This is a genomic window from Limnohabitans sp. (assembly GCF_040401495.1).
Lineage (GTDB): Bacteria > Pseudomonadota > Gammaproteobacteria > Burkholderiales > Burkholderiaceae_C > Limnohabitans.
Window position 1 is genome coordinate 1 of record NZ_JBBAOI010000012.1, and the last position, 57,671, is coordinate 57,671.

A 57,671-nucleotide genomic window follows, 5' to 3' on the forward strand; every position below is an offset into this window, starting at 1 on the left:
TGCACGATTTGCACCATCTCGACTTTGTCAAACTGGTGCTGGCGAATCATGCCGCGTGTGTCGCGGCCGTGGCTGCCCGCTTCAGAGCGAAAACAGGGTGTGTGTGCGGTGAGCTTGAGCGGCAACTCGCTTTCAGCCAGCACCTTGTCACGCACAAAATTCGTCAAAGGAACTTCGCTGGTGGGAATAAGGTACAGCGCTTGACCGTCGGTGTCGCCATCTTGCCCGCCCTTTTTGGCGGCAAACAAATCTTCCTCAAACTTAGGCAGTTGGCCCGTACCGCGCAAGCTGTCAGCGTTGACGATGTAAGGCGTGTAGCACTCGGTGTAGCCATGCTCTTGGGTTTGCACATCCAACATGAATTGCGCCAAAGCGCGGTGCAAGCGAGCGATCTGCCCTTGCATCACAGCAAAGCGCGAACCAGAGAGTTTGACGCCCATCTCGAAATCCAGCCCCAAAGGCTCACCCAAATCGACATGGTCTTTGGGCGTGAAGCCAAGCGGTGTGGGCTCTGTGCCTGTGGGGCTCCAACGGCGTAACTCCACATTGCCATGCTCATCGCTGCCCACAGGCACGCTGTCTTGGGGCAAATTGGGCACAGCCAAAAGCAGTTGATTCAATTCATTTTGCACAACATCCAGCTTGAGGGCAGAGGCGTCAAGCTCTTCTTTCAGCTGCCCGACATCGGCCATGATGTCGTCGGCGGATTCGCCTTTGGCTTTGCGCTGGCCGATCTCTTTGGACAAGCTGTTGCGCTTGGCTTGCAGTGACTCGGTACGGGTTTGCAGTGTTTTGCGTTCGTTTTCCAGCTCTTGAAATTGATCAACGTCTAAAAAAGGCTGGGGGTTCTTGCGGGTTTGCAGGCGAGCCACCACTTGCGGGAGGTCTCTGCGAAGTAAAGCGATGTCTAGCATGGGTGGATTGTAGAGAGCCTAGGGCCTCAGTCGTTGCGCAAGCCCTTGGGCAAAGGAAATTTCACAGTTTCTTGCACGCCGTCGAGGGTGCGTACCGAGGTGGCACCCAATTCGCGCAAGCGGCTGATGACTTGCTGCACCAAGATATCGGGGGCAGAAGCACCTGCAGTCAAACCAATGCGCTGTTTGCCATCTAGCCAAGCAGGGTCAAGTTCACCTGCATGGTCAACCATGTAACTGGGGGTGCCGTACTTGGCGGCCACATCGCGCAAGCGGTTGCTGTTGGAACTGCTGGGACTGCCCACCACAATCACCACATCCACCTGCGGACTCAAGACCTTGATGGCGTCTTGGCGGTTTTGGGTGGCGTAGCAAATGTCTTGCTGCTTGGGTTCACGTACCTGAGGGAAGCGTTTTTTCACAGCAGCCATGATCTCGGCGGCATCGTCCACGCTGAGGGTGGTTTGCGTGACGACCGCCAGCAATTGGGCTTGACCAGGCTCGACCTTCCACACGTCATCTGCGTCTTCCACCAAATGAATGCCGTTGGGGAGTTGCCCCATGGTGCCCTCCACCTCGGGGTGTCCCTTGTGGCCGATCATGATGAATTCATAGCCTTCTTTGTGCAGTTTGGCGACTTCCACATGCACCTTGGTCACCAGTGGGCACGTGGCATCAAAGATGCGAAAACCGCGGCGTACAGCTTCGTACTCGACTTCTTTGGGTACACCATGGGCGCTGAATACCAAGGTGGCGCCCTCGGGTACATCGTTCAAATCTTCAATGAAGATGGCACCGCGAGAGCGCAAATCGTCAACCACATGGGTGTTATGCACAATTTCATGGCGTACATAAATGGGCGAACCAAATTTGGCCAAAGCGTGCTCGACAATATCGATGGCACGGTCCACGCCTGCACAAAAGCCGCGCGGCTCAGCTAACAAAATTTCTTGCAAATCAGCCATTCAAAGAACCCCTATCACTTGCACTTCCAAACTGACGGCTTGTCCCGCCAGCGGATGGTTGAAATCAAACAAAATTGCATCCTCGCCTATTTGTGCAACCGCCCCTGCATACTTGCCCTCATTGTTAGGTGCGGGAAACTCCACCACCTCTCCTAACAAGTAGGACGCATCAGCGTCGCCAAAGGTGGCTAAAAGCTGCTTAGGCACCCATTGCAACATATCGGGGTTACGCTCGCCAAAAGCTTCGCCAGCTGCCATGTCCAGGGTGACATGCTCGCCTTCAGCCAAGCCCAGTAAGCGAGCCTCGATGGCAGGCGCCAACTCGGCATTGCCAAGCGTCAACGTGGCCGCAGGGCCACCAAAAGTGTTGATGATGTCGCCTTGCGGACCACTCAATCGGTAGTGCAAAGTCAGAAATGAGCCGGCGTCAATCGTGGGGGTTGCTTGCATATGGGTCTTTTGTAAACTGAATCTATTGTAGAAAGGCCATGGATCACATTGCTAAGCGGGCTTGGTGCACTTGGAGCGCCAGCCAACCAAGGCGAAGATGACACTTGTTTGAACCACCATGCTCTTGACCCATCCCTTTGCCATGCAGTTGCAAGATTTGCCCAAAGCCATGCGCCCTCGCGAAAAACTTCTCGCGCTGGGCAGCCAAGCGCTGACCGATGTGGAACTGCTATCGGTCTTGCTGGGCAGCGGTCTGCCCGGCCAAAGCGTGTTGCAACTCGCCCAAAGTTTGCTCGACCGCTTCCAAGGTCTGGCGGGTTTGTTACATGCCAGCCCAGAACATTTGCGCAGCAGCAAGGGCTTGGGCGGCTTGGCCAGACGCTCTCAGCTGTTGGCGGTGGTCGAGTTGTCACGCCGTGCATTGCTGCAAAAAATGCGGGTATGCGACATCATGACCGACCCCGACAACGTCAAACAGTTTTTGCAACTCCAGTTGGGTCAACAACCGCGCGAGGTGTTTGGTGTCTTGTTTTTAGATGGGCAAAACCGCTTGTTGCGCTTTGAGGAAATGTTCAGTGGCACCTTGAACCAAACCTCGGTTTACCCGCGCGAGGTGGTCAAGCTCGCGCTTTTGCTTGGTGCTTGTGCGGTGATTTTTTCGCACAACCACCCCAGCGGCGAGGTTCGCCCCTCGCAAGCCGACGAAAAACTCACACACGCCCTGCGAACTGCTTTGGCCTTGGTCGATATTCGGGTTTTAGACCATGTCATTGTGGGCCCTGGTCGCTGCTGGTCCATGGCGGAGCAAAGCCCATGGTGAAAGCACGCAGCTTGCAAGACTTGGCAGCCATCAAGAACACGCTTAAAGCAAAGGCTGAGGAGACCGCAGCGCTGGAAGCCGCAAGACTTCAAGCGCAGCGCCGCGCCAATGCGGAAAAAACTTTGTTCATTCGAGCAATTGGTGCGGTGACTACCCTAGACCATGCGCCTAGGGTGAGTTTGTCTCCCCAACCTGCCAAGCCCTTGGCCCAGCAACAGCGCCTCGATGATGCCAATGTCCTACGTGAAAGCCTGAGCGACGATTTTGATGTGTCCACCCTGCTCGATACCGATGACGAACTCAGCTACCGCAGCCAAGGCATAGGCACCGACGTCACCAAAAAACTGCGCAAAGGGCATTGGAGCTTGCAAGGGGAAATCGATTTGCACGGCTTGAGAAGTGATGAAGCCCGCGAGGCCTTGGGGCAATTCATTCGTGACGCCACCAAACGTGGATGGCGTTGTGTGCGCGTGGTACACGGCAAGGGCTTGGGCTCACCTGGCAAAACACCGGTGCTCAAGTCCAAGGTGCAGCGCTGGTTGGTACAAAAAACCGAGGTGCTGGCGTTTGTGCAAGCCAAAGGGTCTGAAGGAGGCGCTGGGGCCTTGGTGGTGCTGCTGAAATAATTGGGGTCAATAATTGGGGTCTGACCCTAATTAATTTAAAGTGCTTGACGCAAGGTGTCGACCACCGGACGGCGCAGCACCTCGCGCAAACCCCACCATCCTGCGCCCCAAGCCAATAATGCACCGCTCAGCACGCCGAACATGGGTACCCAAGGCGATGCGGTCCAAGCAAACTCAAACACATAACGCGCCAAGGCCCAACCCATGACCACCGCCACCACAGCGGCCAAGGCCCCCGACAAAGCGCCCACACCCAAGAGTTCGGCTGTTTGCACCTGGCGCAGCAACTGGTTGCCAGCACCCAGCGCCCGCAGTACCGCGTATTCACGCGCTCGCTCTTCTCGCGTGGCCGTCACGGCGGCAAACAGCACCACCAAACCTGCTGCCAAGGTGAAGGCAAAAAGAAACTCCACCGCACCAATCACCTGACCCAAGACCTTTTGTATTTGGTTGATGGTGGCGCCCATGTCCACATTGGTGATGTTGGGAAAGCGGTTGACCAAGGCATTGTCAAAGCCGGACTGAGTCGGTGCGCGATAAGCAGCGATATAGGTCATGGGCATATCGGGCATGGCGGAGACAGGATACAGAGCAAAGAAATTGGCCCGCATCGAAGTCCAGTCCACCCGCCGGATGGAGGTGATACGCACATCCAGCACCACACCCGCCATGTCAAAACGCAGTTGGTCACCCAATTTGAGTTGCAAAGTTTTGGCAATGCCCTCTTCCATGCTGATGGCGTTGGCTTCTTCTGGCTTCCAAGTCCCTTGCACGATTTGGTTATGGGCAGGCGCCTGAGCCGAGTGCGAGAGATTGAATTCCCGCTCTATCAAGCGCTGCGCTCGCTCATCGGTGTAACGCTCGGCGCGGATGTTTTCGCCATTGATTTGTATCAGCCGTCCCCGAATCATGGGGTACCAGTCCCGTTTGGCTACACCCGCTTCGTCCAAGGTTTTTAAAAATTCTTGCGACTGTGTAGGCTGAATATTGATGACAAAGCGGTTGGGCGCATCCGCCGGTGTGGCATTGCGCCAGCTGTCGACCAAATCGGTGCGCAACAAAACCAACAGCATCAGTGCCAGCAAACCCACCGACAAGGCACTGACCTGCACCACGGTGTAGCCAGGGCGGGCGCAGATTTGCCGTGTTGCCATTCGCAGCCAAATGGGTAAAGCACTGAGTTGCATCGCGCGGCGCAAACCCATCACCCCCAGCCACGCCATACCAGCAAAGACCAATACAGCGCCAGCAAAGCCACCCACCACCATCGAACCCAACCACAGGTCGCGGCTGGCACTTAGCAATAAAGCTGAGAAACCCAAAAGACCCAAGCCCATCACACCCAAGGATGTCGCTCGCAAAGGACCAAGGTCACGACGTATCACCCGCAAAGCCGGCACCTGTGCCAGTTGCAAAATAGGCGGCAAGCCAAAAGCTGCCAGCAAGGTCAAGCCTGATCCCAAGCCTTGCCAAAAAGGCGCCATGCCAGGCGCAGGCAAATCGGTCTCAACCAAACCGGCCAGCAAAGAGATAAACACTTGGTGCAAACCAAAACCCAGCAGCAAGCCAAGCCCACTGGCCAGCAAGCCCACGGTGAAGAACTCGATGACATACACCGTCAAGATGTGACGCTGGCTTTGCCCCAGCACCCTAAGCATGGCGCAGTCATCCAAATGCCGCGCCGCAAAACCTCTGGCCGCTAAAGCCACAGCAACGGCGCTGAGCAATGCAGCCAAAAGCGCCACCAAATGCAAGAACTTTTCAGCACGGTCCAAGGTTTGGCGCATCTCTGGTCGGCCTGCTTCCAACGTCTCCACCCGCAGGCCACGCACTTCGGGTTGCTTGACGTAGTCATTGGCCCAAGCCACAAAGTCGCTGACCTGGTCAGGCGAACCAATCACCGCCAGTCGCCAGTTGAGGCGGCTGGCCGGTTGCACCAACTGGGTAGAGGGTAAATCGGCCTGGTTCATCATCACCCTTGGGGCGAAATTCATGAAACCGGCACCACGATCAGGTTCGCTGAGCAGCACCTCGGCCACCCGAAGTCTGCGCTCACCTAGCAATAAATCATTGCCCAGTTTGAGTTCCAAGGCTTCCATCAAAGCGGGCTCTACCCAGACCTCACCGACGGCGGGTATGCGATCGGTAACAGGCACAGGCCGATCAATCTGCAAACGACCACGCAAAGGGTAGCCATCGGCGACGGCTTTCAAAGCCACCAAACGGCTTGCCCCTTGGCTGCTGCGTGCCATGGTGGAAAAGCTCAAGGTGCTAGAAGCCGTGAAGCCAAAGCGCTTAACTTGGTCCATCAGTTCGCTTGGCAGTGCATGGTCGCTGGCAATCACTGCATCGCCACCCAGCAACTGGCGGGCATCGCGTTGCAAGCCACCTTCAATCCGATTGGCCAAAAAGCCCACTGAAGTTAAAGCCGCCACACCCAAAGCCACCGCCACCCACAACAAGCGCAACTCGCCCGCTTTGGCATCGCGGCACAAGGTACGCCAAGCCATCATCCACAGATTAATCAATTGATGCACTCCATCGGTCATCCCAGCCATGCTGGGCTTGTTGCAATTCGCGCCTATCGCGCTTGGTCGGACGCCCATGTTCTATGGACAGTGCGGGTTCTTTGGCAAAACGTCGATGCTGGACAAAAGCGTCTTTGGCTAGGATGCTCTCGGGAGTGTCGGCGTACAAAGTTTGTGCGACAGGCGCAGAACCACGTACATCGCTCAAACCCATGACAGTGACTGTGCGCACCAAGCCCTCACGCCGTATGGCAACGGTATCGCCGGTTTTCACCTCTCTGGAGGGTTTGGCGGTCTGTTGATTGACCTCGATGCGGCCTTTGTTGATTTCGTCAGTGGCCAAAGAGCGGGTTTTATAAAAGCGTGCCGCCCACAGCCATTTATCGATGCGAATTTTGTCCATTGGTAGCAATTGTGTAGCAAAGCCGAGTCCAGCATACGAGTAGCGGTAAAACAACAACTCCAAAAACACTAAATTTGACTAAAACGTAAAAAAAGCTAATATTCATACCCCCTTACGGAAATTTCCTCATTTGGTTTCTGCATATTGCAGGCGCCCGTGGATTCGACACCTCCGTAAATTCTGGAGCTGATGATGGCATTCAAGATTTTGGTCACAAGTCAAAAAGGCGGCGTAGGTAAAAGCACGCTGTCTGCGAATTTAGTGGCTTATCTGAGTCGAAGTATGAATTTGGCTGTGACCCTGATCGACTGGGATCCCCACGGCTCTTCGAGCAATTGGCTCAAACAGGCACCCGACGTGGGTGCGGTTATCAAACACTTGGCTTTGCCAGTGGACCAAGGCGGCAACCGTCCTATTTTTGAAGCACGCTTGCAAATGCGCCGTGCTGCCAGCGAATGCGATATTTTGGTATGCGACCTAACTTGGTCCGACTCATTGGCTGGTGAATTGATGTTCGAGTTCGACATGGTGCTGGTGCCCACCTCAGTTTCCGAAATTGAGCTTGCAGCAACATCAGGCTTTTTGAACCGCAACCGCTGGGTATTTGACTCCGCCTCCGAGCGACGCCCCATGTTGGTGGTTTGCCCCACCAGGGTACTGAATGAGCAACTCAGCTCTGACGTCTTCACCCGTCAACGCTTTCCTGTGAGTTTCATGCTGGCGCCGCCAATTTTGGAGTCTCAGTCCGCTCGGGATTTGTTTGAGCGCGGCTACCTGATGGATGCCCAAGACATTGGTGGCGAGTCGTTCCGTGAATTTGGCGAAGCCATTTGTGCCGCTCGGGATATCCGCATGGCACAGGCCAACTTGCCCCGCAAGCCTGCTCCTGTAAAGTTGACCGAACAAGACACCAGCCGTGTCCGTGTGCCTTTGGTTGCGGCCAAAGCCAGCGTACTGGAGAACATTCCCAACTCTACGCAGTACTCGGTGCTGGGGCGCTACCGCCAGCGCAAAGTGGCGGAGCAGGATGAAACCATTGTCAACAGCCGATCGCTTTCACAAATCGGCATCCCAGAATTCCTCAAACGTTTGGCTCGTGGCAGTGCAGCCAAGCTTTGATGACAAAGCACACACGGTCTGACCATGTCTGAAGAAAAATTCCTCGCTTTCAAAGGCCTCAAGCAATACGACCCTGGCATGGGTTGGGCGCAGGTGCACAACTTCAACATTAGCCAAAGCAGCAGTTCTAAGCAATCCCAAACGGACGAAGCCTCTGAACCAGCTTATGAAGATGAACACTATGCGGCTCAAACCTACAGCGAGATCAACCACCAAGCTGCACAAACCATCGCCAAGGCTTCTAGCGAAGTGCTGCACGACCCATTGCTTGGAGAACTGTTCGAGCAGTTAAACCGCCCCGCACAGGACGAGTTGGCACAAAACTGGAAAGTCATTGCCGGTAGCGTGAGCCTGCTCAGCCAGCGCATGAGCCAGCAACGCGAGTTGCGCAAGCGCTTGTCCACCATCGATGTGGAGTTAGACGCACTGCGCCAATCCATTTTGAAAGACTTGCAAGAAATTCAACGCTCAGCTGACCAACAACTGTCCATGGCACGTTTGCGCGCTGAGGTATCCTCATTGGCGCAAGCTAGGTTGGCTTCACGTTTGCGTCATTCGCCACCCTGACGCCGAAAAACGGGTGGGGCACCAAGAGACTCTCCCCTATGCCCGATCTATCTCAAATTCTCAAGCGTATTGATGCCATTCGGGTACCCTACCCGGTGCGCTACACCACCTTCTTCATCTGCTTAGGCGGCTTGTGTCTGAGTCTGCTGGTGCTACTTGCCGGCGGTCAGTTGTCTTGGTGGTTGATGCTGTTTGTGCTGCTCACCGCGGTGGGGGTGCACGATTTATTGCAAACCCACCATGCCATCTTGCGCAACTACCCCATTCTTGGACATATGCGGTTTTTGCTGGAATTCATTCGCCCTGAAATTCGCCAGTACTTCATAGAAAGTGAAAACGAGGCAGAGCCTTTTTCCCGCGCCCAACGCTCGCTTGTGTACGCCCGCGCCAAAGGGCAGTCAGACAAACGCCCTTTTGGCACTCAACTCAACGTGATGAGCGAAGGCTACGAATGGTTGACCCACTCCATGGCACCCACTCAAATTCAAAGCCACGATTTTCGTGTTCGTGTGGGCGACAAAAACTGTACCCAAGCCTATGAGTTGAGTCTGTTCAATGTCTCGGCCATGAGCTTTGGCGCCCTGAGTGCCAACGCCATCATGGCTTTGAACCAAGGCGCACAAATGGGCAGGTTCGCACACGACACTGGCGAAGGGTCCATTTCACGCCACCACCGCGTCTACGGCGGCGATTTGATTTGGGAAATTGGCTCCGGTTATTTTGGGTGCAGAGATGCGCAAGGCCGCTTTGACCCCGATGGTTTCGCCCGCCAAGCGGTTGACCCGCAAGTGAAGATGATCGAAATCAAGCTCAGCCAAGGCGCCAAACCTGGCCATGGCGGGGTGTTACCAGCGGCCAAAATGACAGAAGAAATTGCCCATGCGAGAGGCGTTCCCATAGACCAAGACTGCGTCTCCCCCGCAGCGCACAGCGCTTTTTCCAACCCGATTGGACTGCTTGAATTTGTGCAGCAACTGCGCAACTTAAGCGGCGGCAAACCCACCGGCTTTAAGTTTTGCGTAGGTCACCCTTGGGAGTGGTTTGCCATCGTAAAAGCCATGCTGGAGACCGGCATCACGCCCGATTTCATCGTGATCGATGGCGCAGAAGGCGGCACGGGGGCGGCACCTTTGGAGTTTTCTGATCACATGGGTATGCCCATGTTGGAAGGTCTGCGTTTGGTGCACAACACTTTGGTGGGTGTGAACTTGCGCTCGCAAATTCGCCTAGGTGCAAGCGGCAAAATCATCAGCAGTTTTGATATTGTTCGCGCCCTTGCCTTGGGTGCCGACTGGTGCAACAGCGCCAGAGGTTTTATGTTCGCCTTGGGTTGCATACAAGCACAAACCTGCCATACGGGCAATTGCCCCACCGGTGTAACCACCCAAGACCCGCAGCGCCAAATCGCCTTGGTGGTACCCAGCAAAGCACAGCGGGTGAAAAATTTCCATCACCATACCTTGGTGGCATTGCAAGAACTGCTGCAAGCAGCTGGTTTTCAGTCGCCTGACAAGCTTCAGGCCAAGCACATCATGCGCCGTGTGAGCGCACACCAAACCTGCTCATTGGAAGATTTATACCCCACCTTGGCAGAGGGCAGTTTGTTGAAAAAACCCACCAAAGGCTTGCCAACGGTATTTGTCCAGTTTTGGCCACAGGCCAACGCCAAGCACTTTCAACTTGACGAGCAGTTACCGCTGGAACTGCTAGCTTAGTTGACGGCTTAGTTGTCGGTATTGGGGCGTGGATAAATCACGCGGTCTTCTTTGGGTTGGGCGCGGGGGGGAATAGCGGGCGGCTGCGCAGCCCGTTCAGCTGCAGCTCTGGCCTCAATCGCCTTGGCACGAGCTTCTGCGGCTTTGGCGTCTGCCTTGGCCTTGGCTTCTGCCGCTTTGGCATCCTCGGCAGTCTTGGCATCAGCCGCAGCCTTGGCTTGGGCTTTGGCCTCCGCTGCCTTGGCTTCTGCGGCCTTGGCTTCTGCAGCTTTGGCTTTTGCTTTGAGTTCTGCCGCCTTGGTATCCGTCGATTTAGCTTCTGTCGCAACAGGGATGGTCAAAGGCGGGTTACGCGAAGCAGCAATAGCGGCTTTTTCTGCTGCTTTTTCTGCTGCTTTTTCTTGTTCACGTGCAGCTTTGGCGGCAACTTGGTTTGCGGTTATCGCGATTTCCAAGTCTTTTTTAAGCTTTTGAATTTCAACAATCACTGCTTGGTTATTGGCAGGAGGTGGCGCAGCCGATGATTTGGAAGACAAGGCCTGCATTTTGGTTTCCACGGCTTGAATGCTTTTTTGCAGATTTTGCAATTTAGCGTCCAAGCTTTTTTCACTTTGTCCATTGATTTGACCGGCGATTTGATCGGGCATCTTGCCAAACATTTTGGTCAAGTCTTCCATCTTGGCTTCGATCTTGCCGTCGAGCTTGGCCTGGCGTTCTTCAATACCATCGATTTTTTCAGTGGCATCCCCCAAGCCATGGGTGGCGTCACCAAAAGCGGCCAGCGTAGCGTCGAGTTCTACGACTCGCTTGCCAACCGCCAGCGACAGCGCATCCAACTGGCGAATATTTTGTTGTAGTCGGGTTGAAATGGCAAAGAAGGTGCCCACAGCAATCATCAAGAAGCTGAGCAAACCCACCAACATGACCCGCGAATGCAGCACATTGCGTCGGCTCATGTCGTCTACTTTGAGCATCACATTGCGCATTTCTTCGCTGATATTGGCCGCTACCTCGGCTGAACGGGTGGACACCTCAGCTGAGCAGAGCACCACACCGGTGAGGTCTTCAAGTTGCTTGGAGACTTCGCTGCCGTCGAGTGCCTGCGCTTGCAAAGCCTCAATACCTTCGGCAAGGGCCTCCCCCTCGGTGGCGACAGACGGCTCGGCCAAAACCGCGCCAGCCTCGGCGGTTTTTGCGTTTTCCTGTTCTTGCGCCATGGGTAGTGTCCTTATCGGTATTTACGGGTCGTCAAATGATCTAGCCGGACATTCACATCATCGATTTGCTCATGCAAATGCTCAATCCTCGGCTTGATCTGCTCTTGCCATGTATCGGAGTCAGTCAGTCCAACTTGAGCCAAATGGGCTAAATGGGGTTGCAAAACCAGTCCTTCTGTGGGAGATGGGGTTTGCGCTTGTTCGGACTTAGCGGGCTGTTCAGTTTCAGAAGATACAAGCCCAGCCTGCGCCAATTCATGGTTTTGTGCTGGTCCTAATTGGGCGTGCTGCAACTCGCCTGAGCCCGCACCGGCCAAGCTTGCAGGGTCGCTTTGACCGTAGCTGCCTTGATACTGAGGGGCTTTTTCATTTGCAGATGACAGCTCTGGTCTTACCGGATCGACGAACTCAACGTCAAGCGGCACAGGTTCAGGCATGGGTTCAGTTTCAGGTTCAGGCTCGTCGGGAAACTCGTCGGTGCTAGAGGCTGAGGGCATCAGCAGCTCGGGTGGCGCACTGCTGCGCTCGAACACTCGTTCGCTGTTTAAAGCGTTGGCAACAGCCTGCGCATCGACATCGGCCAAAGGCTTATCGTCAAAAGTATCTTCACTGCTCATAAAAAAATCTCCGCAGTTGAAGTCGGCCGCAAAACGGACAACTTGAAAAATCTTGAGGGCTTCAGTCCTGAAACTGCGCTTTCAAGGATTTTGAGGTTCTGAGCCATGCCTTGGCCATGGCTGGGTTTTGCCGCATTTGTGTTTCCGCCAAGGCCTTGTCAGCGTAAGGACCGGTCAAAACAATGTAAAACGATTTCCCGCCTTTACGTTGACTGAACAGGACTTGCGCCGATTTGAACAAGCTGGAGTTGGCTTGAAAAGCTCTTGCCTCGGCCAAACTGTCAAAAGCACCATGCTGCAACACCCAAGTATCGGCTTCAAGTTTGCTCACCCAAACAGAATCGTCAGCACCAGCGGATTTATCTGCCGCTATTTCTTGGGGTTTTTCGGCAGGCTTTTCCGCAGGTTTTTCGGGTTTTTTCTTGGCCTCCACCACGCTGGGGGTGGGGGTAGGGTTGGGAGCTGGTGCTGGCTCAGTCGCAGCAGGCGGGGGGGCTGGGGGCGGTGAATTGGGGGTTGCTGGCGTTGGTGGGCTGGGGTTGGTCGACGCGCTGGGGCTGACAAGCTCTTCTTTTTCGCTCAGCACAATATCGGGTGATTTAGGGGCTGGGGTATTACTGGAAGACATGGAAACCGTGGCTGCAGGTGCAGGTACATGGTCAGATTTAACCTCTGCCACGGGTTTTTTGCCGCCCAAGTAATCTTGCAAGGAGTCAGCCTCTTGGCGAATCAGATCTTGGTACAAAAAGCCAAAGGTCGCCAAACTCCCCAACAAGGCCACGAGCAAGATGGCAACGATTTTGGTGCTGCGTTTTGATGCAGCCGCACTGTCAGCCCATTCTTTGGCCAACTCTTCGCCACTCAAAGTCGGACCTGAAACCACCTCTTCACCCATCACAGGCTCTATGGGGTCCGCCAACTCAGGCGTCACCTCACTAGCGGCTAAAGGCGCAGACTTGTTGGAGGCAATCGCTTGTGCGGGCTCATCCAATGGGGGCAAGGGTGCAGGCGGCAAGTTGTATGTCTTATCTAAGCCTTTGACAATTGGTGCAGCGGTCTTTTGCGAAGCAGAAAAATCGTCGCGGGTTTCTATACGCTGGGACTTTGGGGGAGTGGGATCTTCCGACTCCAATACCCATTGCAATAAATTTTTACCAAAGGTGGCTAGCTTTTTCTCGTAAGACGTTTGGTTGTTGACCAACAAAATTAGATTGATATTGCTGGCTGGGAACCCATTGACCAAGCGGGCCAGAAGTTGCAATTCGAACTCTTGAATGGATTGGGTGTCGGGAAAAATCATGAAGCGCTTGGGTGCTGCTTTGTTGCCCTTGTCTACCGCTTGGTCAACTGTCAGTTCTGACAGTATTTCGTTGAAGCGGTCGACGAGTTTTTCCGAGTCTGCCGATGTCCATAATTCCACATGCGACTCGCCCTGCTCCCTCAGATGTTGAAAGATTCGCCTGCCGTAATAAGTCAATGCGACCTCATCGTCGCCGAGGATGGCTAAATTGAGTCGTCCCTCGCGCAGCGACTTGAGCAAAATCTCAAACCGCAGTTTGTCAGCAGGGCTTTGGTAAAAATCACTCATGGTCGATTCGTCTTCCTGGACTCATCATTGAAAGAGAAAACCGTTTTCGTCATAGCGCATATTGTCGGGGATGCGCAAAGTCGGCTTGAGCAGACCCTCGCCCGGCGCATATGACTGGTTGAGACTGAACACATAGGCAATCACTTGCGCCACCGCGTGGTAGAGCGCCTCGTGAATCGGTTCATCCAACTTGGTGGTGAAGTAAAGTGCTCTGGCCAACTCGGGAGCCTCAAATATATAGACGCCCTCTTCTTTGGCAAGCTCTTTGATGCGGTGAGCCAATTCATCGGTGCCCTTGGCAATCAAGGTCGGGGCGCCATCTGAATTAGGGTCATAACTCAAAGCCACCGCAAAATGCTGGGGGTTGGTGATGACCACGTCAGCGTCTTTGACCTTGTCCAACATACGCCCATTTGCCATCTCGCGCTGACGTCGGCGAATCGTGGCTTTGACCTCGGGACGGCCTTCAGAGTTTTTCATCTCGTCTTTGATCTCTTGGCGGGTCATCTTGAGCTTTTTGCTCACCTGGTAATGCTGCAACGGAACGTCTAGCAAGGCAATCAACACCAAGCCCATGCTCATCCAAAAGCACGCATCCAAAATCATGGAGCCTGCATGTTGAACCGCTGTGCCCAAATCCAAACGATTAAGCGTGACCAAGTCATCGATATTGTTGGACACCGAGTTCCACAAAATCAAACTGATCAGCCCAAATTTCAATATCGATTTGACCAACTCAATCAACGCTCGGGTGCCAAACATGCGACTGAGTCCAGCCATGGGATTGAGCTTGCTAAATTTAGGAACCAGCATGCCCAAGGAAAACACCAAGCCACCACTGAGTACTGTGGAGACAACCCCCACAAATGCCAGCAAAACCATGATCGGCAAAATCAAGATATAGCCGTCAATCACCGATTGGAAAAAGATAGCGGGCAAAAGTTCGGCCTTGTCCATCACCTTGCGATCAAACTGCAACTGGGATATAAACAAAGCCGCTAAGCGGTTAAACATATAACCGCCAGCCATACTGAAAAACAAAGTGGCGGTCACCAAAAGAGCCGCCGTTGACAACTCCACTGAGCGGGCAATTTGCCCCTCTTGGCGCGCTTTACTAAGTCGCTGCGCTGTCGGTTCTTCTGTACGTTCAGCGGAATCGTCTGCCATGACCCTAGCTGCCCGTCAAAATGCTGCGCAACTGGCTAAAGGTTTGCACCCACAGCCAAGCAATGCGTTGAATCACACTGGGAATGGACAACCACAGCACCACAAACCCAGCGATGAGCAAAGCCGGCAAGCCGACTGAGAAAATATTCAAGCTTGGCGCGGCCCGGGTGATGAAACCCACACCGATATTGACAAACAACAAGGTAATGACGACCGGCAAGGAAATCAACAGCGCGGAGACAAACATCAGCGCTCCCCAAGCGGTGATTTTGCCAAACAGGTCTTGCGTCAGCATGGATTTACCGATGGGGAACAAGGTGAAGGACTCCAACAGCAAACCAAACACAATCAAATGTCCACCAATGGACAAAAACACCAGGGTGCCGAGGATGGTGAAAAATTGTGAAATAACGGGGACATTACCAAAAGAGGGGTCCACCATATTGGCCATAGACAGTCCCATAGAGCCAGACACTGCTTGACCCGCCGCCACAATCGCTGCACTCGAGATCTGCATGATCAAGGCCATCACCAAACCGACAAACAACTGGTTGACGATTTCTTTAAGCCCCTCAGCGGTGACGGGGTCAATGCGCGGGATATCCAAGTGCAATGACAAAAACACGGTGAGCACGATAGAGATAGACAAGCGTATGCGCAAGCTCACTGCGCGTATTGAAAAAATGGACGAGAAAGCCAAAAATGCAGAGATGCGCAGCATCGGCCAAATCAGGGCATAAAACCTGTCCAGCAAATTGAGCATCTCAATATTCATAAGCGCTTAGCCAAACAAACCTGGGATGCGACCGTACAAAATTTTGGTGTAGTCGACCAAACTGTTGATCATCCAACCGCCAAAAATAGCGGCGGTCAAACCCAGCGACAAGAGCTTGGGTATGAAGCTCAAAGTCTGCTCGTTGATCGAAGTGGCAGCTTGAAAAATACCCACGATCAAACCCACCCCCAAACCCACCACCAACATGGGCGCCGAAACCAGCATCGTCATCCACAAAGCTTGCCGCCCCAAATCCACCACCATGGCTGTATCCATTGCTACCTCACTTGTAAATAAAACTTGACGCAAGTGAACCCATGACCAGCGTCCACCCATCGACCAGCACAAACAACATCAACTTGAAAGGCATAGAGATGATCATGGGCGAGAGCATCATCATGCCCATGGACATCAACACGCTGGCCACAATCAAATCGATGACCACAAAGGGGATGTAAATCATGAAGCCAATCATGAAAGCGCTTTTAAGCTCCGAGGTCATAAAAGCGGGTACCAAGGTGGTGAAAGGCACATCAGCGGCGCTGTCGACTTCTTTTTTCTGACCAATCTGCATGAACATCGCAATATCGTCTTCACGGGTTTGCAGCATCATGAAGTTGCGTACCGGCACCTCGGCCACCGCCAAGGCTTTGTCAAATTGCAAGGTGCCATTCATATAAGGCGCCACTGCTTTGGTGTACACCTCGTCAAACACAGGGGACATGATGAACAGCGTCAAGAACAAAGCCAAACCCACCAGCACGGTGTTGGGCGGTGTTGATGCCGTGCCCAATGCTTGGCGCAAGATGGACAAAACGATGATGATGCGAACAAACGAGGTCATCATCAGCAACAAGGATGGCAAGACGGTGAGCACCGTCATCAAGCCCAAGAGCTGCAGTGTCATGCTGTACTGTTGACCAGCTTTGCCGCTGTTGACAGTGACCAAGGGCAAGCCTTGAGCAAAAGCCATATCGGGCAAGACCAAGACCAGCAGCATCAGTGCAAAGCACCACCATCCATGTTTAGTGCGCATCGGTTACACCTTGCTCAACGGGGAGGGAAGAATCTGCCGCCCAAGCGTGCAGTTTTTGAATGTCGTTGGGATTGACGGCCAACAACAATCTTTGAGAGTCCACCTGAACCAGCAACAGCTTGTGCCGCATGCCCAGAGAATAGGCCTCTAAAATTTGGATTCTGCGTTTGCCAGAAGGGAGTAGAAAGCCCTTGTTGCGACGCGACAGCCACCACAGGGCCGCCGCCAACAGCAACAAGACGAATGTCATACTGAGAGAATACTGAACCCAGTCTTGGTTTGGCATGGTGCCCCATTATCCATCGCAGAAACGTCAATTCATGAAAAATCTTGATCATTCCTACAAATTCTTGGTTTGCTTGTGTTTAAGCGCCCTCTCATGGTGTGCCTTCGCTTCGGACTGGGTCTCTTTGGGCTTGGCAGACCACGCCACCTACGGCATAGACCGCGCTTCCATCGAAAAAAACGGCAACCTTCGCCGCGTGTGGACTATGTTGGATTACCGCGAGCCCCAAAAAACTGCCCAAGGCAAGACTTACCTGTCCAGTCGAGCGCTGATGGAAATGGAGTGCGCAAAACACCAAGTTCGTACCAGATCGATGTCCTTGTACAGCGGCCACAACCTGGGCGGCGAGGCGATCACCAGCGAAGGTATTTTTGACCAATGGCAAGTTGTGCCACCCAATTCCCCTGTATTCACCATGTTCAAGGTGGTATGTGAGCGTTAGCCGCATACCCAGATTAGGATGGGCGACATGGATTCGCGACATCACCAACGCAGGTGGCACGGGTGGCCTGAACTGGCATCTACATGCCCTGCGCTCGCTCAACCGTTGGCTGCCTACGCGTGAAAAAATTGCCCAGTTTTTAGCAAGCATTGAACCCGAGGAAAGCCATTTACTGTTGATAGGTCCAAGCGCTGGGTGGATGCTCCCAACACCGTGGCTCACCCGCTTTAAGCTCATCGATGTGTACGACATCGATCCATTGGTGCCACTGTTGTTCAGTCTGCGCCATGGTAAAGAATTGCGAGAACACGGAACGCAACTGCGCTTTCATCGCCAAGACGCAATTGCCGGTTTGCCAAAGCTGTTGCGCGACCACTCCCAAGCTTGTGTCTGGTTTGATAATGTGCTCGGGCAGGTCCGTGTGCGCCTGGGTGACGAAGAAATTGCCGAGCGGCAATTGCGTCACATCAAACTGTTGCTCAAAGGGCGTAGTTGGGGAAGTTTGCACGATGTGTACTCTGGCCCCACCGACCCTGGCATGGCCATGCCAGATGTCAAAACCAATGTTTTTCGCCGTCTAGACGAAGCCGATGCAGACACCGCGCAAGTGCAAGTGAACGGCAAACAGCAACTGATGAGCCAAGCAGCGCAAGTCTTACTGACCCAATTGAATGCACAAGGGGTTTGGCTTGACCATGCCACTGCTGGGGTGTTTGCGCCCCACACTTGCACCACCTTGATTCCCTGGGCTTTCAAGCCGCACTATTGGCACTGGTTAGAGGCGGGCTGGGTCAACTCTTCAAATTAAACAGTGTCAAACCCAAAGCATCCATCTCTTTTTGGTCACGTTTGCGCTGCCAAGTCTTGACAGCCTGCTCGTCTTTTTCCTGCATGGTTTCCATTTTCATGCGTTGATGGGTAGCCTGCATCATGGCCAGCTTAACGCCTTCGAGTTCTACCGAAGCTTTGATGATGTCTTTTTCTACACGGTTTACCAAGTCTTGCAGATGCAAAATAAATTGACGCTGGTTTGTGGTGTCGACCATGCTGTGCAGCAAGGCTTGGGATTCAAGCGCACGCTTTTTGTAGTCATCCAGCAAGGTATCCATGCGATGACGGCTTTCATGTAAAGCACGCAATTTTTTTTGAGCATCGGCATAGGAACGCTGTAACAGTTCCTCGGCGTCCTTGGCTTTTTTGGTCAGCACAGCCCAACAACTACGCACCTGCATTGTGTTTTTCCATCATGATTGGTTGAGTAAGTCACGCAGTTGGGAACGCGTGACTTCATAGTCTTGACTGATATGCATATCTTGCCTCAAAAAATTGACTATACGATCGTTTAGGCGAATCGCTTCATCCAACTCAGGATTAGAACCATTTTCATACGCCCCCACCTGAATCAGGTCAACGTTTTGCTGGTACAAAGACCAAAGACGGCGCAATTTATTGGATAACTTCAAATCTTCACTGCTGAGCAAGGTTTGCATCAAACGAGAAATAGAACCTGTCAAATCAATGGCGGGGTAATGCGCCGAGTCGGCGAGTTTGCGCGACAACATCACTTGCCCATCCAAGGAGGCACGGGCAATATCCACAATCGGATCGGCCGCGTCGTCACCCTCGGCCAGTACGGTGTAGATGGCGGTGATAGAGCCGTGGCCATGTCTGCCGACACCGCCGCGTTCAATCAAATTAGGTAATAAACCAAACACTGAAGGCGGGTAGCCTTTGGCTGTGGGTGGTTCACCAATAGCCAACCCGATTTCGCGCTGGGCATGGGCCACACGCGTCAAACTGTCGCACAGCATCAGCACATCTTTGCCTTGGTCGCGGAAATACTCGGCAATCACATGGGTTAAGTGGGTGGCTTTCAAGCGCAAAACCGGTGAGACGTTGGCAGGTGCGGCAATGACCACTGACTTGGCCAAGCCCTCTTCACCCAAAGACTCTTGTATGAACGCTTGAACCTCGCGGCCACGCTCGCCAATCAAACCAATGACGACAATATCGGCTTTGGTGAAACGGGTGAGCATGCCCAGCAACACACTTTTGCCCACGCCAGAACCAGCAATCAAACCCAAGCGCTGACCACGGCCTAGCGTCAAAATACCGTTGATGGCTTTGACGCCTACATCCAAAATTTTGTTGATAGGACCACGCTCCATCGGGTTGATGGGCCGACCCAAGAGGCTGAGCAAGTCTTTGCATACAGGTGCAGGTTTACCGTCCAAGGGCTGACACCGCCCATCAATGACGCGTCCCAAAAGTTCAGGGCCTAAGCTAACCAAAGATGAGTTGCTCACCACACGAACCATGTCGCCAGGGCCCACACCGGCAGGCTCAGTGAAAGGCATCAAAAACAACACCTTGTCGTTAAAGCCCACAACCTCGGCTTCCACTCGGTGACCATGGCGACCTACCACTTCGCAGCAAGCACCCAAAGGCGCCATCACACCGCGGGCTTCCAAAGTCATGCCTACCAAGCGCACCAAGGTGCCGCTGCGTTGCGGTTGGGGCGTGCGCAAGCCTGAGAGGCTTTGTTCAACTTCTTGAGCGAAATCCATCATGGCTGCCCATTAAATTTGAATCATAGAGCGAATGGTATTGGCTACGCGGTTTTGCTCTTGCTCGGCCACAAAACGCACCACCATGAGTTTGTCTTCGTAACTGTTACCTGCTAAAAGTTCCGCAGGAATGGAGGGCTTTTTCTTTTCCTTCTTCATGTTTTCGCGCATCTTTTTCAGCTCGTCGTCGCCATCATCATCTTCAACACCCGCTTCAAAGTCCGCCAAAGCTTTTGCTTGAAGGGCTAAACGATCAGCTTCTTCTTGAGCCACAAGCGCACGACGTGCCAACTCTTCTTCATGACCTTTGTAGCGCAAAGCCATGGCCTGTTGTTGAAGGAAGATTTCTTCTTGCTCCGCCTGTGTCAGTACCACCAAAGGAGCGAGTGCTTCATCATGCACCTCCTCGGCCAAGAGGGCGGGAGACTTGTCTGTGGGTTTTGACAAATAAAAACTTGCGAACTGCTGCCTATAAGCGCTGTTGACCGCAAGCTGCGCCATTTCTTCTAGCTCCATGTAGTTAGGCTCACGCCTGACCATAGACATCAACATGGGTCGCACGACCCAGACCAGAAAAGCCAAGCACATGAGGGTACGCAAAGCAACATTGGTGAAGTCAAGCATGGGGGTCACCGTCTAAAAAATCGATATCAGCTTCGGGTTCTTGGTACGCAACACGTTCGGGCACATCTTGGGCCTGCCCTTCGCGCTGCGCCAAGGGTTGACGGAAAAATACCGATTGCTCTCGCCATTCTTCTGGCTGAGTCAACAAACTGTTGGCCAGCGATTGCATACGGTTTTGCACCAGATCTTCAATTTGGGTGTCGTTTACCAGCACCCTGACACTGCCAGGTTGCAGTGTGGACACAGCTTGGATTTGCATTTGACTCATGACGTCGCCGGCCATCTCTTGTAAGCGTGATTTGTCTTGAGGATGGAGTTCGATCAGCACTTGGGACTGCCCGTGTAAATCGATTTCATCCAGACAGCGTTGAACCAAGCGCTCAATGGCTTGACCAGACAGGTTTAACTCAGCCAACACCATGTGTTCACTGATATGCAAGGCCAAACGCTTGAGAGGTTCAAACAAGGCTTGAGGGTTGTCACTCAAGGCTTGTAATTTATCGGTGACCTCTTTGAGCAGTAACTTTTGATCATCAAGACCTGCCAAAAGTTCGCTCTTTTGGCTAGCCAGTGCTTGTGCTTGTTCGACGACAGCCTGTGACTGTGCAGTTTCAAAACCAGCCAATTGCCCCTCTTGCACGCCTGCTAACTTGCCACTCTCATGGCCTTGGGCGTGACCTGCTTGATAGCCTTCTTCGCGCCCCGCTGAAAAACCTTCTTGGTAAGCCACTTCACGGGCAGCAGCCCAGTCCGCCGAATCAAACAGTTGGTCAACTTCGCCGTCATCAGTGAACATATCCCACACATCGGGGTTGGCACAGGCCCAAAAGCTTTCTTCGCCAAACAACACCGAGGTATTGATGGGCTGTGCGGGTGGCGTGGCTTGCAGGGGTGTAGCCGAGGTTTTTTCAGCAGTTGATGCGGCAGCTGAATCGGCTTGTGCCTTGGCAGCCAACTCGCTTTTCTTTTCTGAGCGAGGTGTGGGTAAAGGCAGGCCAAAGGTCTCCAACACAAAACCATCGCTGTTGTCATATACCTTGGCAGACTCAGGAGTCGCAAGTTGCTTGAACAACACCGACGCATAGTCAAGCTTGGGCACTTGCGCCCAATCGACTTCACCGAACTGCGCCGCCAGTTTGTCTGAGGAGTGCAGCCATGTGTCGTGAAGCCAATGCCTAGCGGCTGGTTGATGCGTGTCAGGTTTAAACAAAGTCTGCTCCACCCAAGATCAATTCGCCGGAATCGGACAACTTTCGAGCCAAACGCATGATTTTCTTTTGGGCGTCTTCCACATCGGCCACACGCACAGGCCCACGTGCGTCCATGTCGTCCTTGAACATACCGCGAGCACGCTCGGACATGTTGTCCATGAAACGCGCCAGCACCTCTTCAGGTGCACCTTTGAGTGCGACCATGAGTTGGTCAGGCTCGACATTGCGCATCAGCACTTGAATGCCTTTGTTGTCTACGGTCACCAAGTTGTCGAAAGTGAACATCTGGTCTTGAATCTTCATCATCAAATCGACATCGAGTTCTTCCAGACCATCCATGACCGAACGCTCCAAATCAGTTTTGGTTTTGTTCATGATGTCTGCAGCCGCTTTGATGCCGCCAAAGCTGGAAGACTTTGAGGAAGAGCTTTTGGCAAACTGTTGCTTCATAATTTGCTCAAGTTCTGCCATCGCAGAGGGTTGAACAGTGTCCATGCTGGCTACACGTTGAATGGCTTCTGGGCGCACTTCAGGTGGCAAATACACCAATACGTCAGCTGCCACATTGGTTTCTAGCAAAGACAAAATAATTGCAATCACCTGGGGGTGTTCGGTGCGAATCATCTCGGCAATGGAGCGTGGGTCCATCCAGCTGAGGATGTCCAAGCCTTTTGTGCCCTGTCCAGGCATGATGCGGTTGAGCACCGAATTCGCCTTATCGTCACCCAAAGCCAAGCGCATGACTTTGTCTACATAGTCGGAGCCGCCCAGTCCTACGCTGTTTTGTTTTTTCAGCATATCGACGAACTGGTCGAGCACCACATTCACAGCGTTCTGGGACAAGCTCGAAGCTTGCACCATGGCTGCACCCAAGGCTTGAACTTCCTTGGGGCTGAGGTATTTCACAATCTCTGCGGCCTGTTCTTCGCCGAGCAAAAGCATCAACACCGCAGCGCGTTGGGTGGACGTCATTGCTGCCATCTCAGAGCGCAGCTCGGGGGTCCATTGAATCGTATCGTTATCAGCCATGTTTTTTCCTTGGTTCCTTAATTTTCATCAAGGTTCGCATCATGATTCGATCATGCCGCGCATGACACCAGCCACACGGCCAGAGTTGTCTGCCACGATCATGCGAATCAATGCGACTTTATCGTCATACGAGTTGGCATTGTTAAGCAAATCGGCGGGTATTGCTTGCTTCTTGGGTTTGAGGTTGCCCATGCGAGCCTTGAGGTCTTCCAGAGTTTCTCCCTCGGCGAGTTCAACATCGGTAGGACCTTCTGGCTCTTCGCTGGCAGCAGCAAGGCGTTCGGCTTCGCGGGCAGCCTCTTCTTCGGCCATTTGCACGGATTCTGCAGCAGAGGCTTCCTCGGCCATTTGCAACTGCATGAGTTCTTCTTCTTTGGCTTTGCGAACTTTCTCCTCAGCCTCTTCACGGGCCAAGCGCTCTTGGGTGGCACGAACCGCGGCATCGGCCTCGGCGGCAGCGATGCGCTCAGTGCGCATTTTTTCTGCGCTGGCTGCTTCAGCAGACGCTGCAGCCAAGGCAGCAGCAGCCAAACTTGCGGGATCAATTTCAGGCTTATTAAGCTTCTTGATCATTGGGCGAACCACGAACAGCAAGAAGCTAATGAACAACAAAGCAACCACACCACTGTTGGCCAAAGAAGCCAAAGATTCGTCTTTATACCAAGGCACAGCGTCAGGGTCGACAGGGGGCTCAAAGCGAGTTGCCACCACAGTGACCACGTCGCCACGTTTGTCATTAAAGCCAACAGCGCCACGCACCAACTGGTTCAAGCGGTCGAGCTCTTCTTGTGTATAGGGGATGGTGGTGGGTGCAGCAGAGCCATCAGCGGGCTTTTCAACCTTGGTGCCAGCAGGAATGGGGCGCTCATTGATCAGAACACCCACACCCAGTTTTTGTACATTGCCCATGGCACTCTTGGTGTGGCGAACCGCACGGTCGAGTTCATAGTTTTTGGTTGAACGTGCGACCACTTGCACACCTTTTTCACTGACACCTTTGTTCGGGTCAGCCACAGAGGTCTCTGAGGAAGCAGGGTTTTGCGGAGGGTTGGGAGGCGTGTTCGAGAGCGAACCTGGCACACCAATCGCATCTTTGAAAGAGTTGCGGTCTTCCACAAACAATTCAGATCGGGTCTTGGGACCTTTGTCGCGTTGATCGAAATCTTCGGTGGTGATTTCTTCTTGGGTGAAATCCAGTTGCAAGCTCACCTGTGCGCTGACATTCGTCTCACCCACGATGGGTGCGAGCAATTGAATCAAACGGGTGCGGTAGAGATCTTCCATCTGTTGCTTTTGTTGCAACTGAGCGCCGGTCAGACCCAAGGGGGCTTCACCCAACATCTCGTTCATCAAGGTGCCATAGTTGTCCACAACAGACACGTTTTCGGGTGCCAAATAGGGAACGCTAGACGCCACTAATGAAATGATCGCCTGCACATTGGCAGAAGAGACTTGTTTGCCAGGTGCGCGGGTGATGATGACGGACGCTTTGGTGGGCACACGGTCACGCACAAACACGCTTTGCTTAGGAGCGGCCAAATGCACACGGGCGTTGCGAATACCTGCAATTTGAGAGATGGTTTTGGCCAACTCTTGTTCCATGGCGTTGTTGTAGCGAACCTGCTCCATGAACTGACTCGTGGTCATGGCGGGCATGTCTTTCAATGTATCCATGCCTTGGGCCTCTGTGCGGGGCAAACCTTTAGAAGCCAGCAACATGCGAGCTTCTTGGTATTTGTCGCCAGGCACCATGATTTGGCCTGTGTTGTTGTCGACTTGGGGACTGAAGTTACCCGCCTTCAAGGTTTCAATGGCCAACTGTTTATCAGTCTCGGGCAGCATCATGGTCAAGGCGCGGTAGCTGGGCGTCTTCATCGACATCGAAGCCAATCCGAAAGCCGCTACTACCATCAAGATCACGATGATGGGCAAGGCTTTTTTCACGGTGGGTTGTCGCACCAAATCGCGCACCATGCCCATGGGGTCGCTGAGCGCCGTGTTGGCCACAGAGCGAGCCAAATCGTTGCTGCGAAGCGGGTTGCCACTGGTCACCATAGAGGTTCCTGTCGAGGAACCATCGGAGGTGGTCAATGCGTTGTTGCTGGTGCCCAGCGGGGTATTGAGTGTTGCGCTTGCGGTGGCCATGGTGTTCTCTTAAAGGTTTAAACCGGCATGTTCATGATTTCTTCGTAGGCCTTGAGCACTTTGTTACGCACCTGTAAGGTCGCTTCAAAGGCCAGGGAGGATTTCTGCATTCCCAAGACCACATCGGTCAAGGGAATGTCTTCGCCACGTTGATAGGCTTCTTGCATGGTGCTGGACTTAACCTGCACTTCATTGACTTTGGAGAGCAGGTTTTTCACCGAGTCGGTGAAATTAGGAAGCTCTGTTTTAGGTGCCTGAATGTCTTGGGTAACTGGTGGCTTGATGTTGAGCTGTTCAGCGCCATTGGCAGCCTTGTTTTGGTAGGCGCGAATGGTTTCCATCATGCTGTTAACACTGCCTGCGGAAATTCGATCAATCATGGTGTTTGCTCCTCAATCAATCTGCGAAAGACAGTTCCATGCCACGCTCGCGCAACTGCGCCAACTTGTAGCGCAGAGTGCGTGGGCTGATACCCAATTTCTTAGCCGCTTCGATACGGCTTTCAGTGGCTTGCAAAGCAGCCAAAATCACTTGGTGCTCGCTGCTTTTCACTGCTGAAAACAAGTCGCTTGGCAGCAAACTGTCGCTGCTAGCAGGTGCCATGAAGCTGTCAGGAGAAGGACAGGTAACCACAGCCTCCAAAGGAAAATTGTCACTGGGAGTGGCGACTGGTGTTGCAAACGCCACTGCTTGGGCAGACTGCGCCTCAACGGGCGCTGTCCACAAAGGACGGTCATTTGCAGGGGCTACCAAAGCGGCCACTGGAAATGTATCCATCTCCATGGTTTGGGCTTCGTCAAACATGAGATGAGCGGGTGTGATGACACGACCGGTACACAAGACCACGGCACGTTGCACCACGTTTTCAAGCTCGCGTACATTGCCTGGCCATGGGTATTGCAGCAACATTTGCTGAGCTTCAACATTCACCGACAAAGGCACTGCACCTTTGGCATGGCGGGTCAAGGACTGAGACACCAAAGGCAAGATATCGCCTGGGCGCTCTTTCAAGGGTTGAATGCGCAGACGGAAGGTGCTGATACGAAAATACAGGTCTTCACGGAATTCGCGGTTGTGAATTGCTTGGCGCAAATCTTTATTGGTTGCAGCAATGATTCGTACATCCAAATCGATGGAGGCTTCACTGCCTAAGCGGTTCAGTTTTTTCTCTTGCAACACGCGCAACAGTTTGGCTTGCAACTGAATCGGCATTTCACCGATCTCATCAAGAAAGACCGTGCCGCCTTGCGCTTGCTCAAATAGGCCTTTGTGTTCTTTATGGGCGCCGGTGAACGCGCCCTTCTCGTGGCCAAACAGCATGTCTTCAATCAAATGCTCAGGCAAGGCTGCACAGTTCATGGCAACAAACGGGCCTTTGGCTCGCAGTGAAGATTCGTGCAGTACACGGGCCAAGACTTCTTTACCTGCCCCGGTAGGACCGACCAACAAGGCGGCAACTTCGGTTTGTGCAACACGTTGGGCCAAGGCCAACAAATGCTGGCTGATGGGGTCAACAAACACATAGCTTTTGCTCTTGACTTCAGCAGAGAACAAACCGTCAACAGCCACACGCCAGCAAGCGGTGTCCCACTCGTCACTTGGCAGCACATGCAGTGCACCCAAGCGCATGGCGTCGACAGCCACTTCCATGCGGCGACGCTCTACGCGGCACACCACAGGGACGGCACAACCGAGTTGGGCAATGAGGGTTAAGACTTCTTTGAGCAAGTCAGCGCTGTCCCCGAGTCGTATGACCAGCACATGCGCTTTGCGAAGGGCCAAGTTCAGCTCGCCCACGGTCGAGACCTGTTGAGGTTCGATGTGCGCTTGCGCAAGCTTCTCTCGATCGGCATCGGGCAGCGGACTGAACGGGTCCAGCCAAACAGCTTTGATTAATTTGCCTGTAGATAGATTCACTTTGAATAGCCTGAAGTCAATGGTCATTGCTTCAAGCAATACGTGTGCCACGTTTAAAGTAAAACTATTAATAATTCATTTAATATTTTTTATTAATACTTAGATATAAATTTTCATCTGCTAGACGAAAATCCGACAGTCAAGACACAGATAGTCAGGCTTCCCAGACGCTGGTTGTAACCATTCGTTTCATAGGCGAAATAAGCTTCTTGGAGGGCATAGGTCCAGTCATCACAGACGAAGGTTGCTTGAGCTCCTTGGGCGTAAACCCCCTGCACTCATTGCCATCGGCAAGTTTGACCTCATAGGAGGGCAACATCCTGCTTTTAAACCCCATCATTTGACATGCATAGGGTTTGGAGGGATCCCAGCTGATTTTGAAATAGACACATTTCCAACAATCAGGTCGATTCCGATCTTCGGGTTCTTGGACAGGCATGATTTCAATCATCCATCAAAAACATAGATTCATGCATCTTTTCTGTTGCTGCTGTTAGCCTTGCAACAACTTTAGCACTGACTGCTGGCTGGTATTGGCTTGAGCCAACACTGCGGTTGCAGCCTGCTGCATGATTTGTGTCTTAGCCAACTCAGTGGAAGCAGATGCGTAGTCTGAGTCTTCGATTTGACTGCGCGAAGCAGACAAGTTCATAGACACATTGGTCAAGTTGTTGATGACATGGTCAAGTCGGTTCATCACCGCACCCATGGTGGCACGGGTTTGGTTGACTTTATCCATAGCCGTATCCAACTTAATCAATACCTCTTGTGCCGCTGCACTCGAACTAATGAAGGTGCGTGTCAAGGGCTTACCTTGAAGGTTAGGACCACCTGGCAGTGCATCTGGCACGTCAGAGCCTGCTTGCATAGGATCTAGGTCAGCATCCCAAGTGATTTCACCTGTGATGGGGCCGCCCTTGCCGAAGTCAGCCAAATCGATGGTGATTTTTTGTCCTTCGTTAGCACCTACTTGGAAAGCCAAACGGCCAGTACGTGGGGGCGACATTTTGCTAGTGGCCTCGTCGACCACACCACCAAATGTGCCTTGTGAGAAGCCCAGATTCAGGAAGTTGGCTTCATCTTTAAAACCATTGCTTCCTGGTTCAACTTTGATGGCCTTCTCAGATTGCAATGAAACAGATGCGTAAACCGTGGCTGCACTGGTGGTGTTGATATTGCCACCGGTGACTGCTGTCACACCATCAGGTGTGTGAGTCACGGTTCCTTCACCCAAGCCAAAGCTGCCTGCATTGACCGTGGTGCTGTCAAACCAAACAGACACATTGCGTCCATCGACTGCTTCCAGCGTCAAGCCACCGTTACCGTTGTCAATCGCATCGACACCAAGCAAACCAGCGTTGGCGTGGATAGCTTGCACCACAGCTGCACGGCGTTCTGCCTGCGTCTGCGTGGTCGACATGGTGATGGGAATGTTCTTGCCGTTGATGAACAAAGACACTGTGCTGTCAGCAGTCGCAGCCAATGTGGCAGCAGAAGGAAGGCCAGTATCCGTCACATCGCCGTGGATTTTCACAGGCACGGGAACCGCTGTCACACCGGTTGCAGCGGTACTGGCGTTGATTGCAGCTGCTGTGGCAATTGCACTGGCCTCGGCTTTGCTGGAAAGACTCTGCGTTACTGACAATGTGTCATCGGAAGGCAAGGCGGGGCGAATCGCTACACCGTTGATCATCAGATCGTTGATGCCTAGGCTCTTCACATCACTGGCAGCGGCTGCTTGGGGGCGAACCTTGGTAGTGACGGTACTCAGTATTTTGCTGTCGTAATTGACTGTTTCCAAGCCAGCGCGGTGAATGTCACCGTTGGTGGCTGTGGTGATATTGATAGGTATTTCAACCATGCTCTCTAAAGAGAATGTGCCGGTTTGTACACCTTGCTTCAAACCAGTCAAGCGTGCAAAGTCTGCGTCAGTACTGGCTGTGTTGAAGCTCACTTCAATGTTGCGACCATCATCAGCCACCAACATGATGCCCTTGCTGTCTGTCAGTGAGTCAATAGCACGGATGCCTGTTTGGGCAGAAATGAAGTTGATCGCGTTGACTGCGGCGATGCGTGAATCACGGGGGTTATCTAGCACCGTGTTGATCATGGGCGTGGTGAAACCGTTGATCATCAAAGTACCTTTGGCTTGTCCAGTGCCCGACATCGCAGAACCCGTCATCAGGGTTGGATTGACTGTGGCGTGAACACCGGTGGCAATGGTTTTTTCGTTGATAGCGGCAGCCTTGGCAATCGCGCTGGCAATTTGGTTACCTGTTTGGGGCGAAACCGTATCGTCGACTTCGCGAGAAGCGCCAATGGGAATACCGTTGATGATGACATCGCTTGCATACATCTGCTCCAAGCCTGGCAAGGTGCGACCAACGGTCAAGCCCACCACGTCGCCAGAAGCAAAGTCAGCAGAGTCAGCAGTTGAATTTTGCTGTGTCAAAGTGACATTGCCACCTGACAAGATATTGATACCAGCACGTTCCAAAAGCGTTTTATTGATGCTGACAACACCAGAAGCAATGGTAACGGCGCTATTGACATTCAGATCAAAAATTTGACCATCTTCCAGTGTGAAGGTTGCTGAAGCAATGCTGCTGCTGCCACCTGCTACCACCGACAATGAGCCTGATTTTGAAAATGCGCCTTCACCACCAAGGTAAATGCCACCACCAACCGAGCCTTGTTTGGCATCTGGGGTTGACACTGTGGGGGCCAATGCAATTTGTCCGCCCGAGACTGTGGTACCGCTTGAGACTTCAATGTCTGTTGCAGTGTCAAAGATGGTGGAACTGGTGAATGTCACATTGCTGCTGGCGATTTTGGGGCCAGAGCTGAAATCCACCAATGTGCCGCTGTAGGTGCCTTTGGTGCTAGCGCCTGTTGTGGCGCCATCTGCCAAATTGGCAAATGCCTCGGCCACTTCAGCGCCACTGTTGGCAACTGTTGCGGTGTAGGTTAAGCCAGCCACTGTGATGGTTTGACCCTTGCCCATGGCAGGGAATGTCAACACGGATTCTTCCGTCACACCCAGGCCTGAGGTACCGTTGGTGTTGGTCACACTCAATGCTGTACCTGTGGTGGTGTAAGTCAGATTTTCGACATTGGCGTAGCTGGTGTCGCTTGTGAAGGTCAATACATCGGATGTATTTGCGCCCGTACTGAAACCAGTTAAGGTGCCTTCCATGGTGCCGTTGGGAATTTGTGCTGCGGGTACGTCGGCTGCGGCTGTACCTGCTTCTAAGTTAGCAAAGGCTGCCGCAACTTCCTCAGCTGTGGTGACAGCTGTAGCGGTATAGATCAGGCCACCTACGGTGACTTTTTCGCCGATTGCCAGCTCTTGGAAAGTAACGTCAGCGGTTTCAGTGAGTTTGTTATCTAAAACAGTCACCGACGTGGTTGTTGGCAGGCCAGCAGTGACGGTAATGGCGTCTGTGGAACTTGGCTCAGACACAGTTTTATAAACTGGTTTGATGCCCACACGTTCACCAGTGGTGCCATTCAACACAGGGAAACCATTCCACTCTGTGTTTTCTGCAATTTGGACAATTTGCTTTTTCAGTTGTTGAAACTCTAGGTCCAAGTAGCTGCGTTGCTCGTTGTTGTTGGTGTCGTTGGAGGCTTGAATGGCCAACTCACGCATACGTTGCAGCATGTCAGTGATCTCGTTGGTCGCGCCCTCCGCGGTTTGAATCAATGTGATCGCATCCCCAGCGTTTCGCACTGCTTGGTTCAAGCTGCGTATCTGGTGGGTCATGCGGGTGGCAATGGCCATACCGGCGGCATCGTCCCTTGACGAGTTGATGCGCTTGCCTGTCGACAATTGCTGCATGGACACCTGCTGATTACGCTCGGTGGCTCTTAAAGCTGCTTGCGAGAAAAGCGCTTTGACGTTGGTATTGATCACTGCCATTTTGGTATCTCCTGACTAATTTGAGTCAATCTTTCAAGGTGGTTATGCAAGTCCCGTGCCATCTTTACAAATCAGATTTGCATGCACCTGAACGATTTTCAAAGTATCAATGTGCTGTCGTTTCATTGACAACAGCAGAATTGCTGAAGTCTTGCAATATCAAACTCTCTGCAGTCAATTCAATTTGGTCTGGGTATTTCTTCAAACCTTCATTGGCAACTGCAAGTGCTCGAACGGGTTCCAAGTTGCAACGCAAGGCTCTTACCAACATGACATAGGTAAAAGGCGGTGTGTTTTCACCTTGGATAGCGCGAAGGGATTCAATCAAATCAACTGCTTGAGCCCACTCCTGACGCATCAAAGACAACAAGCCTGTGATGGCAAGAATGTCTTCGCTATCAGGGTACAAACTCAAACCTGCGTCACCTAAAGCGATGGCCAATGCATCTTTGCCTTCAGAAACCAAGCTTTGAATGGCTTCACGAATTTCTGCTGGCTTGAATCGTGAAACTTCACGATCGCTCAACATACGGCCAACTTCTGCGTTGGTAATTACTTCTTTGGCTAGAACAGTCATTTGGAACTCCTGATTAAATGTTTCGTTGGTCTTGGCCCTGATTTTCAAGACCGCGGTTACCATCAAGCAAATTAGGTGCCAGCTTTTAAAACCATTGATCGGCTATTTTTTATATACCTACAATTGCTTATTAATATTTTTAAGTATTACTTTTAAATTTAAAAGAATGTTTTTATATTAATTATTTTTTACGGTGAGTCATGCATGCTGGAGCGGCAATGCTGGGTCAAAGCAGCGGCAAAGAGCTGTCGAGACTTTGACAAAATTTGCCGCTATGCACTCATAAAGTATTCAATTAGTGCCTTTCGCCATCTAGATTCGGTCCAATGCCACTGGTCAATTCTTGCCGCATTGGCGCTTTGTTCAGCCTTTGGCCGCACATATTCCTTTTCCTCTAATAGGAACTTATAGGACAGCTATTCACTAATGCAGTCAGGAACATTTTTTGCTTAAATAAGAAAATGCGGTAGCTTTTTGCCGCTTCACTTGGAAACTTGCCACATGTCTTTGTACACAGAATTGATGGATCAGGGCGTCAGCCACACGATTTTTCAAGAGGCGCTAATCAAGCGATTTGAGCCCGAAGAAATCTGCAACACCATCAAAACTCTTTTGGCTGAACCGCATCACCACGACTTGGCTCGCGCCTTGGGTGATGCCGGCTTAGCAATTTACCCTGCAAGTGAAGATATGCTGGTGATCAACGCCATGATGGCCATGTTGCGACAAGACTGGGACACTGTTTTCGAACACATGAAGCCTTTGCTGACGGTTCGGGGAGAACGCACCACCGCAGTTTCATATCGCATCTTGGTCCAAGCCTTGATCAAACGTTTGGACTATTCTTCTGCTTACAGTGTGCTCACTGAGGCAATGTCCAGATACCCTGAAGACGAAGCCATGAAATCTATGCACATTCAGTTATTAGAATGGACACAGCGCCTGGATCAACAGCCACGACCTCAGTGAGGAAGCTTTGAACGCACGCATACCTGTCAGCCCAACCGGAGATTCAGTGTCTTTAACTGAAACCCAGCCCCTGGAACATTGGACCAATTACTTTAAGTTGGCCCAGATGGGCATGCTTAGGCTAGACCAGTTATTCACAAAGGCCCAGTCCTTGGTCGACCAAAGTATGCAAGCCCAAGCCGTGCAGCTTTATTTGGCTTACATCACTCAGCCCAAATCGGAAAAGCGCCACATGGCGTTGTACAACTTAGGCTCTCTTCAACAAGCACAGGGTGATAAGGTGGGCGCAGAAGCCAGCTACCGTGCTTGTATTTCCATGGACCCCAGTTTGGGGCAGGCCATTATCAACCTAGGGTTGCTGCTTGAGAAAACGGCCCGAAAGCAAGAGGCGCTGGAGCAGTGGCACAAAGTGGCCAACCCCACTGAAGGTGGGCCCGCCTATGGCAACGATATCCGAACCATGGCCTTGAACCACATTGGCCGTGTTTACGAAAACCACAAACAATACGACGAAGCCGAACGCGCTTTAGAGCGTAGCTTGGCCATCAATACAAAGCAAACCGGCGTGCTGCAGCATTGGATCCACATCCGGCAAAAAGCCTGCGCTTGGCCGGTGTACAAGCCCCTGCCCGGCATCACCCACAACGATATGCTCATGGCCACCAGCCCGCTGGCCATGCTCGCCATGACCGACGATCCTGTGCAGCAACTGCTCACCGCCCATGCTTTTGTGGGCCGCACCTATGGGTTCAAAGAAGAATTTTTGTGCAAAGACCGTGCGTACACACACGAGCGCATCCGCATTGGCTATGTGTCGGGCGATTTGTGCACCCACGCTGTAGGCTTGTTATTGCCCGAAGTGTTTGAAGGCCACGACCGCACAAAGTTTGAAGTGTATGCCTATGACTTCAGCCCCGAAGACGGCACTGCCCTGCGCGCACGTCTCAAAGCCAGCTTTGACCAACTGCGCCGCATCGACACCCTCAGCGACCGCCAAGTGGCAGAGTTGGTGCTGCAAGACGAGATCGACGTCCTCATCGACCTGCACGGCCTGAGCTCTGGCGCCCGCCCTGGCATCTTTGCCTTGCACCCTGCCCCGAAGCAAGGCACTTACCTTGGCTTCATCGGCACCACCGGCATGCCGTGGTTTGATTTTGTAATTGCCGATAAATATGTGTTGCCTGAGGAATTGACGCCTTATTTCACTGAAAAGCCGTTGTATGTGGAGGGAAGTTTCATACCACTTACCAAAAATGAAACACCTGTCCGCGAAGCTAAGCGGTCAGAGTTTGATTTGCCTGAAGATGCTTTTGTCATGGCTGCATTTGGGAATGTTTACAAAATTACACCTGAAATGTTTGCGACATGGATGGAGATTTTGAAGGAAATTCCAAGGGCAGTACTCTGGCTAATAGATGACAACACGACCACAACCGTTAATTTAAAAGCACATGCAAATAAAGCCGGCGCCGATTTAGACCGGATTTTGTTTACACCACGTTCGGCTCATGAGGACTACTGCGCAAAATTGAAGCTTGCAGATGTTTTCTTAGATACATTTCCCTATAACTGCGGTTCCACAACCAATGATGTAATCAATGCAGGATTACCTTTGGTGACAATGAGTGGGCGAACAATGGTCTCGCGAATGGGTGGAAGTCTTTTAAGTTTAATTGGGATTTCAAATTTAATTGTCAATAGCTATGAAAATTATGTTTCAAATTTAATAATTATCTCTCGAAACGGCGGAACAAAAAAACAAATTGATATGAATACAGATAAATTCAAAAATCATTTAAATAAAAATATTTTAGCCAATGAATTTTTTATTAATTATTTAAAACTATAAAAGTTATATATGGATAAAATAAATAATAACTACTTTATAGTAACCCATAAAAACATTCCTTGGGAAATACCTTTCCCGCACAGAATTATTGGTGTCGAAGGATATATACCTAACACTTTAAAAGGGGTTGCTGCAAGTCAAAGTATTGGTCAGCTTTTAGATTCAGAAACTGCATTTGGGGCTTTACGTTCTTTAATGGCAATGAATCAGCAAATCGAATCCAATAGTAATACACAGGAAGTATTTTGGGGAAGTTATAGGCTTTTTTTAAGTAATGAAACAAATGAAGACTGGCTTAATCCTTCATTGCAGGAAAATCTTATAATAACTCCAAAAGAATTTAATTCTAATTGGAAGAAAATAATTACCACTGAAATACCTAGTGGAGTAGATATAATGATACCTGCTCCTAGGTTGCTTCCAGACACAATACTTGGACAATATGCTCGAGTACACCACCTTGACGACCTTTTACTTGCAGTTGGATGTGCAATTAGATACGGACTATTAGAACCTTTATCGATATCAAAAATGTTGGAATCTAATACATTAATTCCTTACGGTATTTTTGCTGCACCCAAGTCAATACGTTATGAGTTTAATGAGCGAGTATGGGCTTGTGCAATAGATTTCTATAAAAATTACTATACCCCAAAAAATGGATATCAGCGAAGAGTAATAGACTTTGCATTTGAAAGAGTTATATCCATGGCAATAATACAACTTATCATTAATAAAAAATTGAATTGTATTAGTTGCAGAAATATATGGGTAAGTGATACTGGGACATACATTCCATCAAAATAAATCACCTTACAAGTTTATATTTTATGATCAAATTTTTGGTTGTGGCTCCGCAATATCAAGTCAGATCTGGCGGCGTAATGGTTTTACATGAACTCTGTGATGCATTAAATCGAAATGGATACCCCTGTGGAATAGTTTTTCTTCATGGAGGAAATGCTGCCGAGCAAAATTTTCAATTTGCCTTTTCGGATAACAAAGAATTTCATATGCCCCAAGGGCAACGTATTGAAATTTTAAATAATACTGAATTCCAAGAAATTATAAATGAAGGTGTTGTAATTTATCCAGATCTAATCAACGGCAATCCACTTGGCGCGAAAAAAATAATTAGATATATTTTGAATTTTAATGAAAGTCCATTTTATGGAGATTTTATTCTATCATTTTCAAAAATCTATAGCAATTACTCAAATCATGTATTATTTAAAACATTTAAAAATTCTGTTTTTAATGACAATGAAGCAAGGCCTTGGAATGAAAGAAATTTAAATCTCACTTATTTTGGCAAAGGTCCTTCGTTTATTGATTGCAAATTGCTACCGAATACTTTAGCACTAGAACGCGACTGGCCTCGAGACAAAAATCAACTTGCAATATTATTAAAACAATGTAAATTTTTATTCACTTGGGATTGTGTTTCTGCGACTATTCAGGATGCCATAATGTGTGGAGCTATTCCAATTTTGCTTCATGACCAACAAATTCCAAGGATTTTGATTAATCAAATGGAAATTGGCAGCTATCCAGACATAAGGTTTAATTCCATTGAAGATTTGCCATTAGAAATAAGTTATGATTTTGATAGTGTTAACTCATCGATCAAGCAATTCAAGCATAACTATGATTACTTTGCAGATAGCTGGGTAGAAAGAGTTGGCGATTTCGCAAAAATTTACATTAACAAAATATTTAATAAATAAATCCAAATGTATACATCTATTTTAAATGAAAAATATATATTTTCAATAAAAGAAGGTCAAACTATTCTTGCAGCAGCTCAGGAGGCAAATATTTTTTGGCCACACAGTTGTAAGAATGGTCGTTGCAATAATTGCAAATGCCGAATCATGGGTGGCACATCTAGTCTTGTTTTTCAAGAGTTAGGTCTTAGTTTAGATGAAAAAAATGATGGTTGGATCCTCGGTTGTGCTCGGTCGGCTAAGTCTAATTTGATTTTAACAATTGATGATTTTCAAAATAAAAAATTGCCTCGTTCAAAATTAACTCCTTGTAAAATTAATTCTTTAGAATTATTATCTCCTAGCACTTTAAAAGTATCACTTCGGTTTCCAAAAACTACACAATTTGATTTTATTCCTGGGCAATATGTCGAAATAATTGGACATTATGGAATAAAACGTTGTTATTCAATTGCCAATTCAAATTTTATGGATAATATAATTGAACTACATATTCGTTATATTAATAATGGTATTATGAGTGACTATTGGTTTAATTCAGCCAAAGTAAATGATTTATTGAGAATTGAAGGACCAATGGGCACATTTGGACTAAATTCAAACCATGATGGAGGTTTAATATTTTTAGCTACTGGAACAGGAATAGCTCCTATTAAATCAATTTTGGAATCTATTTCTTTTTTGCCAGAAAATAATAGGCCAAAATTTATCAGCGTTTACTGGGGAAATAGAACTATTACTGATATGTATTTCGATATATTTTCTTTACCAAATGTTGATTTATTTATTCCTGTATTGTCAAGACCTAATACCCCATGGGAAGGTGCTATCGGATATGTGCAAGATGAAGTAATTCGAAGAAAAATTTCATTTAAAAATACTGAAGTTTATGCTTGCGGTTCACCGCTTATGATCAATAATGCTAAAGAGAAATTTATTAATGCAGGACTTCCAATTAGTAAATTTTACTCTGATGCATTTTATTCTTCAAATTAAAATCAAATACCACCAGGATTTAAAATATGAAAGCAGTTATTCTTGCAGGAGGACTTGGAACTCGACTGAGTGAAGAGACCTCCACCCGCCCAAAGCCCATGGTTGAGATTGGCGGAAAGCCGATTCTTTGGCATATATTAAAAATGTATTCACACCATGGTATTAATGATTTCGTGATTTGTTGTGGATATAAGGGCTACTTTATCAAAGAATATTTCGCAAACTACTTCCTGCACATGTCAGACATTACTTTTGACATGCGCAGTAACAGAATGGAAGTTCATCAAAAACGAGCTGAGCCTTGGAATGTCACATTAATAGACACGGGAGACGACTCCATGACAGGCGGTCGTCTGCGACGAGTCGCAGAATATGTTAATAAAGACGAAGCTTTTTGCTTAACTTATGGTGATGGAGTTAGCGATATTGACATTAGCGCATCCATTGAATTTCATAAAAATCATGGCAAGGCTGCAACCTTAACTGCGACCTTTCCACCGGGACGCTTCGGCGCACTGGACATTAAAGGACACCAAGTTAATAGTTTCATGGAAAAGCCCAAGGGTGACGGTGCAATGATCAATGGCGGTTTTTTTGTTTTGTCACCACTTGTGCTGGATTACCTCAACAGTGATACAACTGTTTGGGAACAACAACCTCTTCAGCAATTAGCCAAGGATGGGCAATTGATGGCCTTTGAGCATCATGGTTTTTGGCAACCCATGGATACCCTTCGAGACAAGCACTTTTTGGAAGAACTGTGGTCAAGTGGCAAAGCGCCTTGGAAAAAATGGGATTGATATGAAGCGCCAGCAAACAAACCCCTCATTTTGGCGAAATAAGCGCGTTCTGATGACGGGGCACACTGGATTTAAGGGAAGTTGGCTCAGCCTCTGGCTTCAGTCCCTGGGCGCCACACTTCGTGGTGTCTCTCTTGAACCGCCAACAAAGCCATCCCTTTTTGAAGTTGCGAGTGTTGCTGATTCAATGGAGCATTGCATTGCTGACATACGGGAGTATGGAGCTATCAAAACGCAGATGGATGAGTTCAAGCCAGAAATCGTTATTCACATGGCGGCTCAACCTCTTGTTCGTTTGTCCTACGCTTCCCCTATTGAAACGTATTCAACTAATGTTATGGGAACCGTACATGTTCTGGAAGCGGCTCGCCATTGTGGCTCCGTTAAAGCAATTGTCAATATAACGACAGACAAGTGCTATGAAAATCGGGAATGGGTATGGGGCTATCGCGAAGATGAGCCGATGGGTGGGCATGACCCATACTCAAGCAGCAAAGGTTGTGCAGAATTGGTAAGTTCTGCCTATCGCAAATCCTTTATGTTGGACGCAGGTATTGCGATAGCTACTGCTCGTGCTGGCAATGTTATCGGTGGAGGAGACTGGGCTATAGATCGTTTAGTTCCAGATGTTCTGCGGGCACTGCAAAACAAAACTCCGGTTCTGATTCGTAACCCAAACGCGATTCGTCCTTGGCAGCACGTCTTAGAACCATTGTCCGGCTACCTTTTGGTCGCCGAACGTCTTTACACTGAAGGCCAGACCTATGCCGAAGGGTGGAACTTTGGTCCTCTCAACGAGGATGTCCACTCTGTGCAGTGGATCGTCCAGCGCTTGTGCGAAATCTGGGGCAGCGACGCAGCCTGGGCCCCTCTGCCTGGCAACCAACCGCACGAGGCGAATTTTCTAAAATTAGATATCTCCAAGGCTAAAGAACGGTTGCAATGGACACCTCACTGGTCCCTAGAAACCGCACTACATCACATCTCCGATTGGCACCATGCTTGGCTTAACGGGCACGACATGCGTGCAATCTGCTTGAAGCAAATTTCACAATATGGATACAACCTATGAACACCATACCTGTTAATTTCCAACCTCAACTCGACAAATTGCGTAGCCAAATCAGTGAACTGGTTCAGCAATATGCCGATATCGCCTATGCCCCAAAACCATTTATTCCAGGTGAAACTTCGGTACCTGTATCAGGCAAAGTCATTGGCGCAAGCGAACTGAAGTTGATGGTTGAAGCCTCCCTGGACGGTTGGCTGACCACGGGTAGATTCAACGCAATGTTTGAACAGAGATTGGCTGCATTTTTGGGGGTCAAATATCTGATTACCGTGAATTCGGGTTCCTCTGCCAACTTGGTAGCTTTTTCCACTTTAACCAGTCAGAAACTAGGAAGCCGAGCAATAAAACCTGGCGATGAAGTAATAGGTGTTGCAGCAGGTTTTCCAACTACAGTCAACCCCATCATTCAATTTGGTGCGGTTCCAGTATTCGTGGATGTAGATTTATCTACTCATAATATTGACGCATCAAAAATCGAAGCTGCAATCTCACCAAAAACTAAAGCAATTATGTTGGCTCACAGCCTTGGAAATCCGTTCAACTTGGATGTTGTTACAAAGCTCTGTAAAAAATACAACTTGTGGCTAGTTGAAGACTGTTGCGACGCCTTAGGTGCCACCTATAACGGTCAAATGGTTGGCACTTTCGGCGATATCGCGACACTGAGTTTTTACCCAGCCCACCACATCACCATGGGAGAAGGCGGTGCGGTTTTTACTAACAATCCTGAATTGAAATTGATAGCCGAATCATTTCGAGACTGGGGCCGCGACTGCTACTGCCCACCTGGCAAAGACAACACTTGTAACAAACGTTTCTGCTGGAGTAAAAATGAACTCGGAGGCGATTTGCCCAATGGCTATGATCATAAATATACCTACAGTCACTTGGGCTATAACCTCAAAATATCGGATATGCAAGCTGCCTGTGCTTTGGCACAAATGGACCGACTAGAAGAATTTATTGCTAAGCGACGAAGCAATTTTTCATATCTAAAGGCCCGGCTTTCAACCGTCACAGACTTTTTATATCTCCCTGAAGCCACACCAAATTCAAACCCCTCATGGTTCGGATTTCCTTTGATCGTCAATGCCAAGGCTGGTATTGAACGAACTGATCTAATCAACTTCTTGGAAGAGAATAAGATCGGAACACGTTTACTGTTTGCAGGTAACCTGACAAAACAACCCTACATGGTTGGGCGCAACTTTAGGATTAGCGGAAATTTAACCAACTCTGATGTAGTGATGAACCAAACCTTTTGGTTGGGTACCTTCCCAGCGCTAGGTCAGGAACAACTTGACTATATTGGAGACAAAATCGAAGAATTCTTTGGGGTTAATTTTTGAACCATGGATAAAAGTCTTTCATTTTTACGCATTCCATTTGAGGATATCAATAGTGTTGTTAATGCAGTCGGCCCTCGCTGGGAGCGCTTGCGTGGCCAGCGACTGCTTTTAACAGGCGGTACTGGATTTATAGGTAAATGGTTGATTTCGAGCTTTCTTGAGGCTAATCGGCGCTTCAATCTTTCCGCTCAAGTTGTTGTGCTTAGCCGTCGCCCAGATTCTTTTCTGGATCAGTTTCCTAACTTACGCAACTCAACAGATGTGGTCTGGCTAACTGGTGACGTCCGAGACCTCGCAGCAGAGTCTGTTGGAGAGTGCCGTTTCGCTATTCATGCTGCGACTGATGTTGTTGCATCCAGTACACCAAGTGAAATTTTAGATACCTGCGTGGAAGGTACCCGTAGAGTACTCGAAGCAATCTCAAGTGATGTAGATTTTCGCCGCATTCTTTTATTGAGTTCCGGTGCAGTATATGGTCGTACGCCTTCGAAACTAAAAACCATACCGGAGGATTGGCAGGGGGCTCCAGACCCATTGAATGCCTTATCAGCTTATGGCGAGGGTAAGCGTGTAAGCGAACTAATCACTTCAATGGCATCAGCAGTGAATCCAAAATTAGAGATTGCGATTGCTCGCTGTTTTGCTTTTGTTGGCCCCCACCTGCCGCTAGATAAACATTATGCTATTGGCAACTTTATTAAGGCGGCCATGCGAAACGAAGACATTATTATCACAGGTGACGGTACGCCTCTGCGTAGTTACCTATATGCTTCGGATTTGGCATACTGGCTTTGGACAATGCTTTTTGAAGCACAAAATGGTCGAGCCTACAATGTTGGGGGTGACGAGAGTCTGTCAATTACTGAGCTTGCCAATCGCGTAAATCACGTACTACAGGGGAGCGGGGAGGTAATTGTTTTAAAGAAACCCCTGTCAGGCGTTAATCTACAGTCTTATGTACCAGCGATTGACCGAATCTCATCTGATCTCAAGCTTACTCCATCCATCCATCTTGACGAATCCATTCGTCGAACTGCACTATGGGCTGCTCAACTTCATTAAGATAAAAATGCAATTTCTCAATTTAGACAGTTTAGGACTAGCACGGCGCATCCGCATTGAGGCGCTACAGATGGTGTATCGTTCTAGAGCTGCTCACATTGGATCAGCTCTTTCCATCTGCGACATTGTTGCCGTGCTTTACGGTCAGGTACTTCAAGTTAATCCGCTACAACCTGATGCAAAGTTGCGTGATCGATTCATACTTAGCAAAGGGCATGCTTGCGTCGCTATATATAGCGCATTAGCAGAAACTGGGTTTTTCCCAAAGGAAGATCTTTTGACCTATGGACAAGATCATTCTTTTCTAATGAACCATATCAGTCACAAGGTTGCTGGCGTTGAATTTAGTACTGGATCTTTGGGGCACGGATTACCATTCGGTACTGGCAAAGCACTTGCAGCCCAGCGATCTAAATTGGATTGGCGGACCTTTGTTTTATTAAGTGATGGCGAATTGGGTGAAGGATCTAATTGGGAAGCGATGATGTTCGCTGCTCATCACCACTTAGATAACTTAGTGGCTATTGTAGATTACAACAAATTGCAAAGTTTAACTACCGTCGATAAGACTTTGCGCATTGAACCTCTGGCCGACAAGGCACGTGCCTTTGGATGGGCTGTTCGCGAAATTGATGGTCACAATCATGCAGAAATAGCAAATTCATTGTTACTTGCACCTTGGGAAAAGGGTAGGCCGTCCTTCTTGATCGCCCATACGACCAAGGGTAAAGGAGTTAGTTTTATGGAGAATAGTGTCGATTGGCACTACAAAACACCCTCTTCGGAACAACTTGCCCAGGCCTTGAAAGAGATTAACCATGCGTAACGCATTCATTCAGGAACTCGTTACCCTCGCTCGTCAACAGTCACACATAGCACTCGTAGTTGGCGACCTCGGTTACTCAGTTATTGAACCCTTCGCAGATGAGTTTCCTGATCGTTTTATTAACGCAGGTGTAGCTGAGCAAAACATGACAGGGGTGGCTGCGGGTATGGCATCAGAAGGTTATCACGTCTTTACCTACTCCATCGCGAATTTTCCGACTTTCCGTTGTGCAGAGCAGATTCGCAATGATGTCGCTTATCACAAATTACCAGTTACTGTAGTTTCAGTTGGCGGAGGACTAGCCTATGGAGCATTGGGGTATTCACATCATGCGGTACAAGATTATGCTCTTATGCGCACATTACCAAATATGTTGATTGCAGCACCTGGCGATCCCCTGGAGGTACGCGCATGCTTACAATATCTCGTAGAAAATCCAGGTCCTTCTTATCTTCGACTGGGTAAGGCAGGGGAGCCTACCTTTCATATGAGTCCTCCTCAAATAAAGCCAGGACACTGGCTAAAAGTTCGTGAAGGTAGAAAAGGAAAAGATCGGCAAGCCTTCCTATGTACAGGTGCTGGGCTCCAGATAGCTATGGATTGGGTAGAAAGAGATGAATTTTCCCACTGGCCTATCTTCTCAATGCCACTATGGTCAATGGCTGACAAAGCATTACAGACTCGTTTACTACTTTCTTTTGATGAGGTAATTACTATAGAGGATCATCTTCAGGATGGTGGATTCGGATCTTGGCTATTGGAGGCTAAGGCCTTAGAAAAGAAGGTTTTTTGTGAAATAAGTAATGTTGCACTAAGTCAAATAGTCTGTGACACTGTTGGGTCACAAGCAATGCTTAACAAACTCGGTGGTTTATATGGCTGAATCAGAAATATCTATGGATATATTGCCTAATATTTTATCTAGCACTGACGAATAATTATCAAATTCACTTTGCGTTAATGTCATCACGTCTTCATCAGTGACAGTGATTATTTTTAATGCATCACCAATATTTTTCAGGTTTTCTAAGTTTAACTTCACATTATTGACCGTATCTGAAACTGTTATTGCAGAAACGGTATTTACATTATTTACTTGTGTTGCAGATGTACTTAGCGCAGCATCCGCGGAAACATTGTTGACAGCCAGTTGATAGGCAGATGAAATCTTGGCCAATAGGTTTTCGTTTTCTTGAAATTGCTGGTAACTCATTTCAATCAATTCATCACCACCGTCTGTCACTTCAACGCTTGATAATTTATCCACAATGGAAGAAAGATCATCCAACGCTATTGATATTCCATCACTTGTTGCTACCAGGCCCATGGCGTGAACAGGTAAAGTCTCAGCAAAATTGAAGACATTAGCCATACCAACGCCAGAGACGTCTAAACTGTAAGTGCTTTGAATCTTATTCAACGTTGACAGGCCATCGATGACTTGGCTTTGGCTCAAGGACACTGGCGCATCGTTATTGTTGAGGTAAATATTTCTAACTTTTGTGTTGGCGTTCAATTGATCGAACGAAGTGTTCACATTGCCTCTTGACTCCAACACATCTATAGCTTGAACGTGGCTATTGCTCAGCAGTGTTTGCGCTTGGGCAATATTTGCACCTGTGGCGTTGATCAAATAATTGCCATTGATTTTTGCCAGTGTTGAAGAGCTGTTCCCAATCATTTCTGCCGATAAATTCAAGGCAGTGGTGATGTTTGTCAGGTCTAGGCCATTGATTTTGCTGCTTCCTTTGATGGATTCCCACTGCAGGGAAACATTTTCAGCCGTATCTTTGATGGCAATGGTTTTGACGCGAGTATCGGATCCAGACGCTGAGAACCATGCAAGGCTTGCTTGTGTCACACTGAACTCTGCATCGGCTTGTGTCGTTGCAATTGAGCTGGATGTTTTAACTTTATCTAATGCGGTTTTATTGGATATCCAGTCATTGGCAGAAACGGTCAATCTGCCCACATCGGTTTGCTCAATTTCCGTCACTTGTCGACCCAATGCTTGGAGCGACGTTAACTGATTAGAAATATTCAAAAGATTATCTTTAACTTGCAAAGACACAACATGACTGTCAGCCAGCACGGTGTTTGCCTTCGCCGCAGCCACGCCGCTCACCGTTGCTGTGTATCCACCTTCAATCTTGTTCAGTGTGGCTGTTTTGGTTGCCCATTGAGAATTTGTCAGTGCTATAGGGGCTCCAGCTACGCTGAGTTGAATCTTGCGTAATTTATTCCCTAAGCCGTGCAGTTGGGCTAGTTTGCTGCTGATGTTGGCTGCGCTGTCCATAACAGCTATGGACACTACTTTGTTATCGTCATCTAAGCTGGCTGCTTGCTCAGCATTCGCCTCCGTGATGCTGAGCGCATAGTTGCTGTTTATTTTGGCCAATGCTGCACCACTGTCAACCCGCTTTTGATAACCCAACACCAACGGGTCAGAACCTCTTAATGTGATGGCGCCGAGTTTTGGTGTTGTTTGACTTGCAATGACTTGCAATGCAGATATATTGGTCGCAACGTTTTCACTGCTGTCAGTAATTTTGACCAAGGAAACTCGCTCATCATCTGCCACACTTTTTGCGTCTGCAGCGCTGAGCTGATTGACCACAACGGTGGGACTGGTGCCAGTCTTGTACTTTGCGAGTACGCTTTGGTTCAACGCCCATTGATTGGCTGTCAAGGTCAAAGCGGCATTATCTGTTTGCTCAATCTGAGTCAATGGTGAGCCCAACAGCTGCAGCGTATCTAGATAGTTTTCAATATTGACGCCTGTGTCCTTGACGCTGATGGAATTCACCCTATCATCGGCCGCAACCATTTGCGCTTTGGACGCGCTCACATCGCTCACCACAGCGTTAAAACCACCCACAATCTTATTTAATGTCGCCGCTTGGTTTTGCCATTGATCGGCGCTTAGCGCCAAGGCAACACCCGCATTGCTTTGTTGAATATTCGCTACTTTTTTACCCAATGCGTGCAGACTGCTGAGGTTTGCAGCAATGGTGAGGTTTGTTCCTGTCACAAACATGGACGAGACTTTTGCGTTGTCTGCCAATGCTGATGCATTTAGAGCAGCCACACCTGTCACAGAAAGACTGTATCCACCGGCAATTTTGGCCAAAGCGGCCGCATCAGTTGTTACCTGGTCGTAAGTCACAGACAACGGCAGCATGGGGCCGATTTGGGTGATGCTTTGCAATTTGTCATTAGCCGCTAATGCATCTAAATTCGCACTGATGTTGTAGCCATTGTCTTCAACGTGTACACCAATAACTTTGTCATTTGACACGAACGATGCGGCGTTTGCCGAGGCTACCTTGGTCACGACCAAGCTGGGTTTTCCCTCGCCAAATTTCCCCAATACACCTGCATTGGCAGCGAACTGATCGGCTGTGATGGTCAGTGCTGCGGTATCGGTTTGCGTGATGGAACTGATTTGTGCGCCTAAATCTTGCAGATCATTGATACGCGCTTGAAGGTTTGCCCCGCTGTCACTGATTTGAACTGTTCCCACCCTCGCATCGGCTGCCACCTGCATCGCTTGTGCCACTGTGACGCCGCTGACAGTGGCCCGGTAGCCTCCCACGACTTTTTCCAATGCGTTAGATTGGTTCTGCCATTGCGACAGGCTGAGCGCAATATCCGTTCCGCTGTCCGTTTGCACAATGCTTTCGACCTTTTGACCCAAGGCATTCAGGTCAGATAAATTGGTCTTAATATCGCTGGCAGATCCGTTGATCGTCATTGAAACAATGCGCTGATTGGCATCCGCCATGGCTTTGGCAGCGGTCACATCCACACCATTGACCGTCAAACTGTAGTTACCTTGAATCTTTGCCAAAGTGTCTGCAATGCCATCGCTTGCATATTGGGCCGCAGTCATCACCAGTGCATTGGGTGGACCTTTTTGGGTGATAGAGGTGATCTTGCTTAAGTTGGTGCTTAAGCTTTCTAAATTGGCTGAAATATTATTGCTGTTGTCTTTCACGGCAATGGAAGACACCACCGAATTTGCCAACATCGCTTGCGCATAGGTCGCACTGACATCGCTGACGGCCAAAGAATAGCCCGCGTTGAACTTACCCACAATGGATTCATTCAATGCCCATTGGTCGTAGTTGATGGCCAAAGGTGTGCTGCTGTCACTGATTTGAATCGATGTAAGGTCATTTCCTAATTTTTTATAAAGCGCTAAGTTTTTAACCACATTGGCGCCAGTGTCAACAATATCGACAGACACGATTTTTTTATTGGAAGACAGCGCATTGACGTGGTAGCTGTTGGCGTTGACCACGGCCAACTGATAGTTGCTGTAAATCTTTCCCAATACCAAGGCATCGTTTTTCACTTGATCTGCAGTGACCACCATCGCTGTGTTTTCACTGGTGCGGATTTCTTTGATTCTTAAACCCAGCTCTTTCAGATTGTCTAATTTTTCTGCGACGTTTGCACTGGTGTCCAGGATAGAGATTGATTTGACTTTGTCATTGGCGGTGTAAGTCAAAGCTTGGGTCACATTGGCACCGCTGACATCCAAGGTGTAACCGCCGCTGATCTTTGCCAAAACTGAGGTGTTGGCAGTTAACTCTGCCGCGGTCAACGATAAAGCTTTGATCGTTCCCTTTTGGGTAATGGTTTGAAGCTTGGTTATGTCTTTAAATTCTGTCAGCTTATCGGCAATCGCATTGCTGGTGTCACTTACCCATATTTTGGCGACATTGCTTTTGGCTGCAACAGTTGCAGCATTCGCAGCAGTTACCTCATTCACATTCAAGCTGTAATTTCCACTCACCTTGGCCAATATGGCGCCATTCCTTTTCAATTGAATGGCAGATAAGGTGATGGGGTTTGCCACATCGGTTAACGTGATACTTTTCACGTTATTGACCATCTTTTGTAAATTCTCTAAATTTCTTGCAATATTTGCGCTGGTATCTGAAATCGTTATTTTGGTTTTGGGGTAGCGGCTCACCAATGCCAATGCCGTGGCCACATTGACAGGGCTAGTGCCCTGGGCAACGTGAAACATGGAACCAGTGGAGGCTGTATTAACTTGCATCGTCATGCAGAATCGACACAGCAGACTTAAACTTGAATAATTCTTAGGTAGTAAATAAATACCCCTGCGTGAGGTCAATCACACAGGGGTATTGGGGGACAGCTATTTAGACTGGCAATTACAACAAGGCAATTTGCGCGGTTGTCAAACCAGCTGTCTGGTCTGTTGTCAGAACAGCAACCTGCGCATCAGTGAAGGCTGACAACTGTGCTGTAGACAAGGTGGCTATTTGCTCAGATGACAAAGCCTCTATGGCATCGTTACTCAAACCCTTCAGGGTGTTCGCTAGCAGGGCTTGGAAGTCTCCAGTTTCAAGCACGGTGATCTGCTCAGATGTCAAGCCAGCCACTTGTGTAGAAGTCAAGACAGAAGTCTGCTCAGTTGACAGGTTAACGATCTGGTCTGTTGTCAAAGCGCCCACTTGCTCGGAGTTAAAGCCCCGAATCGCAGCTGTGGTGAGTTCTGCCAAGTCTTCCGTTGCCAAAGCTGCCACCTGCGCGGTGTCAAGCCCTGCAATCTGCTTGGTCGTCAACACAGACGCCTGCAAGGTGGTCAAGGCGTCGATCTGCTCGGTAGTCAACTCACCCACCTGTGCCGACGTCAACGCTGTGATGACAGCGGTAGACAACTCAGCCAAGTCGTCAACTTCCAAGGCACTGATGGTAGCCGTGGTCAAGCCCGCCAACTGCTTGGTGCTTAACAACGATGCCTGCTCGGTAGTCAAAGCCACTACCTGCTCGGTATCAAAGGCCGCAATCTGTGCGGAAGTCATCGCACTGAACTGGGAACTTGTGATGGCCGCCACTTGGTCCGTTGTCAAAGCATCCACTTGCAAAGTGCTCAATCCCAGAACAGCAGCTGTGGTGAGTTCTGCCAAGTCATCCGTTGCCAAAGCTGCCACCTGTGCTGTGTCAAGCCCTGCAATCTGCTTGGTCGTCAACACAGACGCCTGCAAGGTGGTCAAGGCGTCGATCTGCTCGGTAGTCAACTCACCCACCTGTGCCGACGTCAACGCTGTGATGACAGCGGTAGACAACTCAGCCAAGTCGTCAACTTCCAAGGCACTGATGGTAGCCGTGGTCAAGCCCGCCAACTGCTTGGTGCTTAACAACGATGCCTGCTCGGTAGTCAAAGCCACTACCTGCTCGGTATCAAAGGCCGCAATCTGTGCGGAAGTCATCGCACTGAACTGGGAACTTGTGATGGCCGCCACTTGGTCCGTTGTCAAAGCATCCACTTGCAAAGTGCTCAATCCCAGAACAGCAGCTGTGGTGAGTTCTGCCAAGTCATCCGTTGCCAAAGCTGCCACCTGTGCTGTGTCAAGCCCTGCAATCTGCTTGGTCGTCAACACAGACGCCTGCAAGGTGGTCAAGGCGTCGATCTGCTCGGTAGTCAACTCACCCACCTGTGCCGACGTCAACGCTGTGATGACAGCGGTAGACAACTCAGCCAAGTCGTCAACTTCCAAGGCACTGATGGTAGCCGTGGTCAAGCCCGCCAACTGCTTGGTGCTTAACAACGATGCCTGCTCGGTAGTCAAAGCCACTACCTGCTCGGTATCAAAGGCCGCAATCTGTGCGGAAGTCATCGCACTGAACTGGGAACTTGTGATGGCCGCCACTTGGTCCGTTGTCAAAGCATCCACTTGCAAAGTGCTCAATCCCAGAACAGCAGCCGTGCTGAGTTCTGCCAGGTCATCAGTGGCAATAGCTGCTACCTGTGCTGTGTCAAGCCCTGCAATCTGCTTGGTCGTCAACACAGACGCCTGCTCGGTAGTCAAGGCGTCGATCTGCGTGGTGCTTAACTTACCCACCTGTGCGGATGTCAACGCTGAGATGACAGCGGTAGACAATGCAGCCAAATCATCAGTTTGAAGTTTGCTCAGATGTGCAGTTGTGAGGGCTGACGCCTGCTTGGTGCTCAGCAGCGAAGCCTGCTCGGTAGTCAAAGCAATGACTTGCTTGGTCGTCATTGCAGCAATCTGTACAGAGGTAATGACTTCAAACTGGGTACTTGTAATAGCTGCCACTTGGTCCGTTGTCAAAGCACCCACTTGCAAAGTGCTCAATCCCAGAACAGCAGCCGTGCTGAGTTCTGCCAGGTCATCAGTGGCAATAGCTGCCACCTGCGCAGTGCCAAGCCCTGCAATTTGCTTGGTCGTCAACAAAGAAGCCTGCTCGGTGGTCAAGGCAACAATCTGGTCTGTAGTCAACACAGAAATCTGTGCGGATGTCATGGCACTGAACTGTTCACTGGTTAACGCAGACATCTGATCAGCGCTCAACAAAGAGACAATCGCGGTAGACAAGGCTGCAATGGCCTTGCTGCTTATTTGAGCCAGATCTTCTGTTTCAAGCGAGCTGATGGCAGCAGAGCTGATGGCGGCAACTTGCAAAGTACCCATATTGGTAAATTGCTCAGTTGTCATTGCAACCACTTGGTCTGCGGACAAATTAGCCACTTGAGCGCTTGTCAAATTATTTATCTGTGCAGTGGTCAAAGCCGCAATTTGACCTTCATCTGTTGTCAAAGCAGAGATTTGAGCAGTGGTCAAGGCCTTGATTTGCACACTTGTGAGTTCAACCAAATCTTCGGTTGCAATCACTGCAATTTGAGCAGTCGTCATGGCAGCGATTTGAGCTGTTGTCAAATTAGCCACTTGATCAGTACGAAGTGCTGCAATTTGACCTTCCTCCGCTGTCAACGCACTGATTTGCTTGGTCGTCATGGCCGCAATTGCCTTGGTACTCATCGCCGCTAAATCTTCAGTTTCCAGGGCTGCAATGCCTGCCGTGGTTAATGAAGACGCCTGCAGGGTACCCATGTTGGCAGCTTGCTCAGTCGTCAAAGCAATGACTTGATCTGTCGTCAATTTCGCCACTTGCGATGTGGTCATCGCATTGATCTGTGCGGTGGACAATGCAGCAATTTGCCCATCTGTGCCGGTGGACAGCACGCTGATTTGAGCGGTGGTCATCGCGGCGATAGCGGCAGCACTGAATTCAGTCAGGTCTTCAGTTTGAAGAACGCTGAGTTGCGCAGTTGTGAGTGCTGCCACCTGCAATGTACCCATGGACTCGGCTTGCTCGGTGGTGATCGCTATCACTTGGTCATCTGACAAAGACATCACTTGTAAACGAGTGAGGTAATTGACTTGAGCAGTAGTCAAACTGGCCATCTGCTCGGTACTGATGCCATCAATTTGTGAAGTTGTCAAAGCAGTAATTTGCGCAGAAGTCAATTTGACCAGCACTTCGGTCTGAATGGCCGTGATTTGATCGGATGTCAAGCCCAAGATTTGCGTGGCTTTCAAAGCAGCCACTTGTGCTGTATTGAGGGCCGCAATGGCATCAGTAGACAAGACCGCTAACTGCTTGGTGCCCAGGCCGCTGATGGCCGCTGTTGTCAATTCCGCAACATCATCAGAAGCCAAAGCCGCCGCCTGTGATGTGGTTAAGGCATTAAGCTGCGAACTTGATAAGACAGAAGCCTGCTCTGTATTCAAAGCAATCACCTGGTCTGTGGTCAAGCCAGAAATTTGGGATGTTTTTACAGCTTTGATCTGTGCTGTCGTTAAAGCAGCAAATTGTTCCGTCTCTATGGCGGCCAATTGCGCTGTAGAAAGCCCAGCGACAGCTGCTGTGTTGAGCAACTGCAAGGAGTCAGTTGCCAAACCCACAATTTGTGCTGTTGTTAAACCTGCCGTTTGCGTGCTGCCCAATGCGCCAATATGCTCTGTCGTTAAAGCAGAGATTTGATCAGAGGATAAGCCGGCAATTTGCGAAGACTTCATATTGGCCACTTGCTTGGTGTTTAAGGCCCCAACTTGCTCAGTGGTCAGTGATGAAATTTGATAGGAGGTTAATGAACCAAATCCAGCAATATTCAAATTGGCGATCACCTCTGATTCAAGCGCTTGAACTTGATCTGTGGTCAATACTGACAGCTGAATACTGGTCAAGCCATTGGCTTGCTCCGAGGTTAACGCGCCAATTTGATCCGTTGTCATTGCTGCAACTTGAGCAGACTTCAGCGCTCCTAGCTGGGCTGAACTAAAGGCTTCTATGTCTTCTGTACCCCAAACCTCCACTTGCGCAGTGGTCATATTTGCAATTTGCTTGGAGCTTAACTGGCTCCACTGTTCGGTGGTGATGGCGTCGATTTGTGCAGTGGTGATGGCTGCTATTTGCGAACTGGTCAAGACGTTCAGTGCTGAACTAGTCAGTTGCTCTACATCGTCAGTTGCCAATGCCACCAGTTGGGAAGTGCTCATAGCGCTCACCACACTGGCAACCAATGTCGAAGCCTGCTCAGTGGTCAAAGCAATGATTTGATCAGTCGACAAAGCTTTCACCTGAGTAGCCGACAGTGAATTAATGACTGAAGAAGTCAAAGCAGCCACATCTTCAGTGTCCATTGCCGCAATTTGCTTTGACGACAAACCTAGCGCTTGGGACGACAGCAAGGCGCCTGCTTGCTCAGAGAGCAGAGCGGCAATTTGTACTGTTGACAGAGCATTAATTTGAGCCGATGTCAAAGCAGTAATTTGCTCGGTTCCCAAATCTGATATTTGCTCTGTGGTGAGGCCTGCCACGGCAGTGTTGCTGATGCCACGAACCTGTGTACTGCCCAAAACAGCCAAATCGTCAGTTCCAACGGCAGCCAATTGGACTGAAGTTAATGCCCCTAATTGTGCTGAAGTCAATACATCGAAATGCTCAGTTGTCAAAGCTTCAATTTGGTCTGTCGTCAAAGCCTTGATCTGTGCACTGGTCAAGGACAAGATTTGGTCAGTGTCCAATGATTCCATTTGAGCAGTTGTCAAACCTGCGAGTGCACTGGCAGCTATGGCTCGAATTTGAGTGGAATTCAATTGCGCCAAGTCTTCTGTATCAATAACCGCTGTCTGCGCAGAAGTTAACAAGGCAATTTGAATGCTTCCTAAGCCATCAAACTGGTTTGTGCCCAGTGCTACAACTTGGTCAGTGGTCAAGCCCCTGATCTGAGACTCACTAAGGACATTCAAAGCCGCGGTTGAAAGTGCAGCGACGTCATCCCCCATAGCCAAAATTTGGGCAGTGGTCAGACCGACTGACTGCGCTGAAGTGAGATTTGCAATCGATTCAGTCGAGAAGGCATCAATTTGGTCAGTGGACAACACCTTCAATTGCACTGAACTCAATGCGACCAGTTGCGCAGTGCCTAAGTTTTCAATTTGATCGGTGGTTAAACCAGCCAATGCAGCGTTGGTGATAGAACGCACCTGCTTGGAATCGAGGACGGCCAAATCTTCATCATCTACAACAGCCAACTGTGCAGAAGTCAAGGAAGCAATCTGCACCGAGGTCAAAACATCAAATTGCTCAGAGGTCAATCCAGCAATTTGGTCTGTGGTCAGTGCTTTAATTTGAACTTCTGTCAATCCGATAATTTGATCAGTTGCTAATTCCTTGATTTGGTCTGTAGACAAACCAGCGATGGCAGCCGCACTGATGGCTTTGATTTGTGCTGAATTGAATTGCGCCAAATCTTCAGTTTGCATTTCTGCCAATTGCGAAGAAACTAGGGCTGAAATGACTGCGTTGCTCAGAGCGTCGGCCTGATCAGTGGTTAAGGCCACAATCAGTTCAGTAGACAGCGCTTTGACCTGTACCGCACTCATTGCATTCAGGGCAGCACTGGTCAGTGACGCGAAGTCTTCAGATTCGATAGCCGCTAACTGCGTTGTACTCAATCCACTGATTTGTGATGATTTCAAGACGCCAGCTAATTCTGTTGATAGAGCAACGATTTGGTCTGTAGATAAAGCTTTAATTTGGGCAGATGTCAAATAAGTCATCTGCTCAGTACCCAACATCGTAGAAATTTGCTCCGTTGTTAAGCCTGCCATCGCATTATTTGACAACACCGAGACTTGTTTTGAATCGAGAACTGCCAGGTCGTTGCTGCCCAAGGCCGCAAGTTGAGCTGAAGTCACCGAAGCCAAAACCAAGTTGCTTAAGCCATCAAATTGCTCAGTGGTGAGCGCATCGATTTGTTCAGTTGTTAAGGCTTTGACCTGTATAGCGCTTAGGACATTCAGGGCAGATGTTGTCAATTCAGCCACAGCATCTGCCTGCATTGCTGCAACCTGTGAGGCTGATAGTCCCAAAGCTTGCGCAGAAGTAAGTGAAGAAGCTTGGGCCGAGTTAATTTCAGCTATTTGAGCAGTTGACAACGCTTTTAACTGCAAAGCAGTAAAGGCGGAAATTTCCTCGGTGCCCATACTGTCAATTTGTTCGGTCGTTAAGCCTGCCAAGCCCGTGTTGCTGATAGAACGAATTTGTGCTGAATCCATCGCAACAATATTTGCTGAATCAAGCGCAGCGATTTGAGCAGACGTCATGGCTGACACTTGGGATGTACCCATGGCGTCAACTTGGGCAGTGGTTAAAGCGCTCACTTGGCTTGTAGAAAGTGCTTTGATTTGCGTCGATGTAAGTGCCGCAATTTGATCCGAACCCATGTTGTCCACTTGTTCAGTGGTCAATCCTGCTAGTGCTGTATTGGTCAGCGAGCGAATTTGTTTAGAGTCAAGTAGCGCCAAGTTTTCTGTTGTTAGTGCGGCAAGTTGCACTGAAGTAAATGCGGCCAACTGGACAGAACTAATGACGTCGACTTGAGCTGTGCTCAATGCTGCAATTTGATCTGTAGTCAATGACCTTACTTGAACCACGCTCAAGGCATTCAAAGCGGCTGTTGACAGGATTTCAAAATCATCTGTTGCTATGGCAGCAAGCTGAGTTGCTGACAGACCCAGCGCTTGCGCGGATGTCAAGACCGACATGTCTTCGGTTGAAAAACTGTCTATTTGCGCTGTGGACAATACTTTAATTTGGGCTGAAGTAAGGGCAACGATCTGAGCGGTGTCCATAGCGTCAATTTGCTCAGTGGTCAGACCAACAATACCTGCGTTACTGATGGCGCGAATTTGTGCCGAGTCTAAAACTGCAACATCTTCAGTATTTAAAGCATTCACCTGTTCTGAAGTCATTGACGCAATTTGGGCAGAGCCCATGGCGTCCAATTGATTGGATGTCAGAGACGCAATTTGGTTAGTTGAAAGCGCTTTGATTTGTGCCGTGGTCAAAGCCAATGCCTGTGCAGTGTCAAGTTCGGAAATTTGCTCAGTTGTCAACCCTGCTAATGCGTTTTTACTCAAAGCGCGTATTTGTGTAGAGTTAAGCAAGACCAAATCTTCAGTTTCAATGGCTGCCACTTGCGCAGATGTCAATGCAGCCAGCTGAACGGTGCCCAATGCGTCCACTTGATCTGTACTTAATCCTTTGATTTGCTCTGTCGTCAAGGCCTTGACCTGAACCGCACTGAGTGCGTTCAGACTTGCGGTTGACAATGCAGCAACATCTTCAGATTGCATTTTTGCCAGTTGCGTGGCTGACAAACTGGCTGCCTGTGCCGTGGTTATTGCAGCAGATTGTTCGGTGGTCAATGCCACTACTTGGCTTGTTGACAGCAACTTGATTTGCGCAGTCGTCAAAGCGCTGATTTGCTCCGTGCTCATGCCTGCTATTTGATCTGTTGTAAGACCTGACAACGATTTATTGTTGATAGCCTTTACCTGTGCTGAACTTAATGCAGCAATATCTTCCGTATCCATGGCCCCCAATTGCGCCGAGCTAAGGGCTGCAATTTGCAAAGTGGTCAGTGATTGAACTTGCTCACTGGTCAGCGCTGAGATTTGATTGGTTGACAAACTCTTGAGTTGCAACGCCGTCAGGGCGGCAACTTGATCTGTTTCTAAGCTGGCGACTTGCTCAGTTGTCATACCAGTGATAGCTGTATTGCTGAGAGTACGCAGTTGTGCCGTACTCAATTCGATTAAATCTTCAGTCTCAATGGCGCTGACTTGCTTTGAAGAAAGTGCCGCAAGTTGGACAGTGGCCAATGAAGCAACTTGATCCGATGTGAGCGCTTCCATCTGGGCTGTTGTGAACCCTTTAACCCCCACCGCAGTGATGGATGCCAAATCAGCAGTTTCAATAGCTTGAATTTGTTCTGTGTCAAAGCCTGCAACTTGGTTAGCTGTCAATACTTTTGATTGCGCTGTTGTTAATGCAACGACTTGATCGGTGGTCAGCATCGCCATTTGCGCTGAACTCAGGGCCTTGACCTGCGTTGTCCCCAATGTTGCAAATTGCGTATCTGGGTCTAGGGCCTGAATTTGCTCTTCGATAAGTGCAAACATTTGATCAACACTCAACCCCTTTAACGCTGAGTAATCTATTGCGGCAATCGCTTCTGACGTAATGGCAGCGACTTGTGCAGTAGAAAGCACCTTTATTTGAGCAGATGTGATGTCAGCAATCTCAGTGGCGGTCACCGTTGAGAAAGAATATGTTTTAAGGTCTGCAGTTTTTACTGATGTGAAATCGATCGCCATGACAAAGCTCCAGCCACCTTTTGAAATTAAGGTGAAGTGATCGTTTATCGACACGTGGGCGCGATACTTGAGCGATATTTTTTAAAAAAATTAAAAAATCGATCAATTAACTATTAATTTAACTATTTAATACAACTTTTAAAGTCGCATTAGTTTTTATTTACTACTATCAAAATGATCTTCTTTCTTGCTCCTCACTTATTTAAAGCAACCAATGCCATTATCAGCGCTTGAATGATCGGCAACTGGGCTGATTTCTTTAATAAATGCTGACTATTTATTCTTTAAGAAGACTCCAGCTCAAGGGCGTTCCTGATGAAATATTTTGGCTTACACGCATTCCCAACACAATGTCTTGGAACTTTGGAGGTAAACCAAGACCTGGGCGAATGGCGCGCAGGTTCTCTGCGGTAAGTCGCTCGCCCTTTTGCATATCGGCCACGATGTACAAGGAACGACGCCGTGTGCGTCCAGTCACTTCCGCCTCAGTCGGGCCATAGTGAATATCACCTAGCGACAACCATGCACGCTCTGTTTCAACCACCAGTTGCTTCAACTCTTCTGGCTCAAGAGAAAAAGCTGCATCCACCCCGCCATCGGCACGGCGCAAGGTGAAGTGCTTTTCAATTACCACCGCACCCAAGGCCGTTGCCGCCACAGAAGCGCCCAGACCCATGGTGTGGTCGGACAAACCCGTTGCACAGCCAAACAAGTCACGCATATGCGGAATGGTTCGAACATGCGTGTTTTCTGGCGTTGCAGGGTAAGTGCTGGTGCATTTGAGCAAAACCAAGTCTTTGCAGCCGTTTTCGTGGGCGGTCCGAACTGCATCGTCAATCTCGGCGATGGTAGCCATGCCAGTTGAAATAATCATGGGCTTACCGGTTTGTGCCACTTTGCGTATCAAGGGCAAATCGATGCATTCAAAAGACGCTATCTTGTAGGCGGGCACATCCAGCGTTTCCAGAAAATCCACGGCAGACGCATCAAAGGGGGAACTGAAACACACCAATCCTCTTGCCTTGGCATGTTGCATGATGGGCGCGTGCCATTCCCATGGGGTATGTGCCTGCTCATACAGCTTGTACAAGGATTGCCCTTGCCACAGTGAAGATTTGTTTTGTATGGTGAATTCGGCATTGGCCGAATCCAGCGTCATGGTGTCAGCGGTGAAGGTTTGTAATTTGACAGCGTCTGCACCCGCGTGGGCCGCAGCATCTACCAATGCCAGCGCACGGTCAAGCGACTGGTTATGGTTGCCCGACATCTCCGCGATGATGAAGGGGCGACGGTGATCCCCAATTTCTGAATGGGCAATTTCAATCATGGTTGTAAATTAAAAGTTATGAACTCACTGTTTCAAATTCAAAATGAATTTGTTTCATTGCCGCTAAAGATCTCTCCCCTGCTTCCTGAGCATTTTGTCCAAATGCCAACACTGCACCAAAACGTCCGCCTGAGTGGGTCAACTCAGGTACTTGATCAGAGGGACTAAGGTTGCAACGAACCCATTCAACACCTGGCAAACATGCTGCACGGTCCAATCCATCTATACGGCTGATGGGGGTTTGCGTATTCACAATGTCCAAGTTGGTCATAAAGCGAACCGATAAAGCTTTCTGTGATGGGTGGCGTTCGCAAGACCCCCAAGGATCGGTTTCTCCCAAGGCTTGGCGAATACTGAATTCAACCATATCAACTCCACTGCTGTGAAGCGCAACATCGGCCATGTACCCGCCAGGAATTCGCACTGCAATTTCAAGTACTTTAGGTCCTTCATCAGTCCACAAAACTTGAGGATAGGCTATGCCATTTTGCAAACCAACAGCCCTGATGGCCAGTTCAGATGCGGTGCGAATCGATTCCAGCGCGACAGGGCCAATCTTTGAAGGTAATCGATGCTCCAAGGCAATCCCAAAATGTGGTGATGCAGCTGTGATTCGGTCAGAAAAAGACAACCAATGAATTTCGCCCTGTTGAACTGCGGCCGTCACATTGATTTCTGGTCCTGCATGGAAAATCTCTAATATCGCCTCTCCATCGCTGGAAAATTCCAGTGCGTCAGCCAAAGCGGCAGGCAATTGGTCTGGTGAATCGATTCTGTGCGTTCCGCGCTGGCCAGAGTTGTTACTCGGCTTAATGACCATGGGCAACGCATGGGACTCAACAAAAGCCTTAGCCATGGACAAACTAGACACCCTGCTAGAAGCAGGAGTTGGCACATTAAACAAGGCGAAACGCTCACGCATTGCGTTTTTATTCGTCGCCCAAAATGCAGTCTCCTGA

At 49.6% G+C, this 57,671-nt stretch carries 45 protein-coding genes and 1 pseudogene (1 of these 46 running past the window's edge); 19 read left to right on the forward strand and 27 right to left on the reverse strand.

Features of this window, described 5'->3' with window-relative positions; translation table 11 throughout:
- The 3 genes from serS to AC9UEO_RS08750 all read right to left on the reverse strand — a co-directional run.
- Positions 1-914: serine--tRNA ligase (gene serS / locus AC9UEO_RS08740; protein WP_509532231.1), on the reverse strand; the 914-nt coding region annotated here is incomplete at its 3' end.
- 26 nt (positions 915-940) lie between these two features.
- The gene (ispH, locus tag AC9UEO_RS08745) at positions 941-1,879 is read right to left on the reverse strand and encodes a 4-hydroxy-3-methylbut-2-enyl diphosphate reductase (RefSeq protein WP_509532233.1); all 939 of its coding nucleotides are present in this window, start codon (positions 1,877-1,879) and stop codon (positions 941-943) included.
- The gene (locus tag AC9UEO_RS08750) at positions 1,880-2,329 is read right to left on the reverse strand and encodes an FKBP-type peptidyl-prolyl cis-trans isomerase (RefSeq protein ID WP_509532234.1); all 450 of its coding nucleotides are present in this window, start codon (positions 2,327-2,329) and stop codon (positions 1,880-1,882) included. It lies immediately after the preceding gene.
- A gap of 142 nt (positions 2,330-2,471) precedes the next feature.
- Between AC9UEO_RS08750 and radC the strand changes: the two genes are divergently transcribed.
- Positions 2,472-3,149 carry a RadC family protein gene (gene radC, locus AC9UEO_RS08755; protein ID WP_509532322.1) on the forward strand — a complete coding sequence of 226 codons (678 nt, stop codon included), beginning with the start codon at positions 2,472-2,474 and terminating at the stop codon, positions 3,147-3,149.
- On the forward strand, positions 3,143-3,775 hold the full coding sequence (locus AC9UEO_RS08760) for a Smr/MutS family protein (protein WP_509532236.1): 633 nt from the start codon (positions 3,143-3,145) through the stop codon (positions 3,773-3,775). Before radC ends, AC9UEO_RS08760 begins: the two co-directional genes overlap by 7 nt.
- Positions 3,776-3,810: 35 nt before the next feature.
- Here AC9UEO_RS08760 and AC9UEO_RS08765 read toward each other — a convergent pair whose 3' ends face one another.
- Both AC9UEO_RS08765 and AC9UEO_RS08770 read right to left on the reverse strand, forming a co-directional pair.
- Entirely contained in the window at positions 3,811-6,324 is a 2,514-nt protein-coding gene (locus AC9UEO_RS08765) for an ABC transporter permease (protein WP_509532238.1), read from the reverse strand.
- On the reverse strand, positions 6,296-6,706 hold the full coding sequence (locus tag AC9UEO_RS08770) for an RNA-binding S4 domain-containing protein (RefSeq protein ID WP_509532239.1): 411 nt from the start codon (positions 6,704-6,706) through the stop codon (positions 6,296-6,298). The genes AC9UEO_RS08765 and AC9UEO_RS08770 overlap by 29 nt, the downstream gene beginning before the upstream one ends.
- A 192-nt stretch (positions 6,707-6,898) precedes the next feature.
- On the opposite strand from AC9UEO_RS08770, the gene AC9UEO_RS08775 reads away from it, so the two are divergent.
- The 3 genes from AC9UEO_RS08775 to AC9UEO_RS08785 are packed head-to-tail and all read left to right on the forward strand — an operon-like array spanning position 6,899 to position 10,107.
- On the forward strand, positions 6,899-7,825 hold the full coding sequence (locus AC9UEO_RS08775; protein ID WP_509532241.1) for a ParA family protein: 927 nt from the start codon (positions 6,899-6,901) through the stop codon (positions 7,823-7,825).
- A 24-nt stretch (positions 7,826-7,849) separates the two neighbouring features.
- Positions 7,850-8,392, forward strand: coding sequence for a hypothetical protein (locus AC9UEO_RS08780; protein ID WP_509532242.1), 543 nt, complete (start codon positions 7,850-7,852; stop codon positions 8,390-8,392).
- Positions 8,393-8,430: 38 nt separating this feature from the next.
- Positions 8,431-10,107 (forward strand): FMN-binding glutamate synthase family protein, encoded by a 1,677-nt coding sequence (locus AC9UEO_RS08785; RefSeq protein ID WP_509532244.1) that lies wholly within the window; start codon positions 8,431-8,433, stop codon positions 10,105-10,107.
- An 8-nt stretch (positions 10,108-10,115) separates the two neighbouring features.
- On the opposite strand, the gene AC9UEO_RS08790 is transcribed toward AC9UEO_RS08785, so the two are convergent.
- From AC9UEO_RS08790 to AC9UEO_RS08825, 8 genes are all read right to left on the reverse strand, one after another.
- On the reverse strand, positions 10,116-11,324 hold the full coding sequence (locus AC9UEO_RS08790; protein ID WP_509532246.1) for a hypothetical protein: 1,209 nt from the start codon (positions 11,322-11,324) through the stop codon (positions 10,116-10,118).
- An 11-nt stretch (positions 11,325-11,335) separates the two neighbouring features.
- Positions 11,336-11,941: a hypothetical protein gene (locus AC9UEO_RS08795; RefSeq protein ID WP_509532247.1), complete on the reverse strand. Its 606-nt coding sequence runs from the start codon at positions 11,939-11,941 to the stop codon at positions 11,336-11,338.
- Positions 11,942-12,002: 61 nt separating this feature from the next.
- Positions 12,003-13,529, reverse strand: a complete 1,527-nt coding sequence (locus AC9UEO_RS08800) for an SPOR domain-containing protein (RefSeq protein WP_509532249.1) — start codon at positions 13,527-13,529, stop codon at positions 12,003-12,005.
- Positions 13,530-13,553: 24 nt separating this feature from the next.
- Positions 13,554-14,696 (reverse strand): flagellar biosynthesis protein FlhB, encoded by a 1,143-nt coding sequence (flhB, locus tag AC9UEO_RS08805; RefSeq protein ID WP_509532251.1) that lies wholly within the window; start codon positions 14,694-14,696, stop codon positions 13,554-13,556.
- A gap of 4 nt (positions 14,697-14,700) precedes the next feature.
- A complete protein-coding gene (fliR, locus tag AC9UEO_RS08810) occupies positions 14,701-15,471 on the reverse strand; it encodes a flagellar biosynthetic protein FliR (RefSeq protein WP_509532253.1) in 771 nt (256 codons plus the stop codon).
- Positions 15,472-15,477: 6 nt separating this feature from the next.
- The gene (gene fliQ / locus AC9UEO_RS08815) at positions 15,478-15,747 is read right to left on the reverse strand and encodes a flagellar biosynthesis protein FliQ (RefSeq protein WP_509532255.1); all 270 of its coding nucleotides are present in this window, start codon (positions 15,745-15,747) and stop codon (positions 15,478-15,480) included.
- Positions 15,748-15,754: 7 nt separating this feature from the next.
- Complete coding sequence (gene fliP, locus AC9UEO_RS08820) at positions 15,755-16,507, reverse strand: flagellar type III secretion system pore protein FliP (RefSeq protein ID WP_509532257.1); 753 nt, start codon at positions 16,505-16,507, stop codon at positions 15,755-15,757.
- Complete coding sequence (locus AC9UEO_RS08825) at positions 16,497-16,757, reverse strand: flagellar biosynthetic protein FliO (protein WP_509532259.1); 261 nt, start codon at positions 16,755-16,757, stop codon at positions 16,497-16,499. Before AC9UEO_RS08825 ends, fliP begins: the two co-directional genes overlap by 11 nt.
- A 70-nt stretch (positions 16,758-16,827) precedes the next feature.
- Here AC9UEO_RS08825 and AC9UEO_RS08830 point away from each other — a divergent pair, with 70 nt between their 5' ends.
- Both AC9UEO_RS08830 and AC9UEO_RS08835 read left to right on the forward strand, forming a co-directional pair.
- Positions 16,828-17,235, forward strand: a complete 408-nt coding sequence (locus tag AC9UEO_RS08830; RefSeq protein ID WP_509532261.1) for a surface-adhesin E family protein — start codon at positions 16,828-16,830, stop codon at positions 17,233-17,235.
- Positions 17,225-18,043 (forward strand): hypothetical protein, encoded by an 819-nt coding sequence (locus AC9UEO_RS08835; RefSeq protein ID WP_509532262.1) that lies wholly within the window; start codon positions 17,225-17,227, stop codon positions 18,041-18,043. Before AC9UEO_RS08830 ends, AC9UEO_RS08835 begins: the two co-directional genes overlap by 11 nt.
- Here AC9UEO_RS08835 and AC9UEO_RS08840 read toward each other — a convergent pair.
- The 10 genes from AC9UEO_RS08840 to AC9UEO_RS08885 form a co-directional block, all read right to left on the reverse strand.
- Positions 18,027-18,467: a flagellar FliJ family protein gene (locus AC9UEO_RS08840; RefSeq protein WP_509532264.1), complete on the reverse strand. Its 441-nt coding sequence runs from the start codon at positions 18,465-18,467 to the stop codon at positions 18,027-18,029. The genes AC9UEO_RS08835 and AC9UEO_RS08840 overlap by 17 nt on opposite strands.
- A gap of 12 nt (positions 18,468-18,479) precedes the next feature.
- Positions 18,480-19,805, reverse strand: a complete 1,326-nt coding sequence (locus tag AC9UEO_RS08845; RefSeq protein ID WP_509532266.1) for a FliI/YscN family ATPase — start codon at positions 19,803-19,805, stop codon at positions 18,480-18,482.
- Positions 19,806-19,814: 9 nt separating this feature from the next.
- Complete coding sequence (locus AC9UEO_RS08850; RefSeq protein ID WP_509532268.1) at positions 19,815-20,426, reverse strand: hypothetical protein; 612 nt, start codon at positions 20,424-20,426, stop codon at positions 19,815-19,817.
- Positions 20,419-21,636 (reverse strand): FliH/SctL family protein, encoded by a 1,218-nt coding sequence (locus AC9UEO_RS08855; RefSeq protein WP_509532269.1) that lies wholly within the window; start codon positions 21,634-21,636, stop codon positions 20,419-20,421. Before AC9UEO_RS08855 ends, AC9UEO_RS08850 begins: the two co-directional genes overlap by 8 nt.
- Positions 21,629-22,666, reverse strand: a complete 1,038-nt coding sequence (gene fliG / locus AC9UEO_RS08860) for a flagellar motor switch protein FliG (RefSeq protein ID WP_509532271.1) — start codon at positions 22,664-22,666, stop codon at positions 21,629-21,631. Before fliG ends, AC9UEO_RS08855 begins: the two co-directional genes overlap by 8 nt.
- A 39-nt stretch (positions 22,667-22,705) precedes the next feature.
- Positions 22,706-24,811, reverse strand: coding sequence for a flagellar basal-body MS-ring/collar protein FliF (fliF, locus tag AC9UEO_RS08865; RefSeq protein ID WP_509532272.1), 2,106 nt, complete (start codon positions 24,809-24,811; stop codon positions 22,706-22,708).
- 17 nt (positions 24,812-24,828) lie between these two features.
- Positions 24,829-25,191, reverse strand: coding sequence for a flagellar hook-basal body complex protein FliE (gene fliE, locus AC9UEO_RS08870; RefSeq protein ID WP_509532274.1), 363 nt, complete (start codon positions 25,189-25,191; stop codon positions 24,829-24,831).
- A gap of 16 nt (positions 25,192-25,207) precedes the next feature.
- Positions 25,208-26,728, reverse strand: coding sequence for a sigma-54 interaction domain-containing protein (locus AC9UEO_RS08875; protein ID WP_509532276.1), 1,521 nt, complete (start codon positions 26,726-26,728; stop codon positions 25,208-25,210).
- Positions 26,729-27,221: 493 nt separating this feature from the next.
- The gene (locus tag AC9UEO_RS08880; RefSeq protein WP_509532277.1) at positions 27,222-30,650 is read right to left on the reverse strand and encodes a flagellin N-terminal helical domain-containing protein; all 3,429 of its coding nucleotides are present in this window, start codon (positions 30,648-30,650) and stop codon (positions 27,222-27,224) included.
- 106 nt (positions 30,651-30,756) lie between these two features.
- Positions 30,757-31,227: a tetratricopeptide repeat protein gene (locus AC9UEO_RS08885; protein ID WP_509532279.1), complete on the reverse strand. Its 471-nt coding sequence runs from the start codon at positions 31,225-31,227 to the stop codon at positions 30,757-30,759.
- 501 nt (positions 31,228-31,728) lie between these two features.
- Here AC9UEO_RS08885 and AC9UEO_RS08890 point away from each other — a divergent pair.
- The 12 genes and pseudogenes from AC9UEO_RS08890 (at position 31,729) to AC9UEO_RS08945 (ending at position 42,760) form a co-directional block, all read left to right on the forward strand.
- Complete coding sequence (locus AC9UEO_RS08890) at positions 31,729-32,196, forward strand: hypothetical protein (RefSeq protein WP_509532281.1); 468 nt, start codon at positions 31,729-31,731, stop codon at positions 32,194-32,196.
- 232 nt (positions 32,197-32,428) lie between these two features.
- Positions 32,429-32,512, forward strand: a pseudogene (locus AC9UEO_RS08895) (hypothetical protein); the annotation flags it as partial.
- A 144-nt stretch (positions 32,513-32,656) separates the two neighbouring features.
- Positions 32,657-34,045 (forward strand): O-linked N-acetylglucosamine transferase, SPINDLY family protein, encoded by a 1,389-nt coding sequence (locus AC9UEO_RS08900; RefSeq protein WP_509532324.1) that lies wholly within the window; start codon positions 32,657-32,659, stop codon positions 34,043-34,045.
- 9 nt (positions 34,046-34,054) lie between these two features.
- On the forward strand, positions 34,055-34,852 hold the full coding sequence (locus AC9UEO_RS08905) for a hypothetical protein (RefSeq protein WP_509532283.1): 798 nt from the start codon (positions 34,055-34,057) through the stop codon (positions 34,850-34,852).
- Between the two features lie 23 nt (positions 34,853-34,875).
- On the forward strand, positions 34,876-35,772 hold the full coding sequence (locus AC9UEO_RS08910; RefSeq protein WP_509532285.1) for a hypothetical protein: 897 nt from the start codon (positions 34,876-34,878) through the stop codon (positions 35,770-35,772).
- A 6-nt stretch (positions 35,773-35,778) separates the two neighbouring features.
- Positions 35,779-36,768 (forward strand): FAD-binding oxidoreductase, encoded by a 990-nt coding sequence (locus tag AC9UEO_RS08915; RefSeq protein ID WP_509532287.1) that lies wholly within the window; start codon positions 35,779-35,781, stop codon positions 36,766-36,768.
- A 26-nt stretch (positions 36,769-36,794) separates the two neighbouring features.
- On the forward strand, positions 36,795-37,568 hold the full coding sequence (rfbF, locus tag AC9UEO_RS08920) for a glucose-1-phosphate cytidylyltransferase (RefSeq protein ID WP_509532289.1): 774 nt from the start codon (positions 36,795-36,797) through the stop codon (positions 37,566-37,568).
- Position 37,569: 1 nt separating this feature from the next.
- A complete protein-coding gene (gene rfbG / locus AC9UEO_RS08925; protein WP_509532326.1) occupies positions 37,570-38,640 on the forward strand; it encodes a CDP-glucose 4,6-dehydratase in 1,071 nt (356 codons plus the stop codon).
- On the forward strand, positions 38,637-39,989 hold the full coding sequence (gene rfbH / locus AC9UEO_RS08930) for a lipopolysaccharide biosynthesis protein RfbH (RefSeq protein WP_509532291.1): 1,353 nt from the start codon (positions 38,637-38,639) through the stop codon (positions 39,987-39,989). The genes rfbG and rfbH overlap by 4 nt, the downstream gene beginning before the upstream one ends.
- Before the next feature lie 3 nt (positions 39,990-39,992).
- Positions 39,993-41,051 (forward strand): NAD-dependent epimerase/dehydratase family protein, encoded by a 1,059-nt coding sequence (locus tag AC9UEO_RS08935; RefSeq protein WP_509532293.1) that lies wholly within the window; start codon positions 39,993-39,995, stop codon positions 41,049-41,051.
- A 7-nt stretch (positions 41,052-41,058) separates the two neighbouring features.
- On the forward strand, positions 41,059-41,877 hold the full coding sequence (locus tag AC9UEO_RS08940; RefSeq protein WP_509532295.1) for a transketolase: 819 nt from the start codon (positions 41,059-41,061) through the stop codon (positions 41,875-41,877).
- Positions 41,870-42,760, forward strand: a complete 891-nt coding sequence (locus AC9UEO_RS08945; RefSeq protein WP_509532297.1) for a transketolase family protein — start codon at positions 41,870-41,872, stop codon at positions 42,758-42,760. The genes AC9UEO_RS08940 and AC9UEO_RS08945 overlap by 8 nt, the downstream gene beginning before the upstream one ends.
- Here the strand turns inward: AC9UEO_RS08945 and AC9UEO_RS08950 are convergent.
- The 4 genes from AC9UEO_RS08950 to AC9UEO_RS08965 form a co-directional block, all read right to left on the reverse strand.
- Complete coding sequence (locus AC9UEO_RS08950; RefSeq protein WP_509532299.1) at positions 42,749-45,874, reverse strand: hypothetical protein; 3,126 nt, start codon at positions 45,872-45,874, stop codon at positions 42,749-42,751. The two genes, AC9UEO_RS08945 and AC9UEO_RS08950, sit on opposite strands and share 12 nt — an antisense overlap.
- A 1,189-nt stretch (positions 45,875-47,063) precedes the next feature.
- Positions 47,064-55,385 carry a beta strand repeat-containing protein gene (locus AC9UEO_RS08955; protein WP_509532301.1) on the reverse strand — a complete coding sequence of 2,774 codons (8,322 nt, stop codon included), beginning with the start codon at positions 55,383-55,385 and terminating at the stop codon, positions 47,064-47,066.
- A gap of 277 nt (positions 55,386-55,662) precedes the next feature.
- On the reverse strand, positions 55,663-56,712 hold the full coding sequence (pseI, locus tag AC9UEO_RS08960; protein ID WP_509532302.1) for a pseudaminic acid synthase: 1,050 nt from the start codon (positions 56,710-56,712) through the stop codon (positions 55,663-55,665).
- Positions 56,713-56,728: 16 nt separating this feature from the next.
- Positions 56,729-57,671, reverse strand: partial view of an ATP-grasp domain-containing protein gene (locus AC9UEO_RS08965; protein WP_509532304.1) — the 3' portion only. 278 nt of this gene lie beyond the right edge of the window; 943 of the gene's 1,221 nt are visible here — the last part of the coding sequence; its start codon lies beyond the right edge, outside the window — the gene reads right to left on this strand; the stop codon is at positions 56,729-56,731.

Excerpts from the sequence above, each read along its gene's own strand:
- ispH (WP_509532233.1), bottom strand. The coding sequence starts at position 1,879 with ATGGCTGATTTGCAAGAAATTTTGTTAGCTGAGCCGCGCGGCTTTTGT.
- AC9UEO_RS08750 (WP_509532234.1), bottom strand. The coding sequence starts at position 2,329 with ATGCAAGCAACCCCCACGATTGACGCCGGCTCATTTCTGACTTTGCAC.
- radC (WP_509532322.1), top strand. The coding sequence starts at position 2,472 with ATGCAGTTGCAAGATTTGCCCAAAGCCATGCGCCCTCGCGAAAAACTT.
- AC9UEO_RS08760 (WP_509532236.1), top strand. The coding sequence starts at position 3,143 with ATGGTGAAAGCACGCAGCTTGCAAGACTTGGCAGCCATCAAGAACACG.
- AC9UEO_RS08765 (WP_509532238.1), bottom strand. The coding sequence starts at position 6,324 with ATGACCGATGGAGTGCATCAATTGATTAATCTGTGGATGATGGCTTGG.
- AC9UEO_RS08770 (WP_509532239.1), bottom strand. The coding sequence starts at position 6,706 with ATGGACAAAATTCGCATCGATAAATGGCTGTGGGCGGCACGCTTTTAT.
- AC9UEO_RS08775 (WP_509532241.1), top strand. The coding sequence starts at position 6,899 with ATGGCATTCAAGATTTTGGTCACAAGTCAAAAAGGCGGCGTAGGTAAA.
- AC9UEO_RS08780 (WP_509532242.1), top strand. The coding sequence starts at position 7,850 with ATGTCTGAAGAAAAATTCCTCGCTTTCAAAGGCCTCAAGCAATACGAC.
- AC9UEO_RS08785 (WP_509532244.1), top strand. The coding sequence starts at position 8,431 with ATGCCCGATCTATCTCAAATTCTCAAGCGTATTGATGCCATTCGGGTA.
- AC9UEO_RS08790 (WP_509532246.1), bottom strand. The coding sequence starts at position 11,324 with ATGGCGCAAGAACAGGAAAACGCAAAAACCGCCGAGGCTGGCGCGGTT.
- AC9UEO_RS08795 (WP_509532247.1), bottom strand. The coding sequence starts at position 11,941 with ATGAGCAGTGAAGATACTTTTGACGATAAGCCTTTGGCCGATGTCGAT.
- AC9UEO_RS08800 (WP_509532249.1), bottom strand. The coding sequence starts at position 13,529 with ATGAGTGATTTTTACCAAAGCCCTGCTGACAAACTGCGGTTTGAGATT.
- flhB (WP_509532251.1), bottom strand. The coding sequence starts at position 14,696 with ATGGCAGACGATTCCGCTGAACGTACAGAAGAACCGACAGCGCAGCGA.
- fliR (WP_509532253.1), bottom strand. The coding sequence starts at position 15,471 with ATGAATATTGAGATGCTCAATTTGCTGGACAGGTTTTATGCCCTGATT.
- fliQ (WP_509532255.1), bottom strand. The coding sequence starts at position 15,747 with ATGGATACAGCCATGGTGGTGGATTTGGGGCGGCAAGCTTTGTGGATG.
- fliP (WP_509532257.1), bottom strand. The coding sequence starts at position 16,507 with ATGCGCACTAAACATGGATGGTGGTGCTTTGCACTGATGCTGCTGGTC.
- AC9UEO_RS08825 (WP_509532259.1), bottom strand. The coding sequence starts at position 16,757 with ATGACATTCGTCTTGTTGCTGTTGGCGGCGGCCCTGTGGTGGCTGTCG.
- AC9UEO_RS08830 (WP_509532261.1), top strand. The coding sequence starts at position 16,828 with ATGAAAAATCTTGATCATTCCTACAAATTCTTGGTTTGCTTGTGTTTA.
- AC9UEO_RS08840 (WP_509532264.1), bottom strand. The coding sequence starts at position 18,467 with ATGCAGGTGCGTAGTTGTTGGGCTGTGCTGACCAAAAAAGCCAAGGAC.
- AC9UEO_RS08845 (WP_509532266.1), bottom strand. The coding sequence starts at position 19,805 with ATGATGGATTTCGCTCAAGAAGTTGAACAAAGCCTCTCAGGCTTGCGC.
- AC9UEO_RS08850 (WP_509532268.1), bottom strand. The coding sequence starts at position 20,426 with ATGCTTGACTTCACCAATGTTGCTTTGCGTACCCTCATGTGCTTGGCT.
- fliG (WP_509532271.1), bottom strand. The coding sequence starts at position 22,666 with ATGGCTGATAACGATACGATTCAATGGACCCCCGAGCTGCGCTCTGAG.
- fliF (WP_509532272.1), bottom strand. The coding sequence starts at position 24,811 with ATGGCCACCGCAAGCGCAACACTCAATACCCCGCTGGGCACCAGCAAC.
- fliE (WP_509532274.1), bottom strand. The coding sequence starts at position 25,191 with ATGATTGATCGAATTTCCGCAGGCAGTGTTAACAGCATGATGGAAACC.
- AC9UEO_RS08880 (WP_509532277.1), bottom strand. The coding sequence starts at position 30,650 with ATGGCAGTGATCAATACCAACGTCAAAGCGCTTTTCTCGCAAGCAGCT.
- AC9UEO_RS08885 (WP_509532279.1), bottom strand. The coding sequence starts at position 31,227 with ATGACTGTTCTAGCCAAAGAAGTAATTACCAACGCAGAAGTTGGCCGT.
- AC9UEO_RS08890 (WP_509532281.1), top strand. The coding sequence starts at position 31,729 with ATGTCTTTGTACACAGAATTGATGGATCAGGGCGTCAGCCACACGATT.
- AC9UEO_RS08900 (WP_509532324.1), top strand. The coding sequence starts at position 32,657 with ATGGCCTTGAACCACATTGGCCGTGTTTACGAAAACCACAAACAATAC.
- AC9UEO_RS08905 (WP_509532283.1), top strand. The coding sequence starts at position 34,055 with ATGGATAAAATAAATAATAACTACTTTATAGTAACCCATAAAAACATT.
- AC9UEO_RS08910 (WP_509532285.1), top strand. The coding sequence starts at position 34,876 with ATGATCAAATTTTTGGTTGTGGCTCCGCAATATCAAGTCAGATCTGGC.
- AC9UEO_RS08915 (WP_509532287.1), top strand. The coding sequence starts at position 35,779 with ATGTATACATCTATTTTAAATGAAAAATATATATTTTCAATAAAAGAA.
- rfbF (WP_509532289.1), top strand. The coding sequence starts at position 36,795 with ATGAAAGCAGTTATTCTTGCAGGAGGACTTGGAACTCGACTGAGTGAA.
- rfbG (WP_509532326.1), top strand. The coding sequence starts at position 37,570 with ATGAAGCGCCAGCAAACAAACCCCTCATTTTGGCGAAATAAGCGCGTT.
- rfbH (WP_509532291.1), top strand. The coding sequence starts at position 38,637 with ATGAACACCATACCTGTTAATTTCCAACCTCAACTCGACAAATTGCGT.
- AC9UEO_RS08935 (WP_509532293.1), top strand. The coding sequence starts at position 39,993 with ATGGATAAAAGTCTTTCATTTTTACGCATTCCATTTGAGGATATCAAT.
- AC9UEO_RS08940 (WP_509532295.1), top strand. The coding sequence starts at position 41,059 with ATGCAATTTCTCAATTTAGACAGTTTAGGACTAGCACGGCGCATCCGC.
- AC9UEO_RS08945 (WP_509532297.1), top strand. The coding sequence starts at position 41,870 with ATGCGTAACGCATTCATTCAGGAACTCGTTACCCTCGCTCGTCAACAG.
- AC9UEO_RS08955 (WP_509532301.1), bottom strand. The coding sequence starts at position 55,385 with ATGGCGATCGATTTCACATCAGTAAAAACTGCAGACCTTAAAACATAT.
- pseI (WP_509532302.1), bottom strand. The coding sequence starts at position 56,712 with ATGATTGAAATTGCCCATTCAGAAATTGGGGATCACCGTCGCCCCTTC.